Annotated in this window: 54 protein-coding genes (2 of these 54 cut by a window edge); 21 read left to right on the forward strand and 33 right to left on the reverse strand. The window is 67.9% G+C overall.

Annotated features, from left to right (window positions below; all coding sequences use genetic code 11):
* The 4 genes in view from coaE to COA17_RS09230 are tightly spaced (at most 40 nt apart) and all read right to left on the reverse strand, a layout consistent with a single transcriptional unit that may run on beyond the window.
* Positions 1-485, reverse strand: the 5' portion of a protein-coding gene (gene coaE, locus COA17_RS09215) for a dephospho-CoA kinase (protein ID WP_096611879.1). Its footprint begins 133 nt before the window's first position; only the first 485 of its 618 coding nucleotides appear in the window; the start codon lies at positions 483-485; its stop codon lies off the left edge, out of view.
* Positions 482-1,294 carry a shikimate dehydrogenase gene (gene aroE / locus COA17_RS09220; protein ID WP_096611881.1) on the reverse strand — a complete coding sequence of 271 codons (813 nt, stop codon included), beginning with the start codon at positions 1,292-1,294 and terminating at the stop codon, positions 482-484. Before aroE ends, coaE begins: the two co-directional genes overlap by 4 nt.
* Positions 1,291-1,839 carry a Maf family protein gene (locus COA17_RS19890; protein WP_066485106.1) on the reverse strand — a complete coding sequence of 183 codons (549 nt, stop codon included), beginning with the start codon at positions 1,837-1,839 and terminating at the stop codon, positions 1,291-1,293. Before COA17_RS19890 ends, aroE begins: the two co-directional genes overlap by 4 nt.
* Positions 1,840-1,879: 40 nt before the next feature.
* Entirely contained in the window at positions 1,880-2,713 is an 834-nt protein-coding gene (locus COA17_RS09230) for a pyruvate, water dikinase regulatory protein (protein ID WP_066485092.1), read from the reverse strand.
* Between the two features lie 315 nt (positions 2,714-3,028).
* On the opposite strand from COA17_RS09230, the gene hemE reads away from it, so the two are divergent.
* From hemE to ribA, 7 genes are all read left to right on the forward strand, one after another.
* The gene (gene hemE / locus COA17_RS09235) at positions 3,029-4,051 is read left to right on the forward strand and encodes a uroporphyrinogen decarboxylase (protein WP_096611883.1); all 1,023 of its coding nucleotides are present in this window, start codon (positions 3,029-3,031) and stop codon (positions 4,049-4,051) included.
* Positions 4,051-4,506, forward strand: coding sequence for a CopD family protein (locus COA17_RS09240; RefSeq protein WP_096612244.1), 456 nt, complete (start codon positions 4,051-4,053; stop codon positions 4,504-4,506). Before hemE ends, COA17_RS09240 begins: the two co-directional genes overlap by 1 nt.
* Before the next feature lie 169 nt (positions 4,507-4,675).
* Positions 4,676-5,932 (forward strand): transcription termination factor Rho, encoded by a 1,257-nt coding sequence (rho, locus tag COA17_RS09245; RefSeq protein ID WP_096611885.1) that lies wholly within the window; start codon positions 4,676-4,678, stop codon positions 5,930-5,932.
* A 204-nt stretch (positions 5,933-6,136) separates the two neighbouring features.
* Positions 6,137-6,877 carry a TerC family protein gene (locus tag COA17_RS09250; protein ID WP_096611886.1) on the forward strand — a complete coding sequence of 247 codons (741 nt, stop codon included), beginning with the start codon at positions 6,137-6,139 and terminating at the stop codon, positions 6,875-6,877.
* 78 nt (positions 6,878-6,955) lie between these two features.
* The gene (locus COA17_RS09255; protein ID WP_096611888.1) at positions 6,956-7,570 is read left to right on the forward strand and encodes a LolA family protein; all 615 of its coding nucleotides are present in this window, start codon (positions 6,956-6,958) and stop codon (positions 7,568-7,570) included.
* Positions 7,571-7,796: 226 nt separating this feature from the next.
* On the forward strand, positions 7,797-8,579 hold the full coding sequence (locus COA17_RS09260) for an exodeoxyribonuclease III (protein ID WP_096611890.1): 783 nt from the start codon (positions 7,797-7,799) through the stop codon (positions 8,577-8,579).
* Between the two features lie 35 nt (positions 8,580-8,614).
* Positions 8,615-9,634: a GTP cyclohydrolase II gene (gene ribA, locus COA17_RS09265; protein WP_176484863.1), complete on the forward strand. Its 1,020-nt coding sequence runs from the start codon at positions 8,615-8,617 to the stop codon at positions 9,632-9,634.
* Here ribA and COA17_RS09270 read toward each other — a convergent pair whose 3' ends face one another.
* The gene (locus tag COA17_RS09270) at positions 9,635-10,306 is read right to left on the reverse strand and encodes an HAD family hydrolase (RefSeq protein ID WP_096611894.1); all 672 of its coding nucleotides are present in this window, start codon (positions 10,304-10,306) and stop codon (positions 9,635-9,637) included.
* Positions 10,303-10,962 carry a YggS family pyridoxal phosphate-dependent enzyme gene (locus COA17_RS09275; RefSeq protein ID WP_096611896.1) on the reverse strand — a complete coding sequence of 220 codons (660 nt, stop codon included), beginning with the start codon at positions 10,960-10,962 and terminating at the stop codon, positions 10,303-10,305. Before COA17_RS09275 ends, COA17_RS09270 begins: the two co-directional genes overlap by 4 nt.
* A gap of 22 nt (positions 10,963-10,984) precedes the next feature.
* On the opposite strand from COA17_RS09275, the gene COA17_RS09280 reads away from it, so the two are divergent.
* The gene (locus COA17_RS09280) at positions 10,985-11,515 is read left to right on the forward strand and encodes a thiamine phosphate synthase (protein WP_096611898.1); all 531 of its coding nucleotides are present in this window, start codon (positions 10,985-10,987) and stop codon (positions 11,513-11,515) included.
* A 15-nt stretch (positions 11,516-11,530) separates the two neighbouring features.
* Here COA17_RS09280 and COA17_RS09285 read toward each other — a convergent pair whose 3' ends face one another.
* Entirely contained in the window at positions 11,531-12,211 is a 681-nt protein-coding gene (locus COA17_RS09285) for a hypothetical protein (protein ID WP_066487928.1), read from the reverse strand.
* 234 nt (positions 12,212-12,445) lie between these two features.
* On the opposite strand from COA17_RS09285, the gene COA17_RS09290 reads away from it, so the two are divergent.
* The 4 genes from COA17_RS09290 to holA are packed head-to-tail and all read left to right on the forward strand — an operon-like array spanning position 12,446 to position 16,956.
* Positions 12,446-12,883: a DUF3576 domain-containing protein gene (locus COA17_RS09290; RefSeq protein WP_066487970.1), complete on the forward strand. Its 438-nt coding sequence runs from the start codon at positions 12,446-12,448 to the stop codon at positions 12,881-12,883.
* 19 nt (positions 12,884-12,902) lie between these two features.
* Complete coding sequence (leuS, locus tag COA17_RS09295; protein WP_096612246.1) at positions 12,903-15,398, forward strand: leucine--tRNA ligase; 2,496 nt, start codon at positions 12,903-12,905, stop codon at positions 15,396-15,398.
* Positions 15,398-15,949 (forward strand): LPS assembly lipoprotein LptE, encoded by a 552-nt coding sequence (gene lptE / locus COA17_RS09300; protein ID WP_096611900.1) that lies wholly within the window; start codon positions 15,398-15,400, stop codon positions 15,947-15,949. The genes leuS and lptE overlap by 1 nt, the downstream gene beginning before the upstream one ends.
* Positions 15,946-16,956: a DNA polymerase III subunit delta gene (holA, locus tag COA17_RS09305; protein ID WP_066491138.1), complete on the forward strand. Its 1,011-nt coding sequence runs from the start codon at positions 15,946-15,948 to the stop codon at positions 16,954-16,956. Before lptE ends, holA begins: the two co-directional genes overlap by 4 nt.
* Here the strand turns inward: holA and COA17_RS09310 are convergent.
* From COA17_RS09310 to COA17_RS09335, 6 genes are read right to left on the reverse strand one after another with little or no spacing between them, the layout of a single operon-like run.
* On the reverse strand, positions 16,953-17,861 hold the full coding sequence (locus tag COA17_RS09310) for a ParB/RepB/Spo0J family partition protein (protein WP_066491136.1): 909 nt from the start codon (positions 17,859-17,861) through the stop codon (positions 16,953-16,955). The genes holA and COA17_RS09310 overlap by 4 nt on opposite strands.
* Positions 17,858-18,637 (reverse strand): ParA family protein, encoded by a 780-nt coding sequence (locus COA17_RS09315; protein ID WP_066491134.1) that lies wholly within the window; start codon positions 18,635-18,637, stop codon positions 17,858-17,860. Before COA17_RS09315 ends, COA17_RS09310 begins: the two co-directional genes overlap by 4 nt.
* Entirely contained in the window at positions 18,637-19,254 is a 618-nt protein-coding gene (gene rsmG / locus COA17_RS09320) for a 16S rRNA (guanine(527)-N(7))-methyltransferase RsmG (protein WP_096611902.1), read from the reverse strand. The genes COA17_RS09315 and rsmG overlap by 1 nt, the downstream gene beginning before the upstream one ends.
* Positions 19,251-20,975, reverse strand: coding sequence for a tRNA uridine-5-carboxymethylaminomethyl(34) synthesis enzyme MnmG (gene mnmG / locus COA17_RS09325; protein WP_096611904.1), 1,725 nt, complete (start codon positions 20,973-20,975; stop codon positions 19,251-19,253). Before mnmG ends, rsmG begins: the two co-directional genes overlap by 4 nt.
* Positions 20,976-22,253, reverse strand: coding sequence for a tRNA uridine-5-carboxymethylaminomethyl(34) synthesis GTPase MnmE (gene mnmE, locus COA17_RS09330; protein ID WP_096611906.1), 1,278 nt, complete (start codon positions 22,251-22,253; stop codon positions 20,976-20,978).
* Positions 22,250-22,489: a DUF6489 family protein gene (locus COA17_RS09335; protein WP_066491125.1), complete on the reverse strand. Its 240-nt coding sequence runs from the start codon at positions 22,487-22,489 to the stop codon at positions 22,250-22,252. Before COA17_RS09335 ends, mnmE begins: the two co-directional genes overlap by 4 nt.
* A 141-nt stretch (positions 22,490-22,630) precedes the next feature.
* On the opposite strand from COA17_RS09335, the gene COA17_RS09340 reads away from it, so the two are divergent.
* Complete coding sequence (locus COA17_RS09340) at positions 22,631-23,320, forward strand: dienelactone hydrolase family protein (RefSeq protein ID WP_096611908.1); 690 nt, start codon at positions 22,631-22,633, stop codon at positions 23,318-23,320.
* 47 nt (positions 23,321-23,367) lie between these two features.
* Here the strand turns inward: COA17_RS09340 and COA17_RS20060 are convergent, their stop codons facing one another.
* The 8 genes from COA17_RS20060 to cobA all read right to left on the reverse strand — a co-directional run bounded on the left by COA17_RS20060 (position 23,368) and on the right by cobA (position 30,998).
* Positions 23,368-23,499, reverse strand: a complete 132-nt coding sequence (locus tag COA17_RS20060; protein ID WP_269450508.1) for a hypothetical protein — start codon at positions 23,497-23,499, stop codon at positions 23,368-23,370.
* Positions 23,500-23,606: 107 nt separating this feature from the next.
* Positions 23,607-25,919, reverse strand: a complete 2,313-nt coding sequence (locus COA17_RS09345; RefSeq protein WP_096611910.1) for an FtsK/SpoIIIE family DNA translocase — start codon at positions 25,917-25,919, stop codon at positions 23,607-23,609.
* Between the two features lie 243 nt (positions 25,920-26,162).
* The gene (locus COA17_RS09350; RefSeq protein ID WP_245857606.1) at positions 26,163-26,909 is read right to left on the reverse strand and encodes an SDR family oxidoreductase; all 747 of its coding nucleotides are present in this window, start codon (positions 26,907-26,909) and stop codon (positions 26,163-26,165) included.
* Positions 26,910-27,086: 177 nt separating this feature from the next.
* Positions 27,087-27,845, reverse strand: a complete 759-nt coding sequence (locus COA17_RS09355) for a phosphoadenylyl-sulfate reductase (RefSeq protein ID WP_096611914.1) — start codon at positions 27,843-27,845, stop codon at positions 27,087-27,089.
* On the reverse strand, positions 27,838-28,275 hold the full coding sequence (locus COA17_RS09360) for a DUF934 domain-containing protein (RefSeq protein ID WP_096611916.1): 438 nt from the start codon (positions 28,273-28,275) through the stop codon (positions 27,838-27,840). The genes COA17_RS09355 and COA17_RS09360 overlap by 8 nt, the downstream gene beginning before the upstream one ends.
* The gene (locus COA17_RS09365; RefSeq protein ID WP_096611918.1) at positions 28,268-29,902 is read right to left on the reverse strand and encodes a nitrite/sulfite reductase; all 1,635 of its coding nucleotides are present in this window, start codon (positions 29,900-29,902) and stop codon (positions 28,268-28,270) included. Before COA17_RS09365 ends, COA17_RS09360 begins: the two co-directional genes overlap by 8 nt.
* The gene (locus COA17_RS09370; protein ID WP_096611920.1) at positions 29,902-30,198 is read right to left on the reverse strand and encodes a DUF2849 domain-containing protein; all 297 of its coding nucleotides are present in this window, start codon (positions 30,196-30,198) and stop codon (positions 29,902-29,904) included. The genes COA17_RS09365 and COA17_RS09370 overlap by 1 nt, the downstream gene beginning before the upstream one ends.
* Entirely contained in the window at positions 30,195-30,998 is an 804-nt protein-coding gene (gene cobA, locus COA17_RS09375) for a uroporphyrinogen-III C-methyltransferase (protein ID WP_066491078.1), read from the reverse strand. The genes COA17_RS09370 and cobA overlap by 4 nt, the downstream gene beginning before the upstream one ends.
* Before the next feature lie 113 nt (positions 30,999-31,111).
* On the opposite strand from cobA, the gene COA17_RS09380 reads away from it, so the two are divergent.
* The 8 genes from COA17_RS09380 to COA17_RS09415 all read left to right on the forward strand — a co-directional run bounded on the left by COA17_RS09380 (position 31,112) and on the right by COA17_RS09415 (position 41,490).
* Positions 31,112-32,353 (forward strand): UbiH/UbiF/VisC/COQ6 family ubiquinone biosynthesis hydroxylase, encoded by a 1,242-nt coding sequence (locus tag COA17_RS09380; protein ID WP_096611922.1) that lies wholly within the window; start codon positions 31,112-31,114, stop codon positions 32,351-32,353.
* Positions 32,354-32,512: 159 nt separating this feature from the next.
* Positions 32,513-33,898, forward strand: coding sequence for a glycosyltransferase family 32 protein (locus COA17_RS09385; RefSeq protein ID WP_096611924.1), 1,386 nt, complete (start codon positions 32,513-32,515; stop codon positions 33,896-33,898).
* Positions 33,895-35,451 (forward strand): FkbM family methyltransferase, encoded by a 1,557-nt coding sequence (locus tag COA17_RS09390; RefSeq protein ID WP_096611926.1) that lies wholly within the window; start codon positions 33,895-33,897, stop codon positions 35,449-35,451. The genes COA17_RS09385 and COA17_RS09390 overlap by 4 nt, the downstream gene beginning before the upstream one ends.
* A 162-nt stretch (positions 35,452-35,613) precedes the next feature.
* Positions 35,614-36,912 (forward strand): O-antigen ligase family protein, encoded by a 1,299-nt coding sequence (locus tag COA17_RS09395; RefSeq protein WP_176484851.1) that lies wholly within the window; start codon positions 35,614-35,616, stop codon positions 36,910-36,912.
* A 54-nt stretch (positions 36,913-36,966) separates the two neighbouring features.
* Positions 36,967-37,677, forward strand: coding sequence for a polysaccharide biosynthesis/export family protein (locus COA17_RS09400; RefSeq protein ID WP_141397066.1), 711 nt, complete (start codon positions 36,967-36,969; stop codon positions 37,675-37,677).
* A 56-nt stretch (positions 37,678-37,733) separates the two neighbouring features.
* Positions 37,734-39,893, forward strand: coding sequence for a GumC family protein (locus COA17_RS09405; RefSeq protein ID WP_096611930.1), 2,160 nt, complete (start codon positions 37,734-37,736; stop codon positions 39,891-39,893).
* Positions 39,893-41,134: a tetratricopeptide repeat protein gene (locus COA17_RS09410; protein WP_096611932.1), complete on the forward strand. Its 1,242-nt coding sequence runs from the start codon at positions 39,893-39,895 to the stop codon at positions 41,132-41,134. The genes COA17_RS09405 and COA17_RS09410 overlap by 1 nt, the downstream gene beginning before the upstream one ends.
* Positions 41,131-41,490 carry a hypothetical protein gene (locus COA17_RS09415; protein ID WP_096611934.1) on the forward strand — a complete coding sequence of 120 codons (360 nt, stop codon included), beginning with the start codon at positions 41,131-41,133 and terminating at the stop codon, positions 41,488-41,490. Before COA17_RS09410 ends, COA17_RS09415 begins: the two co-directional genes overlap by 4 nt.
* On the opposite strand, the gene COA17_RS09420 is transcribed toward COA17_RS09415, so the two are convergent.
* The 12 genes from COA17_RS09420 to wecB form a co-directional block, all read right to left on the reverse strand.
* Complete coding sequence (locus COA17_RS09420; RefSeq protein ID WP_096611936.1) at positions 41,487-42,824, reverse strand: O-antigen polymerase; 1,338 nt, start codon at positions 42,822-42,824, stop codon at positions 41,487-41,489. The genes COA17_RS09415 and COA17_RS09420 overlap by 4 nt on opposite strands.
* 65 nt (positions 42,825-42,889) lie before the next feature.
* Positions 42,890-44,485 carry a hypothetical protein gene (locus tag COA17_RS09425; protein ID WP_141397067.1) on the reverse strand — a complete coding sequence of 532 codons (1,596 nt, stop codon included), beginning with the start codon at positions 44,483-44,485 and terminating at the stop codon, positions 42,890-42,892.
* A gap of 32 nt (positions 44,486-44,517) precedes the next feature.
* Entirely contained in the window at positions 44,518-45,768 is a 1,251-nt protein-coding gene (locus COA17_RS09430; RefSeq protein ID WP_096611940.1) for a glycosyltransferase family 4 protein, read from the reverse strand.
* Positions 45,765-47,591 (reverse strand): heparinase II/III family protein, encoded by a 1,827-nt coding sequence (locus COA17_RS09435; RefSeq protein ID WP_096611942.1) that lies wholly within the window; start codon positions 47,589-47,591, stop codon positions 45,765-45,767. The genes COA17_RS09430 and COA17_RS09435 overlap by 4 nt, the downstream gene beginning before the upstream one ends.
* Positions 47,588-49,723, reverse strand: coding sequence for a bi-domain-containing oxidoreductase (locus COA17_RS09440; protein ID WP_096611944.1), 2,136 nt, complete (start codon positions 49,721-49,723; stop codon positions 47,588-47,590). The genes COA17_RS09435 and COA17_RS09440 overlap by 4 nt, the downstream gene beginning before the upstream one ends.
* 36 nt (positions 49,724-49,759) lie before the next feature.
* The gene (locus tag COA17_RS09445) at positions 49,760-50,533 is read right to left on the reverse strand and encodes an AglZ/HisF2 family acetamidino modification protein (protein ID WP_096611945.1); all 774 of its coding nucleotides are present in this window, start codon (positions 50,531-50,533) and stop codon (positions 49,760-49,762) included.
* A gap of 4 nt (positions 50,534-50,537) precedes the next feature.
* Positions 50,538-51,152 (reverse strand): imidazole glycerol phosphate synthase subunit HisH, encoded by a 615-nt coding sequence (gene hisH / locus COA17_RS09450; protein WP_096611947.1) that lies wholly within the window; start codon positions 51,150-51,152, stop codon positions 50,538-50,540.
* Positions 51,149-52,282 carry an N-acetyl sugar amidotransferase gene (locus COA17_RS09455; RefSeq protein WP_096611949.1) on the reverse strand — a complete coding sequence of 378 codons (1,134 nt, stop codon included), beginning with the start codon at positions 52,280-52,282 and terminating at the stop codon, positions 51,149-51,151. The genes hisH and COA17_RS09455 overlap by 4 nt, the downstream gene beginning before the upstream one ends.
* Positions 52,282-53,142 carry a glycosyltransferase gene (locus tag COA17_RS09460; RefSeq protein WP_096611951.1) on the reverse strand — a complete coding sequence of 287 codons (861 nt, stop codon included), beginning with the start codon at positions 53,140-53,142 and terminating at the stop codon, positions 52,282-52,284. Before COA17_RS09460 ends, COA17_RS09455 begins: the two co-directional genes overlap by 1 nt.
* Positions 53,139-54,425 (reverse strand): oligosaccharide flippase family protein, encoded by a 1,287-nt coding sequence (locus COA17_RS09465; RefSeq protein WP_096611953.1) that lies wholly within the window; start codon positions 54,423-54,425, stop codon positions 53,139-53,141. The genes COA17_RS09460 and COA17_RS09465 overlap by 4 nt, the downstream gene beginning before the upstream one ends.
* Positions 54,426-54,446: 21 nt before the next feature.
* On the reverse strand, positions 54,447-55,712 hold the full coding sequence (wecC, locus tag COA17_RS09470) for a UDP-N-acetyl-D-mannosamine dehydrogenase (protein ID WP_096611955.1): 1,266 nt from the start codon (positions 55,710-55,712) through the stop codon (positions 54,447-54,449).
* A gap of 1 nt (position 55,713) precedes the next feature.
* Positions 55,714-56,836: the 3' portion of a non-hydrolyzing UDP-N-acetylglucosamine 2-epimerase gene (gene wecB, locus COA17_RS09475; protein WP_096611957.1), read on the reverse strand. It continues 35 nt past the right edge of the window; 1,123 of the gene's 1,158 nt are visible here — the last part of the coding sequence; the start codon falls outside the window, past its right edge — the gene reads right to left on this strand; its stop codon occupies positions 55,714-55,716.

A 56,836-nucleotide genomic window follows, 5' to 3' on the forward strand; every position in this document is an offset into this window, starting at 1 on the left:
AGGATCGCGTCGAACTTCGCGGCGGTCATGCCAGGGCGCGCCAGCGTGCGGGCACGCTGCACGTCCGGCGCGGCGGAAACGACCGCCACCTTGTCCATGGCCCGGTCGCCGCCGGTTTCGAACAACAGCGGCACGTCGAACACGACCAGCGGCGCGGCGGCGTGGCGCGACAGGAAGGCGGCGCGCTCCGCCCCGACTGCGGGATGGACGATCGCCTCCAGCGCCTTCATCGCCGCATCGTCGCCCAGCACCGCCGCGCCCAGCGCGATGCGATCGACGCCGTTCGCGCCGGTGGTGCCGGGAAAGCGCGCCTCGATCGCGGCCACGATCGCGCCGCCCGGCCCCTGCAGCCGGTGGACCGCGGCGTCGGCGTCGAACACCGGCACGCCTTCGTCGGCGAACATCTGCGCCACGGTCGACTTGCCCATGCCGATCGATCCGGTGAGGCCCAGGAGAACGGGCCGGGGAAGGGCATACCCGGTCATGCCAGCAGCCGTTCGCGCAATTCCTCGTCATGCTCACGCGGGGGGGCGGCGCCGAAGAACAGTTCGAACGCCAGCGCGGCCTGCCCGACCAGCATCTCCAGTCCGTCGACCGTGTCCAGCCCGCGCGCCGCCGCCGCGGCCAGCAGCGGCGTCTCCAGCGGGGCGTAGACGATGTCATAGACCACCGCCTCGTCCGGCAGCGGCGACAGGTCGAGGTCGAGCGGCGGCTGACCGGTCATGCCCAGCGCGCTGGTGTTGACCAGCAGCGTCGCCGCCGGCAGCCGCGCGGTCAGCGGCAGCGCATCGCCCTTCAGACCGAACTGCGCGAGCAGCGCGGCGCCCTTCAGCGGGGTACGATTGAGCAAGGTGACACGCCCGACGCCGAGCCGCGCCAGCGCGAACAGCACCGCGCGCGCCGCGCCGCCAGCGCCGACCACCGCCACCGGCTGACCCGCCAGGTCCAGCCCCGCGATCGGCGAGACGAAGCCCGCCGCATCGGTATTGGTGCCGACCAACGCGCCGCTCTCGTCACGAAACACGGTGTTGATCGCACCGATCGACGCGCGAAGGTCGCCCGGATCGGGCACGTGATCGAGCGCCGCGACCTTATGGGGCACGGTGACGTTGCAACCGCGCCACGCCGGATCGGCGGCGCGATCGGCGAAGAAGCGCGACAGATCCTCGGGCGCGACGCGGGTGGCGCGATAATCGGCGGCGATCCCGAGCTGTTCGAGCCAGAAACCATGGATCAGCGGCGATTTGGAATGCGCGATAGGATCGCCGATCACCTCGGCATAGGCTTGGGTCACGCCGGCAGCACCTTTCGCACGCGCAGATAGTCGAGCACCGGGAGCAGCGGCATCCCCAGCACGGTGAACTGGCTGCCGTCGATTCGCGCGAACAATTGCGCACCCGGCCCCTCGATCCGGTAGCAGCCGACGCAGCCGGCGATCGCGGGCCATTCGGCATCGAGATAGACGTCGATGAAGGCATCGGACAGCGGGCGGACGAACATCTTCGCCTTATCCACCACGCGCCACACCGGCTGGCCGTTCTCCGCGACCACCGCCGCGCTGACGAGATCGTGGCGCACGCCGGACATGCGGCGCAGGTGCTCGCGCGCCTCCGCGCGGCTGGTCGGCTTGTCGAGAATCGTGCCGTCGGCGAGCACGGCCAGGCTGTCCGACCCCAGCACCAGCCGGCCGGGGTGGCGCGCCGATACCTTGAGCGCCTTCAGCTCGGCCAGCGCATCGGCCACCTCGCGCGGATGGGCACCGGCCATTGCCGCCTTCAGCGCCGCTTCGTCGGCGTGCGCGGGTTCGGCGGTGAAGGGCACGCCCGCGGCGGACAACATCGCGGTGCGCGACGCGCTCTGGGACGCCAGGATCAGCACGTCATTCTCCCGTGGCGCGCGGCGCCTGCCCGCGGCGTTCGTTGACCAGCGCGATGATCGCGGCGGCGGTCTCCTCGATCGACCGGCGCGTGACGTCGATCACCGGCCAGCCGTTGTCGGCGAACATCCGCCGCGCGAATGCGATCTCGCGCGTGACCGCATCCTGATCGACATAATCGGTCTGCGCCGCCTGGTTGAGTGACAGCAGGCGGTTGCGCCGCACCTGGATCAGCCGGTCGGCGCTGGTGGTCAGCCCGACGACCAGCGGGTTCTTGAGCTCGAACAGGAAGCGCGGCGGCGGGCTTTCGACGACGATCGGGATGTTCGCGGTCTTGAAGCCCCGGTTGGCGAGATAGATCGAGGTCGGCGTCTTCGACGAGCGGCTGACCCCCGCCAGCACGATATCGGCTTCCTCCCAATCCTCGTGCGCGATTCCGTCATCGTGCGCGATCGTGAACTGGATCGCATCGACGCGCGCAAAATAGGCGGCGTCCAGTACGTGCTGACGCCCCGGGCGCGCCTTCGCCTGCTGACCGAGCAGCATCGACAGCGCATCGTTGACGGGATCGAGCGGCGCGACCGTCGGCAGGCCCAAGGCGCGGCAGCGGTTTTCCAGCGCCGCGCGCGTCACCGGGTTCACCAGCGTGAAGATGACGAGGCCGGGGTTCTGCGCGATTTCCTGTAGGATGCGGTCGAGGTGCATTTCGGTGCGCACCATCGGCCAGAAATGGCGCACCGTCTCGACATCGTCATATTGCGCCAGCGCCGCCTTGGCGATGTTCTCCAGCGTCTCGCCGGTCGAATCCGAGAGGAGATGGAGGTGAAGCCGGACCATCAGCGGGTCAGCGGGGCCGATCTGTGGACAACATGGGGACAGGCGCTAGCGCAACTTCGCCGCGCGGCCAAGCGAGCGATCAGACCGTGGATGAAGGCGATTCCATCCACAATCCCTTCCCCAGCCCGGCATATCGTCCACAGCCTGTGGATAACGGGGACAACCGGCGCCGAATCCGCCGCTTCGCGAGGGCGACCCCCGCGTCAAGCTGTTGGCATTTCCGGGGCGAACGCATAAGCCCCGCAACTCACCCGCCATCATCATCAACAATCCCTTTAAGAATCTCTTAATAGGAAGAAGGAACGGTCGCCGATCGTGGACAAGCCGCTGCTCAGCGTCCTGAAGGGCCATCGTCAGGCCCGCCCCCCGATGTGGCTGATGCGACAGGCGGGACGGTATCTGCCGGAATATCGCGCACTGCGGGCGGAGAAGGGCGGCTTCCTGGCGCTCGCCACCGATCCGGTCGCCGCGGCCGAGGTGACGATGCAGCCGATCCGCCGTTTCGGCTTCGACGGGGCGATCCTGTTCTCCGACATCCTGATGGTGCCGTGGGCGCTGGGCCAGGACCTGTCGTTCGGTGCCGGTGAGGGCCCGCGGCTGGTCCCTGCGCTGGTCGATCATGCGTTGGCGACGCTCGCAGCAGTGCCGGAGCGGCTCGACCCGGTCTATGCCACCGTGCGCGGCGTCGCGGCCCAGCTGCCCGCGGGCGTCACCTTCCTGGGGTTCGCCGGATCGCCGTGGACCGTCGCGACCTATATGGTCGCCGGGCAGGGCAGCCGCGACCAGGAGGTGACGCGGACGCTCGCCTATCGCGATCCCGCCGCGTTCGACGCGATCGTCGATGCGATCGTGGCGATGACGATCGACTATCTGGCGGCGCAGATCGCCGCGGGGGTGGAGGCGGTGCAGCTGTTCGACAGCTGGGCGGGCAGCCTGTCGCCCGACCAGTTCGACCGCTGGGTGGTCGCGCCCAACCGCCGCATCGTCGAGGGGCTGCGCGCGCGCTGCCCGGGCGTACCGGTGATCGGCTTTCCGAAAGGGGCGGGGGGCAAGCTGCCCGCCTATGCCGCCGGGACCGGGGTCGACGCGATCGGGCTGGACGAGACGGTCGACCCCGCCTGGGCCGATGCCGTCCTGCCCACCGGGCTGCCGGTGCAGGGCAATCTCGATCCGCTGGCGCTGCTGGCCGGGGGCGAGGCGCTGGACCGCGGGATCGACCGCGTGCTGGCGGCGTTCCCGGAACGGCCACACGTCTTCAATCTGGGCCACGGGATCGGGCAGCATACCCCGATCGCGCATGTCGAGCGCCTGCTGGCGCGGGTAAGGGGTGAGGAATGATGGCCGGTTTCCTGGGCGCCACCTATGACTGGGTGAAGGCCGCGCATGTGATCTTCGTGATCTTCTGGATGGCGGGGCTGTTCATGCTGCCGCGCTATCTGGTCTATCATCAGGAAGGGATGGGCGATCCGGCCGAGGCGGCGCGGTGGGTCGATCGCGAGACCAAGCTGCGCCACATCATCCTGACGCCGGCGATGATCGTCGCGTGGGTGCTGGGCCTCGCGCTGGCGTTCAACGCGGGGATTGCGGACGGCGTGCCCGGGCTGGGATGGCTCCATGCCAAGCTGGCGCTGGTGCTGCTGCTGTCGGCGTATCACGGCTGGGCGGTCGGCTATGCCAAGAAGCTGGCGCGCGGGCAGGCCACCGTCGCCAACCGCACGCTGCGGATGCTGAACGAGGTGCCCGCGATCGGCGCGGTGCTGATCGTCGTACTGGTGATCGTGAAGCCGTTCTGAGGGGCCGGGGCGACCAAGGCGCTTGACTAAGGGAGGCGCGAATCCTACGTCGCGCCCACGGCGCAGACGGGTCCCCGGCGCGTCGCCTCCTCTACAGCTTCGTTTCTCGAGCGTTCTCCATCGCCGGCCGAGCTTCCCCTGACACCCCGATCATATCGGACACCCGTAGATGCATCTGAAAGACCTGAAGAAGAAGGCGCCGGCCGAGCTGGTGCAGCTGGCCGAGGAACTCGGTGTCGAGGGCGCCTCGACGCTGCGCAAGCAGGACCTGATGTTCGCCATCCTGAAGGTGCAGGCCGAGAACGGCGAGCAGATCATGGGCGAGGGCACGATCGAGGTGCTGGCCGACGGCTTCGGCTTCCTGCGGTCGGCGCAGGCGAATTATCTGGCCGGGCCGGACGATATCTATGTCAGCCCCAACCAGGTGCGTAAGCACGGGCTGCGCACCGGCGACACTGTCGAGGGCGAGATCCGCGGGCCGAAGGACGGCGAACGCTATTTTGCGCTGACCCGCCTCACCAGCGTGAATTTCGAGGACCCCGACCGGGTTCGCCACCGCGTCAACTTCGACAACCTGACGCCGCTTTATCCCGATCAGCGGCTGAAGATGGAAATCGAGGATCCCACGATCAAGGACAAGTCGGGCCGCGTGCTCGACGTCGTCGCCCCGATCGGCAAGGGCCAGCGCTGCCTGATCGTCGCCCCGCCGCGCGTCGGCAAGACGATCATGATGCAGAATATCGCCAAGGCGATCAGTGCGAACCACCCCGAGGTGTTCCTGATCGTCCTGCTGATCGACGAGCGGCCCGAGGAAGTCACCGACATGCAGCGCACGGTGAACGGCGAGGTGGTGTCGTCCACCTTCGACGAACCGGCGACGCGCCACGTCCAGGTCGCCGAAATGGTGATCGAGAAGGCCAAGCGGCTGGTCGAGCACAAGAAGGACGTGGTGATCCTGCTCGACAACATCACCCGTCTGGGCCGCGCCTACAACACCGTCGTCCCGTCGTCGGGCAAGGTGCTGACCGGCGGCGTCGACGCCAATGCGCTGCAGCGGCCGAAGCGCTTCTTCGGCGCGGCGCGCAACATCGAGGAAGGCGGGTCGCTGACGATCATCTCCACGTCGCTGATCGACACCGGCAGCCGCATGGACGAGGTGATCTTCGAAGAGTTCAAGGGCACCGGCAACGCCGAGATCGTGCTGGACCGCAAGGTGGCGGACAAGCGCATCTTCCCGGCGATCGACGTGGGCAAGTCGGGCACCCGCAAGGAAGAATTGCTGGTCGAGAAGGGGCAGCTGTCCAAGATGTGGGTGCTGCGCCGCATCCTGATGCAGATGGGCACCGTCGACGCGATGGAATTCCTGCTTGGCAAGATGAAGGATTCGAAGACCAACGAGGATTTCTTCGATTCGATGAACCAGTGATCGGATGCAGCCGGCGCCATGCTGGCGCAGGCCGCATCGGTCCGGCCGGCGGGTGCGCCGTATGGCGCACCCGATCGACGACGCGGGCTTCGCCCGCGGCACCGTGGGGCGGTGCGTTCGCGCTGCTCCAGCGGTAGCATTCCACGCCCGGAACGTTATGCCGGCCCGCATCATTGAAGCCGTTCGACGTCGGGAGTCACGTTCTTGAGCCTCATCGCCACGCTTGCCGCTGCCGCTGCTGCCGCGCCCATTCAGGGGCCGGGATCGCTGGGCGACATCTGGCAGCATATCGTCGCCGATTTCTCGAACCTGTCCGATCCCGCCGCGCTGGCGGCGTTTGGGTCGGTGCTGATGATCGATCTGGTGCTGGCGGGCGACAATGCGATCGTCGTCGGTGCGCTGGCGGCGGGTCTGCCGTCCGACCAGCGGCGCAAGGTGATTCTGATCGGCATCGGCGCAGCACTGGTGCTGCGCATCCTGTTCGCGCTGATCGTCACCTGGCTGATGGGGATCGTCGGGCTGATCTTCGCCGGGGGGCTGCTGCTGCTATGGGTCAGCTGGAAATTCTGGCGCGAGATTCGCGCGGGCGCACATAACGAGGGGTCGGCGGAGATCGCCGGCGACGAATCCTCGGGGCTGAAGCCGGCGAAGAGCTTCGCCGCCGCCGCCTGGGCGGTCGCGGTCGCCGACGTGTCGATGAGCCTCGACAACGTGCTGGCGGTGGCAGGCGCGGCGCGCGAACATCCCGGCATTCTGGTGATCGGCCTGCTGCTGTCGGTGGCGCTGATGGGGCTGGCAGCCAATTTCATCGCGCGGATCATCAATCGCTATCGCTGGATCGCCTATGTCGGCCTTGCCGTGATCGTCTTCGTCGCGTTCCGCATGATCTACGAAGGCTGGGTGGGTGCCGAGACGACGCCGGGGCTGGTCACGCTGTTCAGCTGAACGGGCGGACATTCGCGGGTTCAGTGCGCGTTCAACGCGGTGCCCGTATCACTCGGGCCGGTAATAGTCGGAGACCGCATGTCGAAGTTCCTCCTGCCGCTGGCGGCGGCGACGGTGATCGTCGCCCCCGCCGCCACGGCGCAGACCAATCCCGATCTGGCCGCGGTGCAGCGGCACCTGTCGGGCGTCGAATCGATGACCGCCGCGTTCAGCCAGACCGATCGCAACGGCCAGGTGCTGACCGGCACGCTGACGCTCAAGAAGCCGGGCAAGATCCGCTTCCAGTATCAAAAGGGTGTGCCGTTGCTGATCGTCGGTGACGGCAAGGCGTTGACCTTCATCGATTATTCGGTGCGGCAGGTGCAGCGCTGGCCGATCGGCAATTCACCGCTGGGCGTGCTGCTCGACCCGAAACGCGACATCACGCGCTTTGCCAAGATCGTGCCGTCTAACGCGCCGGGTGTGGTGTCGGTCGAAGCCTATGACCCCGGCCGTCCGCAATATGGGCGGATCACCTTGGTGTTCGCGCGGCAGGCAAGCGCGCCGGCGGGGCTGATGCTGCAGGGGTGGGTCGCGCTGGACAGTCAGGGCAACCGCACGACGATCCGGCTGAGCGACCAGAAGTTCAACGTGCCGGTCGACGACGCGGCGTTCCGGTGGACCGATCCGCGGCGGCAAGGGCGCGCCGGCTGAACGGTTACTGCCAATTCCGTTCATCGGGGCGACAGCTGCACTTACCTAAAAGCAGCGTGCGGTCGCGGGGCCGTTTCGGGATTTTCCCCCTGTTGCCCGACCCCCCCGCTTCCCGCCTGCGTGACGAACGCCAGGTCGGCCCTCGCTCCTTGCCCCCGGAGCGAGGGCCTTTCCATGCCGGGCACACGGCTTGTCGATGAACCGTCCCCGGTCTAACCATCGCGGCGTGAAGATCGTCTCCTGGAACATCAACTCGGTCCGTTTCCGCCTCGACATCGTCGAGCAGTTCCTGCGCGAGGTGCAGCCCGATGTGCTGTGCCTTCAGGAAACCAAGGTCGTGGATGCCGACTTCCCGGTCGCGGCCTTCCATGCGCTCGGTTACGATCACGTCCTGTTGCACGGCCAGCGGATGCACCACGGCGTCGCGATCGTCAGCCGCGTGCCCGTGGAGGCCGACGACCGGCTCGACTGGCAGGCGAATCGCGAGGCGCGGCACCTGGGGGTGCGGTTGGCGGGCGGGGTGCGGCTGGAGAATGTCTATGTCCCCGCCGGCGGTGACGTCCCCGACCGCGAGGTGAACCCGAAATTCGGGCAGAAGCTGGATTTTGTCGAGCGGATGACGCGCTGGTCCGAAACGCTCGACTGCCCGACGATCCTGACCGGCGATTTCAACATCGCCCCGCTGCCCAGCGACGTGTGGAGCCACAAGGCGCTGTTGAAGGTGGTCAGCCATACCCCGATCGAGGTCGAGGCGCTCGACCGGTTGAAGGCATCGAACGACTGGGTCGACCTGGGGCGGCATTTCCACCCCGCGCCGGCGCGGCTTCATACCTGGTGGAGCTATCGGTCACCCGACTGGACCAAGAACGACCGCGGGCGGCGGCTGGACCATATGTGGGCGACGGGCGACGTGGCGAAGACCGCGACCGCCCATACCGTGTTCGAGGCGTGCCGCAGCTGGCTGAGACCATCGGACCATGTGCCGATCATGACCGAGTTCGCGTGGTGAGCGACGCGCGCGCCGCGGCCCGCGCGATCGACGCGATGCGGCGCGGCTGGCCGATCGCCATCGCGGCCCCGGGCGAGGCGCCGGTGACGATGCTGGCGATCGAGACTGCCGATGCCGGGCGGCTGGCGGTGTTCGGTGGCGATTATGCGCTGCTGATCTCCAGCGGGCGGGCCGAGACGCTCAAGCTGACCAACCAGCGCGCCGCCGCCGACCCCGACCTGCCGGTGGTGATCGAGCGTGCGCCGTGGTTCGACATGGCGACCGCGACCGCGCTGGCCGATCCCCAGCTCGATCTGGCCACCCCGCTCAAGGGGCCGTTCCGTACCGTGCCGGTCGATCGTCCGCGCGCGCTGGCGGCGGCGTTGCGGCTGGCGCGGGTCGCGGGGCTGCTGCCGGCGTTCTTCATCGATGGTGACGCGGCGCCGGAGGTGACGGTCGACGTCGCCGATATCGACGCGCACGAGGATGCGGTGCGGTTGCAGATCGCGGTGCGCGCGCGTCTGCCGGTGGCGCAGGCCGAGGATGCCGAGATCGTCGCGTTCCGCTCGCCCGAAAGCGCCGACGAGCATGTCGCGCTGGTGATCGGCGCGCCCGACGGCAATGCCCCGCTGGTGCGGCTGCACAGCGAATGCCTGACGGGGGACGTGCTGGGCAGCCTGAAATGCGATTGTGGGCCGCAGCTGGATGCCGCAATCGCCGCGATTAAGGCGTCGGGTTGGGGTATCCTGTTGTATCTGCGTCAGGAAGGGCGCGGCATCGGGCTGGTCAACAAGCTGCGCGCCTATGCGTTGCAGGACCAGGGGTTCGACACGGTCGACGCCAATACGCGGCTGGGCTTCGCGATCGATGCGCGCGATTTCGGCGTCGCGGCGCGGATGCTGAAGCTGCTGGGGCAGGAGCGGGTGCGGCTACTGACCAACAATCCCGCCAAGGTCGCCGGACTGGAGGCGGCCGGGGTCGCGGTGGCCGAGCGGGTCCCGCATTCGCTGCCGCCGAACCCGCACAACGAACGCTATCTGGCGACCAAGCGCGACCGCACCGGCCACCAGCTGTAGTCAGCTGAGCAGCGCCGCTACCTCGTTGAAATCACGCGCGATCGCATGGACGCCGATCGCGCGGAGTCGGTCGGCATGGTCGGGCGCGCAATGCGAGCCGGCGACCAGCCCGATGACGAACGCGCCGCTCGCCACCGCGCCGGTCGCGCCGACGGGCGAGTCCTCGATGATCGCGCAGCGTTCGATCGGGACGCCCAGCCGCTCGGCGCCGAGCCAGTAGAGATCGGGCGCGGGCTTGCCGTTGGCGACATGCTCGGTGCCGGAATAGAGGTGGTCGCCGAAGACGTCGGCGATGCCCAGATGATCCAGGTGGGTGCGGATCCAGTGCACCCGGCTGGACGAGACGACCGCGCGCGGCAGGTCGGCGGGGAGCGAGCGCACGAAGCGCACTGCGCCCGCAACTTCCTCGATTCCCTCGACAAGGCAGCGTTCGTTCTCGGTCACGCGGGCGTCGTGGAAATCATCGGGGACGGGGCGGCCCAGGAAGCCTTCCATCTCGCGCAGGAAATCCGCGCCCGAGCGGCCCATGAAGCGCGCCATCGATTCCTTGGCGCTGATCGGGTGGCCGATCGCGGTGAGATAGCCGGCGATGTGGCGGTTGCCGCTTGCCTCGCTTTCGATCAGCACGCCGTCGAAATCGAACAGCAAGGCGGCGAAGCGGGGGGCGGTCATGCGCGCGCCCCGAACAGCGCGGAGCCGACGCGGACGTGCGTCGCGCCCAGCGTGACGGCGGTATCCAGATCGTCCGACATGCCCATGCTCAACCCCGTAACTCCTTCGTCGCGCGCGATTTTTGCCAGCAGTGCGAAATATGGCGCGGCGTCCAGCCCGGCGGGCGGGATCGCCATCAGCCCCGCCACCGGAAGCGCCGCGGCGCGCGCCTCGGCCAGCAGGGCGGGGAGGTCGGCGATCGCGCAGCCGCCCTTCTGCTCCTCCATGCCGATATTGACCTGGACGAAACAGGCGGGGCGGCGGCCGGTCGCGTCCATCGCGCGCGCCAGCGCGGCGATCAGCGAGGGGCGGTCGACGCTGTGGACCGCATCGGCGATCGCGACCGCATCACCGGCCTTGTTCGATTGCAGCTGGCCGATCAGGTGGAGCCGCGCGTCGGGGAATTCATCACGCAATTCCGGCCACTTGGCCTGCGCCTCCTGGACGCGGTTCTCGCCGAAATCGCGCTGGCCGAGCGCCAGGAACGGGCGGATCGCGGCGGCGTCATGGGTTTTGGAGACGGCGATCAGCGTCGCCTCGGCCGGGTCGCGGCGGGCGATGCGCGCGGCGCGGGCGATGCGGTCGCGGATCGCGGACAGACGGTCGTCGGGGGTCATCGGGGGCGCTATACGGGCGGGGATGCGCGCCCGCCACCCCATCCCGACGCCGATCCCGACACGCTGGCTGATGACCGACGAACGGCTGGGGGAGGGGCTGTGGCGCGCCCTGGAGCGGTTGCCGCGCGGCGGCGGCGTGGTGTTTCGCCACTATCGTACCCCGGTGCGGGAGCGGCGCGCGCTGTTCCGGCAGGTGGTGCGGGTGGCGCGGCGACGGCATCTGACCGTGGTGGGGGCCGGCCCACGCGGGCTTTCGGGTGCGGACGGAACGCACCAAAGCGTTGCATTCGGCGTGGTGACGTGGTCGGTCCACAATCGCCGGGAGGCGGTGCGCGCACGCCGCGCGGGCGCCGACGTGCTGTTCGTGTCGCCGATTTTCGCGACACGATCGCATCCGGGGGCGCGCGCGAAAGGCCCGCTGCGCGCACGGTTGGCGGCGGGGCGCGGCGCCGGCGTGCTGATCGCGCTGGGTGGGATGGACGAAACGCGGTTCCGGCGCGTCAGGCCGCTGGGATTCGCCGGTTATGCCGCGATCGATGCGTGGAGCCGCTAGCCCCGACGCGTGACATCAGAAGCGGAAGGCAGTGCCCACATAGACCGCCTGGCTGTCGCGGCGATCGTCGTCGAGGCGGGCGAGCCGGTCACGTTCGGTCTTGAGCCGCATCCCGGCGGTCAGATCGATATTGCGGGTGAGCGCATAGCTGCCGCCGACATCCAGCGAATAGCTGGACGGTTCGCTGACCGCACGCACGGTGCCCGGCAGCGCGCGATCAGCGCCGGCGCTGATCCGCCCGGTCCATTTGTTGCCCGAATAGCTGAGCGCGACGTCCCCTGCCTCCCGGCTGCCCGGGACGGGGCCGAGATCGACCTTGGCGAGATCGCCCGACACCGCGAACCGCTTCCACCCGACGGCGACGCCCAGGTTGTAGGCGATCGGCGCCACGCCGACGGTCGGCGCGCTGGCGGCGTAGCGAGTCGAGTCGCGACCCGCCGATGCCGAACGCGCGCGGACCGCGACGGTGACCGCGCGGTTGCCGTTGCGCGCCTCTGACGGGGTGAAGTGGAAATCGCCGCCGTCCAGCCCGCCGCGCGCGAACAGCGCGGCCAGTTTCGGATCGGCGGCGGAGGGGGTGAAGGAACCGGCGATACGCGGCGTCGTCACCGATTTGCGCGGCGCGCGGACGCTGGTGTCAGCCGCGCCGATCGCCGGCACGGCCGCCACCGCGGCGACCAGAGCGGCCGCGGTCATTCCAACAGCGATGTGGCGCGCATATGCCACGAATCGAACCCATCCCCTTTTGCCCCGGCGTCATATACCGGACGACATGAAGGCGGGGTAACAGGAATCGGTTCCTTGTCCATCGCCGCCGGCACGCTTTTCGACAGGCTGTTGCATCATGTCCACAATGTGGCGTGCTTGCGGGGGGCGGAGGGCGCGGGTACTAGCGAAGGCATAGACGAGATTTCCTGAAGGACGATGCCGATGTTCCGCCCCTCGCGTACCGCGGTTGCGCTGTGTGCCGCTCTTGCCCTGGCCGCCTGTGGCGGCGGGCGCGGCGCCCGCCCGCAGGGCGATATCGCCGCGTCGAAGGTGACGACGATCGGCGTCAACAGCTATCTGTGGCGCGCCACGCTGGACACGCTGAGCTTCATGCCGCTGGTCCAGACCGATTCCAACGGCGGCGTCATCGTCACCGACTGGTACGTCAACCCGCAGCTGCCGACCGAGCGGATGAAGCTGACCGTGTCGATCCTGGACCAGGACCTGCGCGCCGATGCGGTGCGCGTCGCCGCGCTGCGCGAGGTGAACCGCGGCGGCCAGTGGGTGGCCGCCCCGGTCGAGGCGGCGACGACGCAGAAGCTGGAAGACATCATTCTGACCCGTGCACGCGACCTGCGCCGCGGCGCGATCACCGGCTGAGGCGGGCGACCACGCGACCATGGCATCCCGTTTCAACGCCCTGAAGGCGGACGCGCACTGGCAACAGGTGTGGGACGAGGCGCGCACCTTCGCCGCCGACGACCATAGTGCCAGGCCCAAGACCTATGTGCTGGAGATGTTCCCCTATCCGTCGGGGAAGATCCACATGGGGCACGTGCGCAACTATACGATGGGCGACGTGCTGGCGCGGTATCGCCGGATGACCGGGCACGAGGTGCTGCACCCGATGGGCTGGGACGCCTTCGGCATGCCGGCTGAAAATGCCGCGATGGAAAAGAAGGTGCATCCCGGCACCTGGACGCGCGCCAATATCGGCACGATGAAGGCGCAGCTCAAACGGCTGGGCTTCGCGCTGGACTGGACGCGCGAGCTGGCGACGTGCGAGCCGGATTATTACGGCCACGAACAGGCGCTGTTCCTCGATTTCTACCAATCCGGCCTCGTCTATCGCAAGGAGTCGGCGGTCAACTGGGACCCGGTCGACATGACCGTGCTGGCCAACGAACAGGTGATCGACGGGCGCGGCTGGCGCTCCGGCGCGCTGGTCGAGAAGCGCAAGCTGAGCCAGTGGTTCCTGAAGATCACGCAGTTCGCCGATGAATTGCTCGACGGGCTGGGATCACTGGAACATTGGCCGGACAAGGTGCGGCTGATGCAGGAGAACTGGATCGGCAAGAGCCAGGGGCTGCAATTCCGCTTCGCGCTGTCGGACGGCGGCAGCGTCGAGGTGTTTACGACGCGCCCCGACACGATGTTCGGCGCCAGCTTCGTCGCGGTCGCCGCCGATCACCCGATCGCGCAGGCGGTGGCGGCGGGCAACCCGGACGCGGCGGCGTTCATCGAACGCTGTAAGCAAGGCGGAACCACCGCCGCCGAACTGGAAACGCAGGAAAAGCTGGGGTTCGACACCGGGCTGACCGCGACCCATCCGCTCGGCGCGGGCGAGCTGCCAGTGTATATCGCGAACTTCGTGCTGATGGAGTACGGCACCGGCGCGGTGTTCGGCGTGCCCGCGCACGACCAGCGCGATTTCGACTTCGCGACCAAATACGCGCTGCCGATCCGCCGCGTGGTGTCGGACGGCGACAAGCCCGACCCCGACTTCCGCGAGCCGGAGGCCTATACCGGGCCGGGGACGCTGGTGAATTCGCACTTCCTGGACGGGATGGACGTCGAGGACGCCAAGCGCGCAGTGATCGCGCGGGCCGAGGATGGCGGCTGGGGCAAGGGCTCGACCGTCTATCGCCTGCGCGACTGGGGCGTCAGCCGCCAGCGTTACTGGGGCACGCCGATCCCGATCATCCACTGCCCGACGTGCGGCGAGGTGGCGGTGCCGCGCGAGCAATTGCCGGTGACGCTGCCCGATGACGTCACCTTCGACGTGCCGGGCAATCCGCTCGACCGGCACCCGACGTGGAAGCATGTGGCGTGCCCGCACTGCGGCGGTGAGGCGCTGCGCGATACCGACACGCTCGATACGTTCGCCGATTCGTCGTGGTATTTCATCCGCTTTGCCAGCCAGCCCAAGGACCGGCCGTTCGATCGCTCGGTCGCCGAAAGCTGGCTGCCGGTGGCGCAATATATCGGCGGGGTCGAACATGCGATCCTGCACCTGCTCTATGCGCGCTTCTGGACCCGGGCGTTGCGGCATGTCGGGCTGATCGACCTGGCCGAGCCGTTCACCGGGCTGTTCACGCAGGGCATGGTGACGCACGAGACGTACAAGGCCGCGGACGGGCGCTGGCTGGCGCCCGACGAGGTACGCGACGGCGTGGAGATCGCGGGCGGCGGCGCGGTGACGGTCGGCCGCGTCGAGAAGATGTCCAAGTCGAAGAAGAACACCGTCGATCCCGAGCCGATCGTCGATCAGTATGGCGCGGATGCGGTGCGGTGGTTCATGCTTTCCGACAGCCCGCCCGAGCGCGACCTGGAATGGAGCGAGAACGGCATCGAGGGCGCGTGGCGCTTCGTCCAGCGGCTGTGGCGCTTGTTCGACGGCGAGGCTTCCGGCGCGACGGGCAGCGACGCGGCGCTGGACCGCAAGCTGCACCAGACGATCGCGGGCGTCGGCGCGGATATCGAGGCGCTGTCGTTCAACAAGGCGGTCGCCAAGCTGTACGAACTGACCAGCGCGATCGAAAAGGCCGCGCCGTCCGCGTCGCGCGACACCGCGATCGCCACGCTGATGCGGCTCGTGGCGCCGATGGTGCCGCATATCGCTGAGGAAGCCTGGGCCGCGCGCGCGCAGGGCGGGTTGATCGCCGATACCGAATGGCCGGCGGTCGACCCGGCGCTGCTGGTCGAGGATGAGGTGACGATCGCGATCCAGGTCAACGGCAAGCTGCGCGAGACGCTGACGCTGGCGAAGGGGCTGCCCAAGGACGAGGTCGAGGCTGCGGCGCTGGCGGTCGACAAGATCGTCCGCGCGCTGGACGGCAACGCGCCGCGCAAGGTGATCGTGGTGCCCGACCGGCTGGTCAACGTGGTCCTGTGATGCGCGGCGCGCTTCTCCTGATGCCGTTGCTGCTGGCGGCGGGCGGGTGCACGTTGCAGCCGCTGTACGCCGGCGGTGCGGCGGGGCCGGTCGCCGCCTCGCTGTCGGGGATTGAGGTGGCGCCGATCCAGGGCAAGGCGGGCTGGCTGGTCGCCAACGCGCTGCGCGACCGGCTGGGTGCGATGGGCGGCGCACAGGGCGGGGGCGCGGCGCGCTATCGGCTCAACGTCGTGCTCGACGACCAGATCATCGGCCTTGGCGCGCGCGCCGACGATGCGGTGTCGCGCGAGCGGCGGACGCTCCGCGCGCGCTTCCAGCTGATCGAGGCGGGCAAGGGCACCGTGGTGCTCGATGCGACCGCCGGATCGGATGCGGGAATCGACGTGGTCGGTTCGGAATATGCGACGATCGCGGCGGAAAGCACCGCGCTGGAGCGATTGTCGGACACGGTCGCCGAACAGATCGTCGGGCGGCTGGCGCTGTATGCGCGGCGCACGCAGGCGACAGCCGGGGCGACCGCCGGAACCGCGGCGGGTACGCCCGCGCCATGAAGGTGACCGAGCCGCGGCTGACGGCTGCGCTCGACCGGCCGCCGGCGGATATCCGGCTCTACCTGCTCCACGGTCCCGACGAATCGACCGCGATGGCGTTCGCCGCGCGGCTGGGCAAGGCGCTGGGCGCGGGGGCGGAGCGTGTCGACCTCGACGGCGCGACGCTGCGCGGCGATCCGGCACGGTTGAGCGACGAGGCGGCGGCGATCTCGCTGTTCGGCGATGCGCGCTGGATCCGCGTGACCGGGGCGGGGGAGGAATCGGTCGAGGCGGTCGAGGCGCTGCTGGCGGCGGAGCAGGCGGGCAATCCGGCGGTGATGATCGCCTCGAGCGTCAAGGCGACCGGCAAGCTGGTGAAGGCCGCGATCGATTCGGATCGCGCGATGGCGTTCGCCTGCTATCCGCCGAACGCGCGCGATGCCGGCGCGGTGGTCAACGATCTGGCGCGCACGCACGGGCTGCGGATCGCGCCGGCGGCGGTGCAGCGGATCGTCCGCGCCGCGGACGGCGACCGCGCGGTGATGGCACGCGAGGTCGAGAAGCTGGCGCTGTACGTCGATGCCGCGCCCGACCGGCCCGCCGACGCGGATGAAGCGGCGCTGGACGCGATCGGTGCCGACATTGCGGAGGGCGAGATCGGCGAGATCGTGCTGGCGGCGACCGCGGGCGAGGTGGCGGTGCTGGTCGAGGCGCTTCGGCGGATGAACGGCGCGGATGCCTCGCCGATCCCGATCCTGCGCGCGCTCGGGCGACGGCTGGTGACGCTGGCGGAGATGCGTGCGGCGGTCGAGGGCGGGGAGGGCATCGATCAGGTGATGAAGCGCCACCGCGTCTTCTGGAAGGAAGAGGCCGCGACAGCGGCGGCGGTGCGCAAGTGGAAGCTGGCCGATCTGGTCGCCGCGCAGGCGGCGGCGCGGCGCACCGAGCGCGAGGCGATCGCGCTGGGGCCGGCGGGGCGCGTCGCGGCGGACGCCTTCCTGCTGCGGCTGGCGCGGCGGGTGGGCTAGATCCGCTCCCCGCTCAGCCGCTGGCAGACCATGTCGAGCTGGTCGAGCGTGCTGTAGTCGAGCGTGATCGAGCCATGGCCTTCGGGATGGAAGGCGATGTGCACCTTCAGCCCGAGAAGGTCGGCGAGCTGGCGTTCCAGCGCCTCGATATCGGCGCTGCCGGTAGCATGATCCGAAAAGCCCGCACGGCGTGGTGCCGAACCGCCGGAGCCGCCGCGCTTGACGTCAGCGGCGAGCTTCTCGGTCTGGCGGACCGACAGGCCCTGCGCCACCACCTGGTCGGCGAGCGCCATCGGATCGGCCGCGCCCAGGATCGCGCGGGCGTGCCCCATGGTCAGCGCCCCCTCCACGACGCGGGCCTGGATTTCGGCAGGAAGATCGAGCAATCGCAACAGGTTGGCGACATGGCTGCGCGATTTGTGGACCGCCTTGGCCAGTGCCTCCTGCGTGTGGCCGAATTCGTCGAGCAGCCGCTGATAGGCCTGCGCCTCCTCGATCGCGTTGAGATCCTGCCGCTGGATATTCTCCAGAAGAGCGATCTGCAGCGTTTCGCTGTCGGAATAGTCGCGGACGACGACCGGCACCTCGTGGAGACGCGCGCGCTGCGCCGCGCGCCAGCGGCGTTCGCCGGCGACGATCTGGTAATCATGGCCGTGGGGGCGGACGATGATCGGCTGGATCACGCCGCGCTCGGCGATCGAGGCGGCGAGTTCCTCCAGCGCGGCTTCGTCGAAATGGCGGCGCGGCTGGCCGGGGTGGGGGGCGATCGCGCTGACCGGTATCATCCGCACCGCGCCGCGCGCCGGGCCGTCGGCGGCGGTATCGCGTTCGTCGCGGGCGACGTCGCCGAGCAGCGCGTTGAGGCCGCGGCCGAGGCCGCTGCGGTTCCGGCGGGCGTCGGTCATGCTACTTCCTTCTCTCTCGGTAGCCGCTGGAGCACTTCGCGCGCGAGGGCCATATAGGCCTCCGACCCGCTGCAGCGATGATCGTAGATCAGCGCGGGCAGGCCGTGGCTGGGCGCCTCCGACAGGCGCACGTTACGCGGGATGACGGTGTCGAACACCACCTTGCCCAGCACCGCGCGCACGTCGTTCGATACCTGATCGGTCAGGCGGTTGCGGCGATCGTACATGGTCAACGCGACGCCGAGTATCGACAGCGACGGGTTGAAGCGCGCACGGATCCGCTCGACGGTGTTGAGCAGCTGGCTCAACCCCTCCAGCGCGAAGAATTCGCATTGCAGCGGCACCAGCAAGGCATCGGCGGCGACCATCGCGTTGATCGTCAGCAACCCGAGCGAGGGCGGGCAATCAATGAGGACGATGTCCCAGCGATCCTCCGCCAGCTCCATCGCGCGATACAGGCGGTGGGTGCGCTGATCGAGTTCGACCAGCTCAATCTCCGCGCCGGACAGATCGACGGTGGCGGGGACGATATCGAGCTTGGGGATGCTGGTGGGCACGGCGGCGGGGACCAACCCATCGCGTTCGATCAGCACATCATAGCTCGACCGGCCGCGCTGTGCCTGCGCAATGCCTAGCCCGGTCGAGGCGTTGCCTTGCGGATCGAGATCGATCAGCAGGACGCGATGCCCGGACGCGGCCAGCGCGGTGGCGACGTTGATGGCGCTGGTGGTCTTCCCCACGCCACCCTTTTGATTGGCCACGGCGATGCAGAACATCAGCGGGTCACTCCCTTGCCGAGGATGATCGACGATTCAGGATCGGTGAGACTCTGTTCCACGTGAAACAATCCCTGCCACTCACGCCGTAGTGTTTCAAGGTCCGACCGCCCCGAGCGGCCGCGCGGGAGGATATAAAGCGTGCGCTGGTCGCGGACGTGACGGGTCATGTCGACGATATCGTCGAGTGAGGCGACCGCACGCGCGGAGATCACCCCGAAGCGCGCGACCGGGATCGTTTCGACCCGCGACTGAACAACCGTGACGTGATCTAGGCCCAGTGCCGCCGCGCTGTCCGATAGAAATTTGGCCCGCTTGGCGCGCGGCTCGACCAATGTGGTCGGCGCGTCCCGCAGCATCGCCACCACGATGCCGGGGAAGCCCGCGCCGGTGCCTACGTCCAGCCATGCCCCGGCGACACCATCGACATGGGCGAGCAGTTGCGCCGAATCGAGCAGGTGGCGCACCCAGATATGCGGGATCGTGGAGGGCGAAATAAGGTTCTGGCGCGCCGTTTCCTCCACCACGATCGCGGCGAAGGCGGCAAGCCGATCGACGGCGGCGGCGCCGTGGCGCTCGGCGATCCAGGCGCGGGCGTCGTCTTCGCTCGCGATCATGCGGACTTCCTTGCGTGCAGCCACAGCGCAGCGAGCGCTGCGGGGGTGACGCCCCGCACCCGCGACGCCTCATCGAGCGTCGTCGGGGCGGCGGTGGTCAGGCGTTCGATCATCTCGTTCGACAGGCCTGCGATCGTGTGGAGGGCGGCGCCGGTCGGGATGGCAATCGCGCCGTCACGGCGCATCCGGTCGATCTCCTCGGCCTGCCGGGCAAGATAGGGGGCGTAGCGCGCGTCCTCCTCGACCTCGCGCGCGATGTCGGGGTCGACCTCAGATACCGCCACCTGGCCGGCGCGCAGGTTGTCGCGTTGCCCCATGCGGCGCGCAACATGGGCGCGGCGTTGCTCGCTAAGACAGTTGGCGGCCTCACCGAGCGCGGACAGGCGCGTCTCGGCATTGTCGGCGCGCAGCGCGAGGCGATATTCGGCGCGAGCGGTGAGCATCCGATAGGGTTCGCTGACCCCTTGCAGTACCAGATCGTCGATCATCACGCCGACATAGGCGCTGGCGCGATCAAAGATGACGGGCGCGTCGTCGCGCGCAACGGCGGCGGCGTTGAGCCCGGCGATCAGTCCCTGCGCGGCGGCTTCCTCATAGCCCGTGGTGCCGTTGATCTGCCCGGCGCAGAATAGGCCGGGCAGGGCGGCGAGCGCCAGCCGGTGGTCGAGCGCGCGCGGATCGAGGTGATCGTATTCGACCGCATAGCCGGGGACGGTGATGACCGCGCGCTCCAGCCCCTCGACTGAGCGGACCATCGCGATTTGCACGTCGGTGGCAAGCGAGGTGGAAATGCCGTTCGGATAGACGGTGGTGTCGTCGAGTCCCTCCGGCTCCAGAAATATCTGATGCCCGTCGCGATCGCCGAAACGGTGGACCTTGTCCTCGATCGACGGGCAATAGCGTGGTCCCTGACCCTCGATCGCGCCGGAGAAGAGCGGCGAATTGTCCAGCCCGGCGCGGATGATATCATGGGTGGCGATGTTCGTGCGGGTCACCGCGCAGGCCAGTTGCGGCAGGCGCGGGCCATACGTCATCGGCGACATGCGCCACGGGTCGTCGTCGGAGGGCTGGGGGGTCAACCGCGCCCAGTCGATCGTGCGACCGTCGAGGCGCGGCGGAGTGCCGGTCTTGAGGCGGCGCATGGGGAGGCCGAGCGAGCGGAGCTGTTCGCCAAGTTCGAGCGCCGGGCGTTCGCCGACGCGCCCGCCGGCCTCGCGCTCGCTGCCGCGATAGATGCGGCCGCCGAGGAAAGTGCCGGTGGCGAGAACGACGGCGGGTGCCGTGATCGTGCTGTTGTCGGCGAGGCGGACGCCGGTCAGGCGATCGTGGTCAAGCGTCAGCGCCGCCGCCTCGCCCTCGACGATTGTAAGGTTGGGGGTGGCGGTGAGCAGGTCGTGGATGGCCGCGCGATAGCGGCGGCGGTCGGCCTGGATGCGCGGCCCCTGGACGGCTAGCCCCTTCGACCGGTTGAGCATGCGATAATGGATCGCCCCGGCATCGGCGGCGCGTGCCATCAGTCCGTCGAGCGCGTCGACCTCGCGAACGAGATGGCCTTTGCCCAGTCCGCCGATCGAGGGATTGCACGACATGGTGCCGATCTGCGCGCCGGACTGCGAGAGCAGCGCCACGCGCGCGCCGCGGCGGGCGGCAGCGGCAGCCGCCTCCGTGCCGGCGTGCCCGCCGCCAACGACGATCACATCAAACTGTTTCACGTGGAACATCTATTTCCCGAGGCAGAAGCGGCCGAACAGCGCGTCCAGCATCGCCTCCGTAGCGTCCCGACCAAGTAGCCCAGCGAGCGGGCGGGTGGCAACGCGCAACTGCTCGGCGACGATCAACAGGTCACTGGTCCTCGCGGCAAGATCAAGCGCGGCGGCGGCATCGGCAAGCGCGTCACGCTGGCTCTGGCGAAGCGCCATATCGCCGTCGATCGCCAGCATCATGCGTGCGCGATCGGCAAGCAATGCCCATAGCGCCGCCACCGTATCGGGCAGGCGCGCCGATACGGCAAGGTCGGCGTCGTTAGAGCCCGTGTCGGGGAGGTCCGCTTTCCCGGCGAGGATGACCGCGCCTCGCGGAGCCACGGCGGGGGCACCCATCCACAGCAGCATATCGGCGCTGGCGATCGCGGCGGCGGCGCGGTCGATGCCGATGCGCTCGACCTCATCATCGGTCGCCTCGGCCAATCCGGCGGTGTCGGTGAGGCGGTAGGGAATGCCGTCGCGCATCACCGCGGCTTCCAAAATATCCCGCGTGGTGCCGGCGATCGGGGTGACGATCGCGGCGTCGCGATCGACGAGCGCGTTGAACAGTGACGACTTGCCGGCATTGGGCGGGCCGGCGATGACGACCCGGATACCGTCGCGCAGCCGCTCGACGCTGGGCGCGGCGAGCGTGGCGTGCCACTCGGCGAGCAGCGCGGAGATCGCGGGGGCGGGATCATAACCGCCGGCATCCTCGACATCGGCTTCGTCGGCGAAGTCGAGTTGAGCCTCGACCCGCGCGGCGATAGCAGACAGTCGGTCGAGCCAGCCGGCCACGGCGCGGCCGACCGCGCCCTCCGCGGCGGCAAGGGCGGTGCGGCGCTGCGTCTCGGTCTCCGCCTCCAGCAGATCGGCCAGCCCCTGCGCCTGCGCCAGGTCGATGCGGCCGTTCTCCAGTGCGCGGCGCGTGAATTCACCGGGGCGGGCCGGGCGCAGCCCCGGGAGCGCCGCCAGCGCATGCTCGACTGCGGCGACCACCGCGCGTCCGCCGTGGCAATGCAGTTCGACCAGATCCTCGCCGGTCGCCGTGGCGGGGCCGGGAAAGTAGAGGACCAGCGCGCGATCGAGCGGGGCGCCGGCCGCATCGCGCACGGTGCGCAGCGAGGCGCGGCGGGGCGGGGGGCAGCGCCCGGCGAGCGCCTCCGCCGCGGTACGGGCCGCCGGGCCGCTGATGCGCAGCACCGCGATCGCGGCGGGCGGGCGGCCGCTCGACAGCGCGAAGATCGTGTCGCTCACCCCGCGGGCTTGCCGGTGCTCGCGGCGAACAGCGACCGCCACATATCCATCCCGGCGTCGTTCATCGGCGCCCAGCTCTTGAGCATCGCGCCGACGATCTCGGGGCCGATCGTGCCGTTCTCGACGGCGTCCTGCATCTTCGCCAGATAGCGGTCGTGCAGCGGCGTCAGATCCGGCAGGCCCATCATGCGCCGCGCCTCCTCTGGGGTACAATCGACCTCGATGGTCACCTTCATGCGCATTGATCCCTTGAGCGCGCCCGTCGCGCGCCATACCCATAGGTCGATCTATGCCCGCGAACCGCCATCCACCGCAACGCCATGCGGCCGGATGCGCTGCGGGACGTTGACGCCGGAATGCCAAGGGAGACGACGAATATGACGGACGTGACCATCGCCACGCTCGACGGACAGCAGATGCCCGCCTATCGCGCCGACCCCGCGGGGGCGCCCAGGGGAGCGATCGTGGTCATCCAGGAAATCTTCGGCGTGAACGCCGGCATCCGCCGCAAGTGCGACACGCTGGCGGCCGCGGGCTATCTGGCGATCGCGCCCGACCTGTTCTGGCGGATGGAGCCGGGGATCGAACTGGACCCGGATGTCGATGCCGAAATGCAGCGCGCGCTATCGGTCATGGGCGACTTCGACCAGGACGCCGGCATCCGCGATGTCGAAGCGACGATCCGCTATGCCCGCGCGGAAAGCGGCGCGAAGGTCGGCGCGGTCGGTTACTGCCTGGGCGGGCGGCTGGCCTATATGACCGCGGCGCGCACCGACGTGGATGCCTCGGTCGGCTATTATGCGGTGGGCGTCGACGCGTTGCTGGGGGAAAAGCACGCGATTGCCAACCCGCTGATGCTGCATATTGCGGGCGACGACGGCTTCGTCGATGCGGCGACCCAGGCGGCGATGCACGCGGGGCTGGACGATCACCCCAAGGTGACGCTGCACGATTATCCGGGCGAGGATCACGGCTTCGCTACCGAATTCGGCAAGCGCCGGTCGGACGCAGCGGCGACGCTGGCGGACGAGCGGACCGCCGCCTTCTTCGCCGAACATATCGGCTGACCGCCCACGATCCACCGCCGCCCGCGATCAGGCGGGCGGCGGCGCGATCAACCGATCACCAGCTCGCCCAGTCGGATCAACGCCGTCGCGAGCAGCTGCGCGAACAGTACCGCGACCGCGAACAACAGCACCATGCCAACCGCCTCGGCACTGTAGTGGGGAATGTCTCTGATCGTCATGACCCATCCTCTCCAAAGGAGCCGGGCCTTCCGCTCATCCGGGAAAGTCCCGGCCTGTCGCTAATATAGCAGGTTTCGACGATTCTTCAACGCGCCGGCCCGTCCCATCACACCGGGTTCCCGTCGGTATCGCGCAGCACTTCGCGGCGGCCGACATGGTCGGGGCGGCTGACGACGCCTTCCTTCTCCATCCGCTCGATCAGGCGTGCGGCGGAATTGTAGCCGACGCGCAGCTGGCGTTGCAGCCATGAGGTCGAGGCTTTCTGACTGCCGCAGACAAGCGCGACCGCGGCGCGATATTGTTGATCTTCCTCGGAATCCTCGCCGGTGGGGGCGCCATCCAGCGCGAAGCTCTGTTCCGGCTCCTCGGTGACCGATTCGATATAGTCGGGCTGGCCCTGCGCGCGCCAGTGATCGGTCACCGCGCGTACCTCGTCATCCGACACGAACGGGCCGTGGACGCGCACGATGCCCTTGCCGCCGGGCATGTAGAGCATGTCGCCGCGACCCAGCAGCTGTTCGGCGCCCTGTTCGCCCAGGATAGTGCGCGAATCGATCTTCGACGTGACGTGGAAGCTGATGCGCGTCGGCAGGTTCGCCTTGATGACGCCGGTGATGACGTCGACCGACGGCCGCTGCGTCGCCATGATGAGGTGGATGCCCGCGGCGCGCGCTTTCTGCGCGAGGCGCTGGATCAGGAATTCCACTTCCTTGCCGGCGGTCATCATCAGGTCCGCCAGTTCGTCGACGATGACGACGATCTGCGGCAGCACGTCGTAATCGAGCTGCTCCTCTTCATAGATCGGCTGGCCGTTCTCGCCATAGCCGGTCTGGACGCGGCGGCCGAGCGGGGCGCCCTTGGCGCGCGCGGCGCGGACCTTGTCGTTGAAGCTGGCGAGGCTGCGCACGCCGACCGACGACATCTGGCGATAGCGGTCCTCCATCGTCTCGACCGCCCATTTGAGCGCGCGCACCGCCTTGGCCGGATCGGTGACGACGGGGGAGAGGAGGTGCGGGATATCGTCGTACATGCTCAGTTCGAGCATCTTGGGGTCGATCATGATCATCCGGCACTGGTCCGGGGTCAGCCGGTACAGCAACGACAGGATCATGCAGTTGAGGCCCACCGATTTGCCCGACCCGGTGGTGCCCGCAACCAGCAGGTGCGGCATCGGCGCCAGATCGGCGATCACCGGATCGCCGGCGATATTCTTGCCCAGGATCACCGGCAGCTGCGCGGCCTGATCCTCGAACGCCTGGCTGGCGACCAGTTCGTGGAGCGCGACCATCTCGCGCTTGGCATTGGGCAGTTCGATGCCGATCACCGTGCGACCCGGAATCGTCGCGACGCGCGCGGAGATCGCCGACATGTTGCGCGCGATATCATCGGCGAGGCTGATGACGCGCGTGGCCTTGATCCCCGGCGCCGGCTCCAGTTCGTACATCGTCACGACCGGGCCGGGGCGCACCTCGGTGATCGTGCCCTTGACGTTGAAATCGTCGAGCACGGTTTCGAGCAGGCGGGCGTTGCGTTCCAGCGCCGCCTTGTCGATCGGCGCGCCCTGCGGCGCGGGGGCGGGGGTCAACAGGTCGATCGACGGCAGCGCGAAACTGTCGCGCAGGTCGAGCCGCTGCTGTTGCGCCTGCGGCCGCGCGCGCGCGGCGGAGGGGGCGAGGTTGCGATCGGCGATCGTCGGGGCGGGGCGATCGTCGGGCTGCGCCACCGCGCGGGGGGCCGGGGTGCGCACGAACGGCGCGCTATCCGCCTCGTCATCGTCGTCGAGATCGTAGATGTCGTCGTCGCCGTCGATCGCGGCGCGCCGGCCGCGCACGCGCGGGGTGAAGCGCGCGAAGTCGATCTCCAGGCTGCGGCCCCAGACGGTCGCACCCGCGATCCCCGCGACGATGCCGAGCGCGACGACGCCCCACCACGTCACCTGCGCATCGCCGATCAGCGCCAGCCCGGCGCGCGCGCCCGCCACGGCGCCCAGCCCGATCGCACCGCCCCAGCCGAACGGCAGCGCCGGCACCGCGCCGGGCGCGACGCACCCCAGTGCGACCGCCATCAACGAGACGCCCAGCAGCGCGAAACGCAGCATCCGCGGCCATTCCCCGGCGGGCTGCTCGCGCCACAGTCGCACCGCGACGATCGGCGGGATCGGCAGCAGCAGCGCGATCGCCGGGCCGAGCAGCGTCAGCGCCAGATCCGCGAACCACGCGCCGGGCGCCCCCAGCAAGTTGCCGGCCACCCCGCCCGCCGCGGTATTGAACGCCGCATCGCCCGGCCGATAGCTGGCGAGCGCGAGCGCCATCGCGACGGTGCCCGCGAACAGCAGGATCGCCAGCAGCAACGCCCCGCTGCGCAGCGCGCCTGCCTTGACCGTTTCACGCCACAGCGGCGCCCCAGCCCGGCTCGCCATCCACCCAACCCCGCAACGATGTGAGAAAACAGCCGCCATTGTCCGCGCGCGCGAGTCCGACGTCAAGATGGCGCGGGTGGGGGGAGGGATCGCGAGCGCGAGGCGGGGACACCGCTTCAGGTGGCCGTGACCTGCGACTTCCGCGTGGGGACGTTGGGCGCCATTCCCGTAAACGAGGGTAAAACGGCCCGCGCGGCGGCTTCCGGGCCTTCGCACCTGGAGGCCGCCGATCACGGGAACCGGCTAGAGCTTCACGGCAGCGTTGCCGCCATCTGCCCAGAGCGCCGATCCCGTGACGAAACTCGACATATCACTGGCGAGGAACAGCGCTGCCTGCGCGATCTCCTCGGGGCGGGCGATCCGCTTCATCGCGTGGAGACCGGCAGCCCATTCGCGCTGGGCGGCGTCGCCGGCCATGTCGGTCGCGGTGCCGCCAGGTAGGAGAGCGTTGGCGCGGATGCCGGCCGCGGCGTAATCGGCCGTGATGCCGCGGACCAAGCCCATGAGGCCCGCCTTGGCTGCGCCATACGGCCCCATGCCCGGCAACCCCACGCTATTGCCGACGAAGCTGCTCGTAAAGACCAGCGTGCCGCCCCCTTGCTCGATCATGGCAGGAATTTGCGCGCGGGTACCCAGGAAGGCCGCGGTCAAATTCGACGCCAGCACCTCCGCCCATTGGCGAGGCTCGATCTCCGCGAGCGGCCCCATGGTGCCGACCGAGCCGGCATTGTTGAACGCGACGTCCACGCCACCAAATGTCGCGCGTGCGGCGGCAACCGCCTTATCGTGCGTACCCGCTTCGGTGACGTCTCCAACGACGGCGAGCGCGCGACCGCCTTGCGCCTCGATTTCATCGACCGCCGATGCCAGCGCCGCATCGCGCCGGGCGACGAGCACCACAGACGCGCCGTGCGCGGCAAACAGTTTGGCGGCCGCTTTCCCGATCCCGGAACTGGCACCCGTGATGATCGCGACCTTGCCGTCCAGCATTCTCATTCGATGGCTCCCTTGATGGAGCCGATCAGCTAGCGAGCCTTTCCGCTGCACGCGTCTCGTTTCTTGTCATCAAATTGACGAAGCGGCTCTGCGCGGGACGAGCTTTCCCGAAGCGGTCGACGGGTCACCGAATATCGGGAAAGCCGGGACGTCGCGGCGGCGTCGGGCGGATCAGAACGCGGGTTCTTCGCCCGGCTTTTCCGGCACGTGGATGCCGCATTCCACCTTGTCCCAGCCGCGCCAGCGGCCGGCGCGCGGATCTTCGCCGGGGCGGACCTTCGACGTGCAGGGGGCGCAGCCGATCGAGAGATAGCCCTGCGCCTCCAGCGGATGGCGGGGCAGGTCGTGGGCGTCGAAATAGGCGTCGAGCCGCGCCTTGTCCCAATCGGCGAGCGGGTTGATCTTCAACCGGCCCTCATCCGCCTCGAACCGCGGCAGCGCGCGGCGCGAGCTGGCCTGGAAGCCCTTGCGCCCGGAAATCCAGGCGTCGAAGGGCATCAGCGCGCGGCGCAGCGGCTCAACCTTGCGCAGGTCGCAACAACCGTCGGGGTCGTAGGACCAGCGCAGCCCCTTGTTGTCCTTCAGCCGCAGCAGCCGCGGGTCGGGGCGGAAGACGCGCAGGTCGGTGAAGCCCAGCCGCTCGGCCAGTTCGTCGCGATAGGCCAGCGTCTCGCCGAACATCTTCTGCGTGTTGGTGAAGATGACTGGCACGTCGCGGTCGACAGCGGCAATCATGTGCAGCAGCACCGCCGATTCGGCCCCGAACGAGGAGACCGCGGCGACGCGCCCCTTCAACTCGCCTGCCAGCAGCGCGGCGAGCAGGTCCGGCGTCGCGACCCCGGCGAAGCGCGCCTCCATCGCGGCGGCATCCTCGGCGGTGAAGACCGGGCGCACGTCGATCGTGTCGAGCTGGCGCGCGGGTTCAGCCATGACGCAGCTTCCACACCGGGGCCGCGCCGTCCGCGGCCTTCTGATACGGTTGCGGATAGCGGGCGAGCGAGCGTTGCAGCACCGCGGCGTCGATCGGCGCAGCGGGCGCGAAGCTGTCGAAGCCGCAGCGGCGCATCAGCGGGATCTGATCGACCAGCACGTCGCCCTCGGCGCGCAACTCGCCGCGATACCCCGCCTCGCGCAGGATGCGCGCGGTGGAATAGCCGCGACCGTCGCGGAAGCTGGGGAACGACACCTCGATCAGCGCCAGCCGGTCGAGATGCGGGATCAGCGCGCGCGCCTCATCCCCCGGCTCGACACGCACCGCGGTGGCGTTCGACTGGTCCGCGAGGAAGGAATCGAGCGTCACCGCCGGCTCCTCATGCGGGGTGTCGTCGCGAAAGCGCAGGAATGCGGCTTCCTCAGCCATAGATCGCCTCCTTGAACGGCGTCATCCCGACGCGGCGATAGGTGTCGACGAACCGTTCGCCGGGGTCGCGCACTTCCAGATATTTGTCGGTGACGCGCTCGATCGCGTCGACCACGCCGTCCTCGTCGAACCCCGGGCCGGTGATCTTGCCCAGCGACACGTCCTCGGCGCCCGAACCGCCCAGCAGCAGCTGGAAATTCTCGGTCCCCTTCCGGTCGACGCCCAGGATGCCGATGTGCCCGGCGTGATGGTGGCCGCAGGCGTTGATGCAGCCGGAGATCTTGAGCTTCAGTTCGCCCAGGTCGCGCTGGCGTGCCGGATCGGCGAACCGCTCGCCGATCTTCTGCGCCAGCGGGATCGAGCGCGCGTTGGCGAGGCTGCAATAATCGAGCCCGGGGCAGGCGATGATGTCGCTGATGAGGTCGAGGTTCGCCTCCGCCAGCCCGGCGTCGACCAGCGCGGTCCACACCGCTTTCAGATCGGCGATGCGGACGTGCGGCAGGACGATGTTCTGCGCATGGGTGACGCGCAGTTCGTCGAAGCCGTAGCGCTGCGCCAGGTCCGCCATGACGTCGATCTGGTCGGCGCTGGCATCGCCGGGGATGCCGCCGACGGGCTTGAGCGAGATGTTGACGATCGCATAACCCGGCTGGCGGTGTGCGCGCACGTTCTGGTCCAGCCAGACCGCGAAATCGGGGTCGGTGCGATCGGCGACGTCACCGGCGGCGGCCGCGTCGAAGGCGGGGGGCGCGAACATCGCGGTGATCCGCGCCAGCTCCGCCGCGGGCGGATCGATGCCCAGCGCCTTGACCTGCGCGAACTCCTCCTCGACCTGTCGGCGATAGTCGTCGGGGCCGATTTCGTGGAGCAGGATCTTGATCCGCGCCTTGTAGATATTGTCGCGCCGGCCGTAGCGATTGTAGACGCGCAGGCACGCCTCCAGATAGCTCATCAGGTCGTCGGCGGTGACGAAGTCCCTGATTTCATGCGCGATCATCGGGGTGCGGCCCATGCCGCCGCCGACGAAGATCGCCGCGCCCAGCACGCCGTCGCGCTCATGCAGCCGGATGCCGATATCGTGGAGCCGCATCGCCGCGCGGTCTTCCTCCGCGGCGATCACCGCGATCTTGAACTTGCGCGGCAGGTAGGTGAATTCGGGGTGGAAGGTGCTCCACTGCCGGATCAGCTCGGCCCAGGGGCGCGGGTCGGTCACCTCGTCCGCGGCGGCGCCGGCATATTGGTCCGAACTGATGTTGCGGATGCAATTGCCGCTGGTCTGGATCGCGTGCATCTCCACCGTCGCCAGCTCGGTGAGGATGTCGGGCGCCTGGTCCAGCCGGATCCAGTTGTACTGGATGTTCTGGCGCGTGGTGAAATGGCCGTAGCCGCGGTCATAGGTGCGCGCGACATGCGCCAGCATCCGCATCTGGCGGCTGTCGAGCGTGCCATAGGGGACGGCGACGCGCAGCATATAGGCGTGCAGCTGGAGATACAGGCCGTTCATCAGCCGCAGCGGCTTGAACTGGTCCTCGGTGATCTCGCCCGCCAGCCGGCGGCGCACCTGGTCGCGGAATTCGTCGACGCGCGCGTCGACGATCGCCTGGTCGTATTCGTCGTACCTGTACATCAGATCACCCAGCTTCCCGCCGCCGGATCGGCGGGCTTCAACGTCAGGTCGGGGCGCACGGTCGGGCCGAGCGCGCGGATACGGTCCTTGATATGCGCGGGGCGCGGACCGTCGGCGGTCGCGGTCGCCTCGATCACATAGGGGACGTTGACTCGCCGCGCGGCTTCCTCCTCACGCGCGATCGCCTCGGCGCGATCGCCCGCGTCCACCGCCTGTTCGATATGGCGGGACCAATCGCCGCCGGTCCACCACACCACGTCGCCGGTCGCCAGATCGTTGCCGGTAATCAGTCTCACGCCGCATTCCCCACTGCCATGCCATCCGCCACGCGCGCATAGCCGGCCAGACGGTCCTGCGCATCCGACAGTTCCACCACTTCGCCCACCACGATGATCGCGGGGCTGGCCACCTTCTCGCGCGCGACCATCGCGCCCAGATCGGCCAGCAGCGTGCGCAGCGCGCGGTGACCGGGCAGCGTGCCCTTTTCCAACACCGCGACCGGCATGTCGGGGGCGACGCCATCGGCCATCAGCTTGTCGGCGATCGCCTCCGCGGTGGCGACACCCATGTAGATCACCAAGGTGCGCCCCTGGCCGGCCAGCCCGGACCAGTCCTGTTCCGCCAGCCCCTTGCACTGGCCCGCGACGAAGCTGACCGCGCTGCTGTGATCGCGGTGGGTCAGCGGCAGCATTGCCTCTGCCGCGCAGCCCAGTGCCGCCGACACGCCCGGAATCACCTCCACGGCGAGGCCGGCGGCGCGCACCGCTTCCACTTCCTCGCCGCCGCGGCCGAAGATGAACGGGTCGCCGCCCTTCAGCCGCACGACCACGCTGCCGGCGATGACATGCGCGACAATCAGCGCATTGATCGCCTCCTGCGGCAAGGTATGGCGCGCGCGGCGCTTGGCGACCGAGATACGCTGTGCCGCCGGGGGGGCGAGATCGAGCACGCGCGGGTCGATCAGCCCGTCGTGGACGACGACATCGGCCTGGCGCAGCGCCTCGACCGCGCGCACCGTCAGCAGCCCCGGATCGCCCGGACCGGCGCCGACCAGGATGACGCGCCCGCGCGCCTCGGGATCGAGAAGACTTGCCATGCTCGCCAGATGGGCCGCCGCCGGTCCGCGCGCAAATCATCGCTGCTTGGCAAGCACGTAGGACAGGTTTGCACTCCATTGGCAGGCACGCGCCGGTGGCGTAGGGCAGGGGCATGGACCAGGCGACGGATAAAGCGGCGGATCACGCCGACGTGCTCATCCTCGGCGGCGGGCTGGTGGGCGCGTGCCTTGCCGTCGCGCTCGACCGGCATGGCCTGTCCTCGATCGTGGTCGATCCGGCGGACCCGGCGGTGACGCTGTCGGCCGGGTTCGACGGCCGCGCCTCCGCCGTCGCCAGCGCCAGCCACAAGATGCTCGACGCGATCGGCGTGGGCCAGGCGCTGGCGGGCAAGGGCTGCGCGATCCGGCAGATCCGCGTCAGCGACGGGCTGGCGCCCGGCAAGCTCGATTTCATCCCCGCGCCCGACGATGCTGCGCTGGGGACGATGTACGAAAACCGCCTGCTGCGCCGCGCGCTGTACGATGCGGCGGTGGCCGCGCCGCACGTCGACCTGAGGATGCAGACCCGCGCGACCGAGGTGGAGCGCGATGCCGACGGAGTGCGCGCGACGCTGTCGTCGGGCGCGCGCGTCACCGCCGACCTGCTGGTGGCGGCGGAGGGGCGCCAGTCGCCCACGCGCGAGGCGGCGGGGATCACCGTCGCGCGCTGGCAATACGATCACACTGCGATCATCGGCGCGTTCCACCACGAACGCAGCCATGAGGATATCGCCTATGAGATCTTCTATCCCGAAGGACCGTTCGCGCTGCTGCCGCTGCCCGACGACGATATCGGCCACCGCTGTGCGATCGTGTGGACGGTGCCCGGGGACCAGGCGCCTGGGCTGCTGAAGCTGGGCGACCGCGGCTTCCTGGCGGAGGCGGAAAAGCGGATGGGCGGGTTCCTGGGCGCACTGTCGCATGCCAGCCCCCGCGCCAGCTACCCGCTGGGCTTCCACCATGCCGCGCGGATCACCGACACGCGGCTGGCGCTGGTCGGCGATGCCGCGCACGGCATCCATCCGATCGCGGGGCAGGGGGTGAACCTGGGCTATCGCGACGTCGCGACCCTGGTCGAGGTGCTGGTGGAGGGCCGGCGGCTGGGGCTGGAGGCGGGCGATGCGCAGCTGCTGGCGCGCTACCAGAACTGGCGCAGCCTCGACACGTTCATGGTCGCCGCCGCCACCGACACGCTGACCCGCCTGTTCGGCCTGCCCGGCAAGGCGGCCAGCGCGATCCGCCGGCTGGGCATCACCGCGGTCGACCGCCTGCCCCCGCTGAAGGACCGCTTCATGGCCGAGGCGCGCGGCGAAAGCGGCGACCTGCCGCGGCTGCTGATGGGGGTGGGGGTCTAGGCGGGTCGGCTTCCGTTGCGTCGGCAGGCCTAACCGCCGTCCCCGTCAGGAAAATTCGCCATCCACACCATTCGTTAACCAACAAAATTTACCCTGATGCGCATATCCGCCGACCGGTACCCGCCGGCATCGGCGCGACGCGCGAGGGGGCCGGTTGGCATGACGACGTTTCACCGCATCTGGTTCGGCGACAAGCCGATTCCGCCGGCCTACGAAGATTACTGGCGGGCGTGGCAACGCCAGTATCCGGGGCATGAATTCGTCACCTGGCGCGACGAGGATATCGACCGGCTGCCGCGGATGCGCGACCGGATCCGCCAGCTGCGCGTGCCGTCGATGCGCGCGGACCTGGGGTCGTTCGAGATCCTGCACGCGCATGGCGGCGTCTACCTCGATTGTGACGTCATGCCGTGGCACCGCTTCCGCCCGGAGGAGATGGCGCGCGAGCTGACCGTGTGCAACGAATCCGACTCGACCGAATATTGCTCGCTCGGGTTCGTCGCCTCGCCGCCGGGGCACCCGGTGTTCGACGCGATGATCGAATATCTGCGCGATGCCGATATCGACGAAGGCAACCCGCATATCGCGACCGGCCCGTGGCTGTTCGGGCGGTTCCTGGCCGGGCACGAATGCCGCCGCCTGCCGTCCAGCGCCTTCTATCCCTATGCCGCGGTCGAGCCGCTGTCGGTTGTGCGCCGCCGCGACCTGTCGGGGACGCTGGGCATCCATGTGTGGGGTGGATCGTGGCTGCCCGGCACCGCCAAGCAGGACAAGGTGATGCAGATGATCGCGCGCGGTGACGTCGCCGAACCGGCGGTGCTGCTGCGCGGCTTCGAGGGCGATGTCGAGCATGCCGACTGGGCGCGCGACGTCGGCCTTATGATCGAGGCGGTGCGCGACATCCGAGAGAAGACGCTGCAGATCGTGCCGCTACTAGGCTACGATTTCTCGGTCAACGCCAAGGATGCGGCGGTGTTCGAACTGGCGAAGGTCGCGCACTGGCTGTTCGCGCGCGCGCCCGACACCCGCGTGTGGCAGGTCGGCACGTCGCGCGAACGCCCCGACCCGCTGCGTGCCGCGCTGGTCAACGACGATCCTCCGGCGCTGCTGATCGACAGCGATACCGCGCGGGTCGCCGCGCTGGCCGCCGATCATGCCGCCCATGCCAATGCCCGCGCGGTCGCGCTCGCGCCCGCCGAAGGGGGCATGGCCTGGGAGGAGATCTGGGCCGCTGCGGGCGACGTCCCCCCCGACGTGCTGGTGCTGCACGACGGCGCGGGCAGCGCGGCGGTGATCGCCGACGTGCTGGACCGCGGGCACCGCCCGGCGGTGATCCATTTCGACATGGTGGGGATGGATCCGGCCGACCTGCGGATGCTGCTGGGGCGGCTGGGCGACGATTATGCGACGCTGGAATATGGCGCGCACATGGCGGCGTACCGCTTCGACCTCATCATGGAATACGCCGGCGCGCTCTATGTCGAGAACGGGATCGCGACGGTCTTCTCCGAAGGTGTGAAGACCCTGAATGGAGTCGAGGCATGACGACCTTCCACCGTGTGTGGTTCGGCGCGAAGCCGATCCCGGATGCCTATGAAGCGTATTGGCAGGCGTGGCAGCGCCAGTTCCCCGATCATCGGTTCGTCACGTGGCGCGACGCCGATATCGATCGCCTGCCGCGCGTTCGCGATCGCCTGCGCACCCTCACCAGCATGGCGGCGCGCGCCGACCTGGCACGGTACGAGATTCTCTATAACGAGGGCGGCATCTACCTCGATTGCGATATCATGCCCTACCGGCATTTCGACCCGGGGGCGCTGACCGCCGAACTGACCGTCTGCAACGAGACGTCGTCGCGCGATTTCTGCTCGAACAGCTTCATCGGCGCGCCCGCCGGGCACCCGATCTTCGCGCAGATGATCGACCATGCACTGGCGCACGACATCGACGAGGAGCGGCCGGACAAGTCGACCGGGCCGTGGCTGCTGGGGGCGTTCCTCAAGAAACATTATTACGAGCCGCTGCCGACCGCGACCTTCTACCCCTATCTGCCCGGCGAGCCGATGTCGGCGACCTATATGCGCGATCTGGGCAACACCTATGGCATCCACATCTGGAAGGGATCGTGGCTGTCGCAGGAGGTGCAGCAGGACAAGCTGTTGCGGATGGTCGCGATGGGCGACCTGTCCTGTCCCACCGGTATGCTGCCCGATTTCGCGGACGAATGGGGCGAGGATGTCGGGCTGATGCTCGACACCATCCGCGACGCGCGCCGCAGCCTGGTGCAGATCGCGCCGGTCCTGTCCCCCGACCTGGGGCTGACGCCGGAGGATCAGGTTGCCTTCTGTTTCGCCAAGGTCGTCCACTGGCTGCTGGCGGCGGACCGTGATCGCATGGTGTGGCAGATCGGCGCGGCGGACGGCGTGCTGGTCGACCCGCTGCGCAGCGCACTGGTCAATTACGATCCGCCCGCGCTCCTGATGGAGCCGAACCCGCATCTGTTCGCGGCGCTGGAGCGTCATTACGCCAACAACCGCCACGTCCGGCTGCTGCCGCTGGCATACGGCATGGCGGTGGGCGAACTGGTGCTGAATGCGGTCGATCCGGCGAAGGTCGCCCCGCTAGGGCTGCCGGCATGGGTAGCGGGCATTTCGTCGGCCTACCAGGATCGCAATCCGTTGAAGGACGGTACCCACCCCGCGGAAATGACCGCGCGCATCTGGCAATGTATCGAGCCGATCACCGTGCCTGTCGTGGACTATGACACGGTGCTGGCCCGGTCCGACGGGCGCGCGCCCGACATCCTGGTCATCGATGCCGAGGGGATGGACAAGGAGATCATGGAGGACGTGCTGGCGCGCGGCTGCCGCCCGCTGGTGATCCATTTCGAGGTACAGTGGATGACGCAGGAGGAGCAGGACGCGCTGCTCGACGCGATGGCGGGCAACTATGCGGTGCTGACCTTCGGCAACGACATGACCGCCTACCGCCATGACGTGCTGATGGACTATGCCCGCCACCTGTATGTCGAACACGGCCTGCCGACGGTGTTCGCCGACGGACTGCGCAAGGCGGCGGGGCTGCCGCTGGTGGCGTGAGGGCGGGCCGGCGAGCGCAGGTCGGTCGTCCGCGAATCCGGGCCCGGCACGCGGCCTGTTTCGAAACGGGTGACGATCGACTAACGGACGGGCATGGTTCATGTCCGTTCTGCGCGCCGATCCTCCTTCCGACCGGATCTGCCCCTTGCCCTCGCGCTCGTGATGATCGTCCTGTTGTGGGTGGCGGGCGGTGCCTCGCGCGCCGACGCCATGGGGCAGGTGGTGGTTCGTGCGGGGGCGTGGGCGTTGCTGGTCGTCGCCTCGCTGGCCGGGCCGCGACCCGATCTGGCTGGGTGCCGGGCGATCGTATGGCTGTTGGCCGCCACGATTGCGCTGCCATTCATCCAGCTTATCCCGCTGCCGCCGGCGTGGTGGCAGGCGCTGCCGGGCCGTGCCATCCTGTCGACGCCGGGACAGGCGGTTCCCTGGCGGCCGTGGACGATGACGCCGGGTGCGACGCGCAACGCGCTGGCCTCGCTGGTCGTGCCGGTGGCGATGTTCGTGATCCTGGCGCAGGGCAAGGCGCGTGTGCATCGCTGGATGCCGACGATGCTGCTGGGAATGATCGGTGCCGCGGTCCTGCTGGGCCTGCTGCAATTTTCGGGAGCGGGGTTCAACAGCCCCTTCCTCAACGACACGCCCGGACTGGTCAGCAGCATCTTCGCTAACCGCAACCATTTCGCGCTGTTCGTCGCGATGGGCTGCCTGATCGCTCCGGCATGGGCGTTTATGGACCGCGAGGCGCTGCGCTGGCGCGGTCCGCTCGCCGCTGGGCTGGTGATTGTGTTCGTCCTGACGATCCTGGCCACTGGGTCGCGCGCCGGCATCCTTCTCGGCGGCGTCGCGCTCGCGCTTGCTCTGCTGCTGGTCGGCCGGAACTTGCGCCGCCGGTTGCGGGGCGGACCGCGCTGGCTGCTGCCAGCGTGTGTTGTCGCTGCCATTTTGGTGATCGGCGGTTTCATCGCGCTGAGCTTCGCGGCGGATCGCGCGGTCGGAATCAGTCGGCTGATCACGCTGGAGGTGGGCGAGGACATGCGATCGCGCGCGCGCCCCACCGTTCTGGCGATGATCGCGCTGTATATGCCGTTCGGGTCGGGACTGGGCGGTTTCGACCCGGTATTCCGCATCCACGAGCCGTTCGCTCTGTTGAAGCCGACCTATTTCAATCAAGCGCACAACGATTATCTCGGGATCGCACTTGACGCCGGGATCGCGGGGATCCTCATCCTCGTCGCCGCCATCGGCTGGTGGGCGCTCGCCTCGATCCGGGTGTGGCGGGCGAAGGGCGATCACGACATCCTGCTGGGACGGCTGGGATCGGCGATGATCCTGCTGGTCCTGATCGCCAGCACCGCCGACTATCCTGCCCGCACGCCGACGGTCATGGCGTTGGTCGTCGTCGCCGCAATGTGGCTTGCGCGCGGTAAAGCCCATGCAAACGGTGTGGCTTTACCGTCCTGATCGGCAAATCTATAGAGCGCGTCACCTTCCCTTTTCTCCGGAACATCCAAGCGAATGCGCTTTCCGATTGCCATCCTGTGCATCGCCCTGGCGACGACTGCGTGCGGTTCGCCCGAACCGCTCCGGTCGAACGGTAGCCTGACCGTCGTCGACGGTGCCAATGTGCTGCCACCGCCCAACCGTAGCGACCTGGTTGCGGCTGACCGCCCCGCGTTGATCGGGCCGCTCGACACGATCGAGGTCAGCGTGTTCGGCATCCCTGATCTCGATCGCGAGATGCAGGTCGACGCCAGCGGGCGGATAGCGATGCCGCTGGCCGGCGCGATCGACGCACGCGGCAAGACTGCGGAAGAGCTTGCGGCCGCGATCGAGACCTCCCTGAAGGCGCACTACGTCCGCGACCCCAAGGTGACGGTGAACATCAAGAGTTCGGTCAGCCAGGTCGTGACCATCGACGGCTCGGTAGTAGAACCCGGCCTTTACCCGGTCACCAATCAGATGACGCTGATGCGCGTCGTCGCCTCGGCCAAAGGGCTGACCGAATTCGCGCGGCAGAACGATGTCGTGATCCTGCGGACGGTGGGCGACAAGCGGATGGCTGGTCTTTACGATATCTCGGCGATCCGCCGCGGTGCCTATGACGACCCGCCCGTTTACGCCAATGACGTCATCATCGTTGGCGATTCGCCGCAGCGTCGTCTGTTCCGTGATTTCGTGTCGTTGTCTCCGGTGCTTGCGGCGCCGTTGATCGCCGTGCTGCAATAAGGCCCATCTTCATGAACCTCGTCAGTTCCTCCCTCCGCCCTGCATCTCCCGGGGTGATGCTTACGCCGGCCCCGCCGGCCAATGAGGACACGCTGCCGTTTCTGCGGCAATATTGGCGCGTGGCGGTGCGCTGGCGGTACGTGATCGGGGGGGCGGTAGTCGCCAGCCTGCTGATCGGGCTAATCGCCACCTTCCTGATGACGCCGAAATATACCGCAATTTCGACGATCGAGATTTCGCGAGAATCCAGCCAGCTGACCAATTTCCAGGGCGTCGAGCGCGAGACAAGCATCGCCGACCAAGAATTCTATCAGACGCAGTACGGCCTGCTGCGCTCGCGCGTGCTTGCAGAGCGCGTCGCGACGCAGTTGCGGCTTGTGGACGACAAGAGGTTCTTCGAGCGGTTCGGCGAACGTGACAACGACATTGCGTTCCAGGAGGTCAATGGACGCTACACTGCGGCGGGGCGCGCCGAACGGCAGCGGATCGCCGGCGAAATCCTCCTCAAGCATGCGAGCATCGAGCCGACCCGCCTGTCGCGCCTGGTCAACATTTCCTTCACCAGTCCGGACGCCGAATTCTCGCAGCGGATCGCCAATGCCTGGGCCGAGAATTTCATCCAGACCAATCTCGAGCGAAAGGTTCAGGCGACTTCCTACGGGCGCAACCTCCTCCAGCGCGAACTGGCACAGACCAAGGAACGGCTGGACGGGTCGCAGCGTCAGCTCGTCGCCTATGCCGAGCAGCAGCGCATCATCAACCTGCCCAGCCAGGGCGCCGGGGAGAATCAGACCAGCGAGCGGTCGATCGTCGCGGACGAGTTGGCGACGCTGAACGCCGCGTTGTCGCAGGCGACCGCCGATCGCATCGCCGCCGAATCCCGCTCGCGCGAGACCAGTGGTGCGGGGCAGTCGAGCGAGGCGCTTCGCAACCAGGCGATCAACGCGTTGCGTCAACGCCGCGCCGAACTTTCCGCCGACTATCAGCGGATGATGGTGCAGTTCGAGCCGGACTATCCCCCGGCGCGCGCGCTCCAGTCGCAGATCAGCCAGCTCGACCGCTCGATCGCTCGCGAGGAAAGCCGCGTTGCTGGATCGGTACAGGCCGAATATCGTCAGGCGATGGACCGTGAAAGCGCACTGCGTGCGCGCGTCGAGCGATTGAAGTCTAGCTACTTGGACCTGCGTCGGCGCAGCATCCAGTACAATATCTATCAGCAGGAGGTGGATACCAACCGCGCACTGTATGACGGCCTGTTGCAGCGGTTCAAGGAGATCGGCGTCGCCGGCGGCGTAGGTGTCAATAATATCGCGATCGTCGATCCGGCCGATCTGCCGCAGAAGCCGTCCAGCCCGCGGCTGGTCCTCAACCTCATCGTGGCATTGCTCGCCGGGCTTGCCGTCGGCGCCGCAGCGGCCTTCGCCCTCGAACAGATGGACGAGGCGATCGCGGATCCGGCCGAGGTCGAACGGCGGCTGGGGCTGCCGTTGTTGGGGTCGGTACCCAAGGTCGAGGGCGTGGCGCCGCGCGATGCGCTTCTCGACCGCAAGTCGGATCTGGTCGATGCGTATCTGGCGATCCAGACCAGCCTGGGTTTCACGACCGAACACGGCGTCCCGCGATCGCTGGCCATCACCTCGACCCGACCGGCCGAGGGCAAGTCGACCACCGCGCTTGCGGTAGCCACAATGCTGGCCCGTGCGCACAAGAAGGTCATCCTGGTCGATGGCGACATGCGGTCGCCGTCGGTCCATCACCTGGGCGGTGTCGATCACGATCGCGGCCTGTCGAACTATCTGGCCGGGCAGGACGATATCAGCCAGCTGACCTTCGAGATGACCGACCTAGGCTTCACCGGCATGTCGGCCGGGCCGATCCCGCCGAACGCGGCCGAGCTGCTGACCGGCCACCGCCTGCAGGTTCTGATCGCGCAGTTGCTCGAAAGTTACGATCATGTCGTTATCGACAGCCCGCCGGTAATGGGCTTGGCCGATGCGCCGCTGATCGCAAGCCGCGTCGAAGGCGTCATCTATGCCGTCGAATCGCACGGCATCCGCTCCAGCATTGTCAAGACCGCGCTTCAGCGGCTGATCGCGTCGAACGCGCGCATCCTGGGCGGCGTCCTGACGAAGTTCGAGGCGCGTAAGGCGCATTACGGCTACGGCTATGAATATGGCTATGGCTATGGTCGTGAGAAGGGCGCCGGCAACGCCTGATGCCCGGTGCCGCGACCCTTCGTCCGCGCCGGTCGCGCTCGCCGCGCGAATGGGCGTTTCGTGGCGGCTTCGCGATCGTCGCGCTGGCGCTCGGTTACGTCTCGACGTCGGAGACGCTAGCGCTGGTGCTGTCGCGTTCGAATCCCGCGCGTGCGTATGCAATCAACGATCACGACGGCCGGATCGGCGTCAGGCTGGCCGAACAGCTCGTCACATCGGGCAACGCCGGTCCGGCGCAATTCGCGCATGCAGAGCGGATCGCGCGACGGGCGCTGCGCGACGAGCCGCTGTCAGCCGGTGCTTTGACGGTCCTGGGTCTCAACGCCCAGCGCCGCGGTGACACGGCCGCGGCCCGCGCGCTGTTCGCCCGTTCCGACGCGCTGTCGCGTCGTGAACTCGGGACGCGGCTGTGGCTGATCGAGGACGCGGTGGCGCGGGGCGATATCGCCGGGGCGCTGCGCCATTACGACATCGCGCTCCGCACTTCGACTCGTGCGCCCGACCTGCTCTACCCCGTGCTGGCGTCGGCGATCGCCGACCCGCGGATCGCGCGCGAAACAGTACGGGTTCTCGAGGGACGACCTGCGTGGAGCGGTATGTTTGTCGATTATCTGGCGACGTCGGGCCCCGACGCGCGCAGTACGGCACGGCTGTTCCGCGCGCTGGCGCAGGCGCACGTGCCCGTGCCAGAGGTGGCGACCGCAAACGCGGTCAACGCGCTGATCACCGCCGGGGCATTCGACGCCGCTTGGAATTATTACAGCGCGCTGCGCAAGGGCGCCGATCGCCGCCGCTCGCGCGATGCCGATTTCGGGGCGCAGGTGGCGGTTCCCACCGCACTCGACTGGACGCCGGTGATGCTGGATGCAGGTGTCACGGCATCGATCCAGCAATCGACCACCGATGGCGTATTCGATTTCGCGGCGCCGGCGACCGTGGGCGGCGTGGTTCTCCAGCAGATGCAGGTGCTTCCCCCCGGCCGCTACCGGATCGAAGGACGCAGCGTGGGGATCGCGCAGGATGACGGCCAGCGGCCCTATTGGACGCTCTTGTGCATTGATGGACGTGAACTCGGCCGGGTCGAGGTACCCAATTCTTCGCAGGCAGAGGGCCGATTCTTTGGCGAACTCACGGTCGGTGCAGGGTGTCCGGCACAGACCCTACGCTTGGTGGTTCGGCCGTCGAACGCGATCGGGGGCGTGTCGGGGCAGATCGACCGCGTGGAGCTGCGACCGTCATGACCGTGGTGCGCCTTCTCCTATCAGGCCTCGCCCTAACGACGCTGCTGGCAGCACCGCTTCGGTCCCAGCAGGTCCGCGCGCCGGCCGAGGAGCCGATCCCGGTCGTCGCGCCGGAGGTGTCGCGGACGGTCGACGTCGCAGCCGGGCGGGTCGGGCAACGGCAGAACCGTGACACCGCAGCGATGGAGGTGACAGGCCAGCCGATGGCGCGGATCAGCAACCGTATCGCCAACCGGGTGCAATCACGGCTGCGCAACCGTATCGACCAGAATTACGATCCGCAGGCCAACGCAGCCTCGCCGTTCCGTGTCGCCGGCGATCGCGCCCGTTCCCCCACCGGAGCGGTGCGCCGCTAGAGCTGCGCAACGGGCGCGGGCAGGGCGGGGATCGCGCGGCGTTCGTTGTTGAGGAACAACAAGCCCCCGATCACCAGGAACGTCGGGTACATGCTGCTCCATACCAAGATACTGATAAGGAATGACGTGTACACAAAGCCACAGAACACAATATAATAGGCAACGCTCCACGACGCTTTTGGATTGCGCACCATCACCACGTAGATCAGATTGCTGATGAATCCGATCGCGTACATGAGTACGATAGAGCCGAACAGCGTGAAATCCGTAATCAGCCCGCGAAACATCGTGTAGATATTGGTTTGAAGAAACCAGCTGTACTGATAATATTCGTCGAAGAAGCCTGGCGGTACTTCCTTTGTGGATCCCAGGGCCTTGAAAAGCGACATGAAGGTGTAGAAGCCCCCCGTCACGTCTTCCCTGGCGTAGACCAGGTTTGATTTCATGCCGATGTACCAGCTGAACCAGTCGGAAAACGCATAGATGTGCGCCGAGGAGTAGCTGATGAAATTTCGGTAGAGCTGCGCCGACAGATCGATCATGCCCGCATCGTTGTACAGGCCGCGCGACAGAAACGAGACGATGATGAACGGCAGCAACAACAGAAAGAGCGTGAAGGCCCGCGTCAGCGTCCGGGCGTCGAGGATCCGATTGTCGCCGGCGCGTAAGCGTCGGACCAATACTCCGCCGTAGAATAATGCAATGCACAGAAAGACGGTACCCTTCGCGCCGGCGACCGTCATCAACACCAGCGCCGGCGCCATCGACAGCACGAGAACGCGCGCCTTGCCTGCCAGTGAGCGATAGCCAGGCAGGATTAGTCCGCCGAGGCCCACGGTGATGTACGTGAAGACGTTGGCGATCTGCGCGAACACGTTCTCGACGGTCGACTGGTTGTAGCGGTCGGCGATCAACGAGCTCGACGTTTCGAAAAAGTTCGTCGTCAACCCTGACAGCGTCACGCCCTGAATCGACAGGTGCACCGCCAGCGCGACCAGCGTGATCACCGCGAACAGATGGAACGATGCGCGCAGGAACGCGGTGTCGAACAGCCCCCACGCCGCGTCACCCGCCGCGACCGTGACCTGCGACCACCGCACGCCCAGCACGGGCAGTGTGAAAGCAATGGTCGCCGCCAGGATGTACAGGATCGCAAGCGGATTCGACGGCACCGACGGCACCGCCGCCAGCGGGATGAACGTCAGTAGGAACCAGCCCACGCACCAGATGCCCGCCGGTGTCAGCCACGTGCCCGACACGCGCCGTGCGACTAGGGCGACGTAGAAGATCCCCGCGCTCAGAAACAGGCTGACGAACTTCAGGGAAATGTCCATTCAACTCGCTCGATTGCTGCTCGACCATCCGCCCGCCGCGGTCCGCTCCGCGTCCTCCCGCACCGTCATGACGCGGGGCGTTCGGTCCTGAGCACCCGCGCCGCACCGCCCAGCACGACCGGGACGCCACCACTGCCATAGCCGTCGACCGGCTTGATGACCAGCGATCGCACAAGCGTGTTGATGAACACCGGCCTGAATCGCCGGTCGCCGCGCGTGGCGGGCTCCGCGGTTCCGCCGCCCAGGGTCAGCGTCTCGATCGGCTGGGGGTGTCCGGTCTGCTCCACCGCGTCCCCAGCGGCGATCGCCATCGTGCGCGACGGCGCCAGCCCGGTCCAGCGGTTGCCGGTCAGCGTGATCGACCCCAGTCCGGCGCCGGGCGCGGTGCGCAGGAAGCTGCCGAAGGTCAGCCCGTCGCCGATATTGCCCGTCACGCTGATGGCGTCATGTCGCCGATCCCCGCTCGCCCCCCCCGTCACCACGACGAAAGCGGCGGTGATGGCGTGCCCCTTCTTCGTCGCGACGTTGCCAGTGACCGCGATCTTCCGCTGCGCATATTCCGATGCGATCTGGACGGCCGCCTTCAGGTCCAGACGCGACAGGCGCGCGATCGCGGTATCGTCGAATGCGAAGCGATTGCGCTCGATGCGCGTGTCGACCACTTCGCGCGCGCTTGGCCGATCATGGAAGAAGTCGACGCCATAGAAGACGGGACGAAAATCATTGTCCGCCACCAGCGTATCGACGGTGGGGGCGGAGAAGTTGTTGGCGACCCAGATGCCGCGCATCATGTTGACGAACGTGGATCGCGTGATTCGCTGGCGCGCGCCATGCACTTCGATCGCGGTGTTCACCCCCGTTCCATCGAACGGCCGGGCATTGACGAAACGGCAGCTGTTGATCGCCACCTCCTCGGCCCAGGCGAAGATCGAGGAATGATCGTCGGTGTCGTGTCCGTTTTCCTCGAACCGGCAACGGTCGATCGTCCATCCGCGCCCGAGCAATGCGGCCGGGTCGCTATTCTGCGCCATGACGATGCACGATACGCCATTGGCATCGCGGAACGACACGTCTGCGATCCGCGCCCGGTCGATCCGGGCAGCCGGCGCGCCGTCGCGGCTCGATACGAAGATCTGCGCCTGCGGATAGCGCGCGTAATGGCCCGCCGCCCGATCGGGGCTGATCGGGTTGGCACGGCCGTTCATGTCGAGCGTCAGGCCCGACAGCTCTACATCCGCGACCGATGCATCGGCACCGAACATCACCCCGGCACGCGGGCGCGCGTCCGTCGAATATCCCGCGGCGACGCGCAGCGTCGTCCCCGCTTCGCCGGCGATCCGCATGCCGGACAGGATCCGGATCGCCGCCAGACACTCGAAGTGATCTGCATGGATGAGCGGGATCGCGGGGAGTACGGTATACAGCCCCCGCGGTAGCCACAGCACGCTGTGTGCCGCGATCGAATCGCGCAGCGCGCGCGCGATCAGGGGCGCGACGTCGAGGTCGCTGGTCCCGGCTGCGATCCGCTGGTGTTCGGCAGGCGGCAGATAGTCGAGCAGCGAGATGCGCGCCGAGCCGGCAGCGCTGCACGCCCCCGCGGTCAACGCCGCGACTCCGCCGGCCAGGACGTCGCGGCGTCGCATCGGATCGTGCCGGACCATGGCGGGGTCGTAGGCGGGCTCGCCTGAACCGTTCATGAGGGCGAGTCGATCCGCCCAATCCCATGTTCCTCTGCAGTACGCTCGATCCATTCAGCCCAGCGGCGGGCCAGATCGTCGCGCGCGAACTGCGTTTCGGCCAGCGCGCGGGCGCGCTGCCCGCGGGCACCGGTTGCGTCGCGATCGTCGGCGAATGCCTGTAGCGCGTCGGCAAATGCCTCGGGATCGCGCGGCGGCACCGCGATGCCGCAATCGGCCTCAGCGATCAGTCCCGCCAGCCAGCCGGGATAATTGTTAAGGACAGGCAGCCCGATGGCGATGTAATCGAAGAACTTGTTCGGCGACGTACCGTAATAGAAAGCGGGGACGTCGGCGAGCAGCTGAAGCCCCACGTCGGCTCGGTTCATCAACCCGACCAGCTCGGTCTTTCGCACCGCGTCGAGGAAGACGACATTGTCCAGCCCCTCGCGCGTAGCGCGCTCCACAAGCGCCGGCTTCTTCATGCCGTTCCCGATCAGGACGATGCGGATGTCGTCGCGACCGCGGCGCTTCAGCACGGCGGCAGCGTCAAGCGCGGCGTCCAGCCCGTTGGCGATGCCGTGTGCCCCGGCGAAGATCGCGACCAGATCATCATCGCGGATGCCGGCGGGCTGATGCACCGGGACGTCGGTAGCGAAGATATCGAGATCGCAACCGTTTGGGATCATCGCGATCGCGCCGCGATCAACGCCGCGATGCGCGATCCCCTCGACGATGCCGGGGGACAGCCCGATCAGCCGATGCGCCGAACGATAGCTGGCCCATTCGAGCACGCCCATCGCCCACAATATCACCGGATTGCGGATCACGCCCATCGCACGCGGCAATTCCGGCCAAAGATCACGCACCTCGAACACGAACGGCTTGCGCCGCAGCCACCGCCCCAGCACGCCCGGCACCCCCACCGTCAACGGTGTCGTCGTGGCGAAGAGCAGGTCGTATTTCTCGGTCAGGACGAACCGGCTGGTGCGCACCATGAACGACAGGAACGTCATCGTCCGTTTCACGAAGCCGTCGCGGTTCGAATAGGACAGGTCGACTTCGATCACGTCGATCCCATCGACTTGGCCGCGCCGCACGCCGCGCTCGAACGGCCCGGACAGGCCGGTCTGTCCGTCGATGCCGCGCCCGCATAGCATCGTCACGCCGTGCCCGCGCGCCACCATGCGCCGGGCCATCTGGTACGATCGTATCCCGCCGCTGCCGCGCGGGGTGGCGAAATGCTGATGGATATAGAGGATTCTCATGACGCCCAGCGATACTCGGTGACGATGCGGCCCGGCGCGATGACCACGGCTTCCACGACGGGAAGCGGCGTACGCTCGAGATAGTGACGCGATTCCCAGCCGCTGGTCAGTACCATGTCGGCGAGCCCCTGATTCGCGGTGACGGTCAACCGGTGCTCCCCGTTGGTTGCGCTGTCATTCGCAAGCTGCCAGTCGCCGGGGGCCAGACGCCAGCGCAGACGCGCCTCCCGAGCGAAGCCGTCGATCGTGTCGATGACGGTCAGCCCTTCCGCCGCCGGCCGGATCTCGCGCCGGTGATGCCAGCCGGCGCGATGCCGGTAGGATGCGGCGAAGCCGTCCGCGGTCGCGCCATGTTCGTCGCTCTCCAGCCAGTCGCCCAGCAGGAAGCGTGACAGGCGCGGCATCTGCGGCTGTCCGTCGAACATGATGGTGTTGTGCGAGGCGGCGCCGCCGAAATAGTCGATCCATTCGGCGTCGGTATTGTAGCTGTACGATCCTGCGTCGCGCAGCAGGTTCACGCCGTCGTGCCACAAATCGACGTGGAGCGCATCCGCTTGGCTGGGGCGAAAGCGGAAGCGCGGGTAGCGAAGCAGCGCCATCGCGTCATCCCGCCGCAGCACCGCGAAGCCGCCATCGTCGAAGATCGCGCGCTCTGGGAAGGGCAGAATCTTCTCCCGACCGCCGACGCCCAGCCAGTTGAGCTGATCGTCCCACGGCCCGGGAGAATAAGCACGCCCGTCGGCGAACAGTGCCGTGGCCAGCTGGACCGACGGGCGGAAGTCGCGATAGCCCGCGTCGGTCAGTTGCAGAAGGTTCGCGCCGTCGTTGGCGCCCAGGTTGGGCGCGTCGCCGCTCAACGGGTCGGTCATGACGCGCAGCCACTCCGCCGCCGCCCGCGCGCGTTCCCGCCATGCGGCGCTGAATGGTGCCAGCGACGCGCGCTGCCGCCACAGTTCCGCGATTGACAGCGTATCGAGCGCGACCCGGTGATAGTTCAACGAATATTGGCTGAAGCTGCCGTCGCGCGCGAACAGGCGGAGCACGGTTCGCTCAAGTCGGGCGCGCCCCTTTCGCAACAATGGTTCGGCGCCCGCGATGCCCGCGACCTTCAGCCACGCACCTGCGACGAACAGGGCGCCAGCTTCCGAGGTAGCATGATTGTTGTCCTGCGCCCGCGCGTACGACAGCGTCGGCAAAATCCGGCGGACATGCGCATCAAGAAGCGCGCGCATAGCGGGCGTCATTCCCGACTCGGCCCCCAGCAGCATCGCGGCGACTGCCAAGTGAAGGACGCGGATCGACGCTTCCTGCGCGCATTTCCAGTTGGGCCCGCGATAGGCAGGGTTGGCGGTGGCCCAATCGCCCAGCCAGGCCTCCAGCCGATTCAGCGCGCCTGATTCGCCGGCGCGCGCCTGCTGTGCGAACGCGAGCGCCCAGTCGAAGCGGGAATATTCCCAGGTCCGCTTGATGTCGCCGCCCGCGAAGTCACCGATCGTCCACCACGGGGCGAGCGGGGGGCCTTGCCGGTCATCGCCATCGTCCGACAGCGGATCGACCGTCCACGCCGGAGGCGCAACCCCGATCGGCCGCCGGTAGCGGCCGAACAGCAACGCCTCATCCCGCCAGTGGCCGGGCACCGGAGCCGGCGCGCCATCGTCCGCACGCGGTGGTACGAAGAAGGGGCCGGAGGCCGGCAGCGTCGCGGCGATCCGTTGAACCGGGTGGATGCCCAGTTTCAACCCAGCGCGATACGCCAGCGCGCGCGCGGCGTTGCCCGCGCCTAGCGCCGCGATCGTCCTGACACGGGTTGCCAGCGCGTTCATTGGCGGCGCAGGATCGCCGCCGCCTCGATCGTGGCGCGTGCGACCTCGAACAACTCCGCAGGCGGGATGGCGGGCGTGCCGCGCTTCACGCTGTCGACGAAAGCCGCCGCGCAGGCTGCCTGCCCCTTGTCCTGCCGCAACAGGTTCTGCTTGCGGAAGCCCGGCCAGCCGAACCCGGTCATGCGCCGGAAGTTGTCGATCTGCAACACGCGGCCAGCAGCGAACACCTCGATCCGCTCCTTGGGAAAAGACGCAGCGCCGTTCGCCAGATACATGATCGTCCCGAACGAGCCGTCGGCGAAGCCCAGCGTGATCGACGCCTTGTCCTCGGTCACCTCGAGATGCGGCGTATCGCCTATGCGGCGGGCGGCGACCTCCACGATCGGCGCACCGGCCAGAAAGCGCATCAGGTCGACGAAGTGGCAGGCCTCGCCGATGATGCGGCCGCCGCCGATCGCGTCATCCTGCGTCCAGTGCTTCGCGGGGATCGCGCCTGCGTTCATCACCATCAGGAAGCTCTTCGGCTCGCCCACGCGGTCGATCAGCGCCTTCATCCGAAGGACCTGCGGCGCGAAGCGGCGGTTGAAGCCGACCATGAGTTGCGGCGCGGGGCCGCGCTCTGCGGCGGCGGCGTAGGCGCTCTCCACCGCCTCGACCTGAGCCAGGTCGAGCGCGAGCGGCTTTTCCACGAACACGTTCTTGCCGTTGGAGAGCGCCTCGGCGGCAAGCGCGGCATGGCTGTCGTGGCGGGTCGCGATCACCATCGTATCGATGGCGGGGTTAGCCATCACCTCCGCCGTGTCGGTGCTCGCGACGACGAATCCGTCTCGCCGGCCGGCGATCGACCCGCTCAGTCCGCCCGAGGTCACGACCGTATGAAGCTGGGCGTCGGCGGCCTTGAGCGCGGGGATGAGTACGCGCGACGCATAGTTTCCGGCACCGACCACCGCGATGACCGGCCGGTCGGTGGTGAAACCGGCCGCGCTGGCAAAGTGCGTCGAGGTGGTGCGCCGGTCCGCGAGCGGCGCATGATATTCGAGGACGAAGCCCAGCCCGGATCCGTCCGCGGTCAACGCGCCATAGGCGGTTTCGGCTTCCTCGAAGGCGAAACGGCGCGTCACCAGATCATCGGTGCGCAGTTGCCCGCTGGCGATAAGGTCAAGGATCGCCTCGAAATTGCGCTGCTCAGTCCAGCGGACGAAGGCGAGCGGATAGTCGCGGCCGCCTTCCTCGTAAGCGGGGTCGTAGCGGCCCGGGCCATAGGAACAGGAGACTTGGAACGACAGTTCCTTTTCGTAGAAATCGGCGCGGTTCAGCTCAAGGCCGGTAACCCCGACCAGAATGATGCGGCCACGCTTGCGGCTCATCTGCGCGGCGTGCGTGACCGGATCGTTCGATTTCGTCGAGGCGGTGATGATGACCCCGTCGACCCCGCGCCCGCGGCTGAAGCCCATGCCGGCGGCCACTGGATCCTCGCCCCGCGCCGGATTGCACGTCTCTGCCCCGTACCGCCGCGCGAGTTCGAGCTTGCTCTCGTCAAAGTCGATCGCCAGCACGCGACAGCCCTGCGCGCGCAGCAACTGGATCGTCAACAGGCCGATCAGACCCGCGCCGGTCACGACGAAGCTTTCGCCGATCGTCGGTTCGGCAAGGCGGATACCCTGCAACCCGATGCTCGCCACTACGGTGAAGGCCGCCGCCTCGTCGGTGACGTCGTCGGGGATCCGCGCGCAAAGGTTGGCGGGCACGCGGACGATATCGGCGTGTGGGCCGTTGGAGACCACGCGGTCGCCGGGCTTGAAGTCGGTGACGTCCGCGCCGACCTCGATCACCTCGCCGACGTTGCAATAGCCGAGCGGCAGCGGCTGCCCCAGCTTCGACCGCACGGCATCGACCGTCGCCAGCAGGCCGTCGGTCTTCACCTTGCCCAGCACGTCCATCACCCGATCGGGCTGCTGGCGCGCCTTGGCGAGCAGCGAGGCCTTGCCGAACCCGACCAGCATCCGTTCGGTTCCCGCCGAGATAAGGCTACGCGTCGTCTTGATGAGAAGCGTCCCGCGGGTGACGCGCGGGGCAGGGGCCTCAACGATCGCGGTGACGCCGCTGTCGAGTTGCTGGACGATCTGCTTCATGAAGGGTGCTCGCTGGAATGGGGGGCGGACGCCCGGTCAGATCGCGACCTGCTGTTGCAGCGCGGCGCGTTCGGGGTGGCTGGGATAGCTAATCAGGACCGCGCGGTACTGCCCCTTGAAAACGAAGAAGCTTCCCGCGGCAAGCCCGATCGTGCCAAGCTTCTGGACCGCTTGGCGCATATGGTCGAGCGAACCGGCCCCGCCCAGGATCGTCAGCGGCAGGCGGGTCGCTTCGCGCACTTGGGCGGCGATCGTGAGGTCGTAACCGTCCATCATCCCGTCATGGTCGATCGCGTTCAGCATGATCTCCCCCGCGCCCAGCGCCTCCGCCTCGCGCGCGAAATCGACGGGCGAGATCTTGGCGTCGGTCCGGCCGTTGTGCGTGTAGGCGCGATAGCCGCCCAGCAGCTTCTTCTTCACGTCGAGGACGACGACGACGCTCTGGTTGCCGACCTGTTCGGCGATTTCGGAGATGAGCGGTGGGTGCGCGATCGCTGCGGCGCTCAGTGCGACCTTCTCGACGCCCAGGCCCATGATCCGCTTCGCCTGCGCCGCGCCGGTCACGCCGCCGCCGTAGCACAGCGGCATGCGGCATTCCGCCGCCAGATGCTCGATCATCGCATAGTCCGGCTCCCGCCCCTCGACGGTGGCGTCGATGTCGACGACGATCAGTTCGTCGACCTCCTTTTCATTGAAGATGCGTACCGCGTTGATCGGATCGCCGACATATTTGTCGTCGCCGAACTTGCGGGTCTTCACTAGGCCGCCGCCGCGGACGAGCAGGCACGGGATGATGCGGGCACGCGGCATCGCGTCAGGCCTCCGCGAAATTCTTGAGGAGCCGGATACCGTTGTGGTGGCTCTTCTCCGGGTGGAACTGCACGCCGTGCACGTTGCCGTGGCGCACCGCGCAGTGGAAGCGCGTGGCATAGTCGGCGGTCGCGACGACGTCGGCCTCGTCGTCGCAGACGAAGCGATAGGAATGCAGGAAATAGAAGCCGAGCGCATCGTCGAGCCCGGCGAGCAGCGGCTCGTCGGCGCGCGGGCTGATCGTGCTCCATCCCATGTGCGGCAAGAGGCCACGCGGCGCATCGTCGGGGAAACGGATCTTCTCCACCGTCCCGTCGATCCAGCCGAGACCCGGCTCGCTGCCTTCCTCGCTCGATCGCGCCAACATCTGCATGCCGACACACACGCCCAGCACCGGCGTACCGCGCGCCAGCACGGCGTCCTCCAGTGCCTCGAACAGCCCGGAGGCCTTCAGCCGCTGCATCGCGTGATCGAACGATCCGACGCCGGGCAGGATGATACGATCCGCCGCCGCGAGCGTCTGCCGATCCTCGGCCACGACGCAGGCGATATTGAGCTCGCGGTAGATGTTCTGGAACGCCTTGACGTTGCCAAGACCGTAACCGAGGATTGAGATCACCGCTTGACCGCCTTTTCCACGCCGATCGCCTGGAGTACCTTGGCGCCCGCGTTGAACATCCAGCGCTGGTTCTTGTAATCCTTGTACGACTTCTTCGGCATCGTGAAATAGCCGCGAAGCTCGTCGCTGGAGATGCCCAGCTTGCGCGCGATGTAATCGAATTCGTGCGCGATCGTTTCGGGGTCGTAGGCAGGCTTCTTCAGGGCCTCGATCGCGTCGGCGCGGGTCATCTGGCCAGTCAGGATCAGGCTGGAGTACTGAACCCGCCGGGTGTCGTAGCCGAACCGTTCGGGCAGCCAGTACCCTTCGTAAAAGCGCGTGAAGCGTGATTCGAAATGCTTCTGCGGATAGGGCTTCCAGCCGTAGAGATCGGCGAGCGTCGTGCGCGCCATCTCTTTCGTATAGTCCATCCAGTCGAGCGGCTTGATGACTTGGACCCCGCGGACGTAGCGCAGCCAGAATTTGTGGCGAAGCACGCTGCTGAACGGATAGGTGCGCATCGGCACCGTGCCGAACTGGCGCCGAATGTCGTTCAGTTGCGCCATGTCGGTGCCGTAATACAGCCAGTTCAGCGGATTGCGAACGCATTCGGTCGCGATGTTGCCGCCGTTGAGGATGTACTTGATCTTGTGCTTGTCAGCGAAGTTGTAGAGCGTCGCGATAAACGCATGGTCCTGCGGGATGTCGATATGCGGCACGCCCGACTTGAAGAAGGCCAGTTGGAAGTCGCGCATCTCGTTCCAGTTGATGACCTCGGTATATAAATCGAGGCCAAGGCCGTCGACCAGCGACTGGATGTTACTGACGGCGATGTCGGTGTTCCATCCGCCATCGACATGAAACACCAGCGGGCGCAGGCCGAAGTCCTTCACCGCCTTGTGCAGCAGGAACGAACTGTCCAGGCCGCCGCTCATCCCCAGGATGCAGTCGAAATCGCGGCCCTTGCCGTCTTCCTTGATCTTTTCGACCACCGCGGCGAAGCGTCGCTCCCCCTCTTCGTTGGGGAACCAGTTGGGCTCGACATGTTCCTTGAACCCGCGGCAATGGTCGCACACACCGTTCTCGTCGAACGAGATGCCGGTATCCGCCGTATCCATCACGCAGTTCGAGCAGATCTGATACTCTCGCATTACCCGTCGCTTTTCGGTGTGTATTGATGGTCCTGGCGGTGCCAAGGCTTGACGTAGCGCCGATAGACGCGATGCGCATCGCGTGCCAGCCTCCACATCTTTCGCGCCGGCACATTTTCGATCGCACCGTTGCAGCGATGGCGGATGCGGATGCGCGGGTCGTAATAGGTCATGAAGCCACGCTCGCCGAGCTGCCGGCTGAGAAAGAATTCCTCGCCCATCATGAACGTCGGCGCCCACAGCCGCTCGAACTCGGCGAAAAAGCGCGGTGTCAGCACATAGCAGGAGCCGTGCCCCTGATAGATGTATTGCGCGGTCGCATGGCCGGCCTCGTCATGGCGATCGGTCACGGCGGCGGTGCGGCGCGCCATTGCGCGGATCAGTTTGGCGAGGTGGTAATTGGCGTAATACAGGTCGTAGACGAGCTCCCGCCCGCGACTGATCCCGGCCACGACGTGCGGGTTCTGCGGCATCCCGTCCAGCGTTTCGATATAGGGCGACACCACCGGGCGATCGGCGGCGTCCGCCACCACAGCGGCCAACCGGTCGCCGAAGTCGGCCGGAAACTCCAGATCGTTGTTGCCGATGACCATGGTCGTCACGTCGGGATCCAGAGCGCGCGCGCGCGCGATTCCGTCGTTCAGACCGGCGAAATATCCCACGTTGTCGGGATTAAGCACCAGTTCGACATTGGGATGGGCCGCCGCGATCGCGCGCAGCGCGGTGACGTCCTGCGGAGTCGACTGGTTGTCGACCACGACGATCCGGGCAGGAGGTACTGTGCCGCCGTTGATCGTGCGGACCGCGTCGCGCGTGTAGTGCGCGTTGTTATAGTTGGTGCAGACGTAAGCGTACTTCATGCGCGCCCTTTCCGGGGATCGACAGGCGTGACCAAATAGCGCGCGATCACGAGCGCGAAGAGCATCGCTTCGGCCAAGACGAAACAGATCGCCGCCCCCATCGCGCCCAACGCCGCGCCGAGCGCGAAGCAGCCCGCGACGCTCGCAGTGCCGGTCGCGACGATCGCAAGGAATAGATAGCCGCGCTGTCCCAGCGCATTGAGTCCCGCGGTGCCGAACATGAAATTGGCGATGCCGAACAACATGGCGGGCGCCATGATGGCAGACATCGTCCAGACGCCGGGCAGCGCGCCCAATGTGGCAAGCCGCGGGGAAAGCCCGGCGGCAAGCCCGTAGGCCGCCGGGAGGGCGACGATGAGCGCGAGCACAGCGCCGAGTTGCGGCACGGTATAGCGCCCGATCAGCCGCGCGACCGTCCGGTCGGGCGCGGCATGGCCGGACAGCGCACCCAGCACCTTGGGAAAATAGAATTGGTTCAGAGGTCGGGTCACCGCCTGGAGCATCTTGATCGACTTCTCGACCAGTGCGTAGGTCGAGATTCCTGCTGCCGGAACCCCCAAGACGCCCAGGATCACCACGTTCATCTCTCGATACAGCGATACCGCGACGTTGCCCGCGAACACCGCCTTGCCGTGGCGCAACCCGTCGATGATCGGGCCGATGTGAACGCTGCGCAAAGGGATGTGCAGCCGCAGGACGATATAGAGGGTCGATACCAGCCCGCCCAGCACGAACGGTCCGCCGATTGCCAGCGGGATCAGCGCCGCGTCGGCGGGGCCGCGCACCGCACCGAAGACGATCGCCAGCGTCACCACGCGCGAGCCAAGCGTGATTGCCGCCGGTGGTACGTTGCGCTCGATCGCCTGGTAGAACCAGTAGGCGTGAAAGATGTGGCCCAGCGGGACGAGCAGCCAAAACGCAAGAAGCAGCGGGCGTTGCCCGCCGGCCAGGCGATAGACGCCGATCGTCAGCGGCGCGACCAGCACGAACATCGCGAGGCGGGCCAGCAAAATTTCCGCCAGGATCGCGCCGCGCTGCTCCGCTGTGGCGTCGCGGCCGGTCCGCGACAGACGCGCGACCCCGTCCACGTCGAAGCTGTAGAGTACCGCGGCCAGCACCAGAGCTGAAATCGCCTCAGTGATCGCTACCTGCGCATAGGCACCCGCGCCGACGGTCGCGATCGCGAACGGTACGATCAGCAGCGGGATCAGCGCGTTGCTGCCTTGGATGACGGTCAGCGCGGCGAGGTTATGAAGCCCCGGTCGCAGTAGGAAATGGCGCATCGCCGTCGATCCCCGGCGACATCAGCGCCGCGAGGCGCCGTTCCATTGCCCGCGGGTGTCGATGACAACGGCGTCGGGTGCGAGGTGAACGTGCGCATCGGCGAAGACGATGTGATCGACCAGCAGCAGCACGATGTCGGCTCCGGCGATCGCGGTCTGTGCATCCGCGAGGTCAACGCGCCCGGCGAGCCGGGCGGGCAGCGCGTCGACATGCGGCTCGACTGCGACGATGCTCAGCCCCGGTTCGTTCGCGAGGCGATCGCAGATCGCCAACGCCGGGCTTTCCCGCAGGTCGTCAATGTTAGGCTTGAAGGCCAGGCCCAGGCACGCGACCCGCGCCGGCCCACCGCGGTCCGCGCGCCGCTCGGCGGCGGCGCGGACCTGGTCGATGACCCATTCCGGCTTTCCGTCATTGACCTCGCGCGCAGTGCGGATCAGCCGTGCCTGGTCGGGCGCGGACGCGACGATGAACCATGGATCGACGGCGATGCAATGGCCGCCTACGCCCGGTCCGGGCTGGAGGATGTTGACGCGCGGGTGCCGATTGGCGAGCCGGATCAGTTCCCACACGTTGATGCCCAGCTGGTCGCTGACCAGCGACAATTCGTTCGCGAAGGCGATGTTGACGTCGCGGAACGCATTTTCGGTCAGCTTGCATAGCTCGGCGGTGCGCGCGTCGGTCAGGATGCATTCGCCCTCGACGAAGAAGTCGTAGGCGGCGCTGGCGCGCTCCGCGCAGGCGGGGGTTAGCCCGCCGATGACGCGGTCGTTGCGGACCAGTTCCGTCAGCACGTTGCCCGGCAGGACGCGCTCCGGGCAATAAGCGATCGCAAGGTCGCCAGCCGACCCGCCCGGCTGCGGCAGCCGCAGGTCGGGGCGCGCCGCCGCCAGCCATCCGGCCATCTGTTCGGTCGCGCCCACGGGGGACGTCGATTCGAGAATGACGATGTCGCCGGCCTTGAGCACCGGCGCGATCGCCTCGCACGCGCTGCGGACATAGGCCAGGTTCGGCGACCGGTCGTCGTTGAAGGGCGTCGGTACCGCGATTAGGAAGGCGTCGGCCGGCTCGGGTGTGGTCGTCGCGCGGAGACGGCCGTCGGCGACAACCCGCGCCACAACGTCGGCCAGTCCCGGCTCGACGATGTGGATGCACCCGTCGTTGATCGTATCCACCGCGCGCTGGTTCACATCGACCCCAACGACGCGGCAACCCGCATCGGCCAGCACGGCCGCAGTCGGCAGGCCGATATAGCCCAGGCCCACGACGGAAATCGTCTCGATCGTCATCTTATGCTGCACCCTTTACCCCTGTCCGGTCAGCAGACCACGCCAGCAACCCCTCGACGATCCGGCCGCAGGCCGCACCGTCGCCGTAGGGATTGTGCGCGAAACTCATTGCCGCATACGCCGCCTCATCGGTCAGCAGCCGTTCGATCTCGGCCACGATCCGCTCGACGTCGGTGCCGACAAGACGCACCGTGCCGGCGGCGACCGCCTCGGGCCGCTCGGTGGTGTCGCGCATCACCAGCACCGGCTTGCCCAGCGACGGCGCCTCTTCCTGGACGCCGCCCGAATCGGTCAGCACCAGGTACGACCGGTTCATAAGATAGACGAAGGGCAGATAGTCCTGCGGCTCGATCAGATGGATGTTGGCGATCCCTGCGAGCAGCCGGTTGACCGGTTCCTGGACGCTGGGATTGAGGTGCACCGGATAGACGATGTCGACGTCCGGGAAGCGCCCGGCGATGCGCGCCAAGGCTTCGCAGATGCGCTCGAACCCTCCGCCGAAGCTTTCGCGACGATGCCCGGTGACCAGGATCATGCGGCGGTTGGGCGCCAGCGCCGGCAGTCCGCCCGCGATCCCGTCGACCAGCGCGCCGTCGGTGTGAAGCCGCTCGACCACCTGCAACAGCGCGTCGATCACCGTATTGCCCGTCACGGTAACGCTCGCGGGGGCCACGCCCTCGCGATGCAGGTTCTGCGCCGACGATTCGGTAGGGGCGAAATGCAGCGCGGCCAGCGCGCCGGTCAGCTTCCGGTTCGCTTCCTCGGGCCAAGGTGAATAGAGATTGTGCGTGCGCAGGCCCGCTTCGACATGGCCCACGGGGATTTGGTGGTAATAGGCCGCCAGCGTCGCGGCGAACGTGGTGGCGGTGTCGCCGTGGACAAGCACGATGTCCGGCGTAAACGCGCGGAACACGTCGCGCATGCCCAGCAGCACCGCGCTGGTCACGTCGCTCAGATCTTGGTTCGGGCGCATGATGCTCAGGTCGTAGGCGGCCTCCAGCGCGAAGATGCGCAGCACCTGATCGAGCATCTGGCGATGCTGTCCGGTGACACATATACGGCAATCGAAACGCGGGTCGGCGATCAGCCGCAGCGCAAGCGGCGCCATCTTGATGGCTTCGGGG

The sequence above is a fragment of the Sphingomonas ginsenosidimutans genome (assembly GCF_002374835.1).
In the GTDB taxonomy this organism is placed as follows: Bacteria; Pseudomonadota; Alphaproteobacteria; order Sphingomonadales; family Sphingomonadaceae; genus Sphingomonas; species Sphingomonas ginsenosidimutans.

Bases quoted from the DNA above. Each gene is read 5' to 3' on its own strand.
- COA17_RS09285 (WP_066487928.1), bottom strand. From the start codon at position 12,211: ATGACCGCGGCCGCTCTGGTCGCCGCGGTGGCGGCCGTGCCGGCGATC.
- COA17_RS09400 (WP_141397066.1), top strand. From the start codon at position 36,967: ATGCGCTTTCCGATTGCCATCCTGTGCATCGCCCTGGCGACGACTGCG.
- COA17_RS09455 (WP_096611949.1), bottom strand. From the start codon at position 52,282: ATGCGAGAGTATCAGATCTGCTCGAACTGCGTGATGGATACGGCGGAT.
- COA17_RS09290 (WP_066487970.1), top strand. From the start codon at position 12,446: ATGTTCCGCCCCTCGCGTACCGCGGTTGCGCTGTGTGCCGCTCTTGCC.
- COA17_RS20060 (WP_269450508.1), bottom strand. From the start codon at position 23,499: ATGACGATCAGAGACATTCCCCACTACAGTGCCGAGGCGGTTGGCATG.
- COA17_RS09425 (WP_141397067.1), bottom strand. From the start codon at position 44,485: ATGGTCCGGCACGATCCGATGCGACGCCGCGACGTCCTGGCCGGCGGA.
- COA17_RS09410 (WP_096611932.1), top strand. From the start codon at position 39,893: ATGCCCGGTGCCGCGACCCTTCGTCCGCGCCGGTCGCGCTCGCCGCGC.
- COA17_RS09340 (WP_096611908.1), top strand. From the start codon at position 22,631: ATGACGGACGTGACCATCGCCACGCTCGACGGACAGCAGATGCCCGCC.
- holA (WP_066491138.1), top strand. From the start codon at position 15,946: ATGAAGGTGACCGAGCCGCGGCTGACGGCTGCGCTCGACCGGCCGCCG.
- COA17_RS09445 (WP_096611945.1), bottom strand. From the start codon at position 50,533: ATGCCGCGTGCCCGCATCATCCCGTGCCTGCTCGTCCGCGGCGGCGGC.
- COA17_RS09420 (WP_096611936.1), bottom strand. From the start codon at position 42,824: ATGGACATTTCCCTGAAGTTCGTCAGCCTGTTTCTGAGCGCGGGGATC.
- rsmG (WP_096611902.1), bottom strand. From the start codon at position 19,254: ATGATCGCGAGCGAAGACGACGCCCGCGCCTGGATCGCCGAGCGCCAC.
- COA17_RS09255 (WP_096611888.1), top strand. From the start codon at position 6,956: ATGTCGAAGTTCCTCCTGCCGCTGGCGGCGGCGACGGTGATCGTCGCC.
- COA17_RS09270 (WP_096611894.1), bottom strand. From the start codon at position 10,306: ATGACCGCCCCCCGCTTCGCCGCCTTGCTGTTCGATTTCGACGGCGTG.
- COA17_RS19890 (WP_066485106.1), bottom strand. From the start codon at position 1,839: ATGTTGTCCGCCGCGGGCGTGCCCTTCACCGCCGAACCCGCGCACGCC.
- COA17_RS09405 (WP_096611930.1), top strand. From the start codon at position 37,734: ATGCTTACGCCGGCCCCGCCGGCCAATGAGGACACGCTGCCGTTTCTG.
- COA17_RS09390 (WP_096611926.1), top strand. From the start codon at position 33,895: ATGACGACCTTCCACCGTGTGTGGTTCGGCGCGAAGCCGATCCCGGAT.
- ribA (WP_176484863.1), top strand. From the start codon at position 8,615: ATGCGGCGCGGCTGGCCGATCGCCATCGCGGCCCCGGGCGAGGCGCCG.
- COA17_RS09275 (WP_096611896.1), bottom strand. From the start codon at position 10,962: ATGACCCCCGACGACCGTCTGTCCGCGATCCGCGACCGCATCGCCCGC.
- COA17_RS09230 (WP_066485092.1), bottom strand. From the start codon at position 2,713: ATGGTCCGGCTTCACCTCCATCTCCTCTCGGATTCGACCGGCGAGACG.
- COA17_RS09280 (WP_096611898.1), top strand. From the start codon at position 10,985: ATGCGCGCCCGCCACCCCATCCCGACGCCGATCCCGACACGCTGGCTG.
- COA17_RS09355 (WP_096611914.1), bottom strand. From the start codon at position 27,845: ATGGCTGAACCCGCGCGCCAGCTCGACACGATCGACGTGCGCCCGGTC.
- COA17_RS09435 (WP_096611942.1), bottom strand. From the start codon at position 47,591: ATGAACGCGCTGGCAACCCGTGTCAGGACGATCGCGGCGCTAGGCGCG.
- COA17_RS09460 (WP_096611951.1), bottom strand. From the start codon at position 53,142: ATGAAGTACGCTTACGTCTGCACCAACTATAACAACGCGCACTACACG.
- COA17_RS09335 (WP_066491125.1), bottom strand. From the start codon at position 22,489: ATGAAGGTGACCATCGAGGTCGATTGTACCCCAGAGGAGGCGCGGCGC.
- leuS (WP_096612246.1), top strand. From the start codon at position 12,903: ATGGCATCCCGTTTCAACGCCCTGAAGGCGGACGCGCACTGGCAACAG.
- COA17_RS09395 (WP_176484851.1), top strand. From the start codon at position 35,614: ATGATCGTCCTGTTGTGGGTGGCGGGCGGTGCCTCGCGCGCCGACGCC.
- mnmG (WP_096611904.1), bottom strand. From the start codon at position 20,975: ATGTTCCACGTGAAACAGTTTGATGTGATCGTCGTTGGCGGCGGGCAC.
- COA17_RS09380 (WP_096611922.1), top strand. From the start codon at position 31,112: ATGGACCAGGCGACGGATAAAGCGGCGGATCACGCCGACGTGCTCATC.
- COA17_RS09240 (WP_096612244.1), top strand. From the start codon at position 4,051: ATGGCCGGTTTCCTGGGCGCCACCTATGACTGGGTGAAGGCCGCGCAT.
- COA17_RS09310 (WP_066491136.1), bottom strand. From the start codon at position 17,861: ATGACCGACGCCCGCCGGAACCGCAGCGGCCTCGGCCGCGGCCTCAAC.
- rho (WP_096611885.1), top strand. From the start codon at position 4,676: ATGCATCTGAAAGACCTGAAGAAGAAGGCGCCGGCCGAGCTGGTGCAG.
- COA17_RS09350 (WP_245857606.1), bottom strand. From the start codon at position 26,909: ATGCTGGACGGCAAGGTCGCGATCATCACGGGTGCCAGTTCCGGGATC.
- wecC (WP_096611955.1), bottom strand. From the start codon at position 55,712: ATGACGATCGAGACGATTTCCGTCGTGGGCCTGGGCTATATCGGCCTG.
- lptE (WP_096611900.1), top strand. From the start codon at position 15,398: ATGCGCGGCGCGCTTCTCCTGATGCCGTTGCTGCTGGCGGCGGGCGGG.
- COA17_RS09430 (WP_096611940.1), bottom strand. From the start codon at position 45,768: ATGAGAATCCTCTATATCCATCAGCATTTCGCCACCCCGCGCGGCAGC.
- COA17_RS09385 (WP_096611924.1), top strand. From the start codon at position 32,513: ATGACGACGTTTCACCGCATCTGGTTCGGCGACAAGCCGATTCCGCCG.
- COA17_RS09415 (WP_096611934.1), top strand. From the start codon at position 41,131: ATGACCGTGGTGCGCCTTCTCCTATCAGGCCTCGCCCTAACGACGCTG.
- COA17_RS09365 (WP_096611918.1), bottom strand. From the start codon at position 29,902: ATGTACAGGTACGACGAATACGACCAGGCGATCGTCGACGCGCGCGTC.
- COA17_RS09440 (WP_096611944.1), bottom strand. From the start codon at position 49,723: ATGAAGCAGATCGTCCAGCAACTCGACAGCGGCGTCACCGCGATCGTT.
- COA17_RS09465 (WP_096611953.1), bottom strand. From the start codon at position 54,425: ATGCGCCATTTCCTACTGCGACCGGGGCTTCATAACCTCGCCGCGCTG.
- cobA (WP_066491078.1), bottom strand. From the start codon at position 30,998: ATGGCAAGTCTTCTCGATCCCGAGGCGCGCGGGCGCGTCATCCTGGTC.
- COA17_RS09345 (WP_096611910.1), bottom strand. From the start codon at position 25,919: ATGGCGAGCCGGGCTGGGGCGCCGCTGTGGCGTGAAACGGTCAAGGCA.
- COA17_RS09360 (WP_096611916.1), bottom strand. From the start codon at position 28,275: ATGGCTGAGGAAGCCGCATTCCTGCGCTTTCGCGACGACACCCCGCAT.
- COA17_RS09315 (WP_066491134.1), bottom strand. From the start codon at position 18,637: ATGTTCTGCATCGCCGTGGCCAATCAAAAGGGTGGCGTGGGGAAGACC.